Source organism: Kribbella sp. NPDC051587, from assembly GCF_044453945.1.
Lineage (GTDB): Bacteria > Actinomycetota > Actinomycetes > Propionibacteriales > Kribbellaceae > Kribbella.
Genome location: NZ_JBITDE010000002.1, coordinates 338157 through 394481, shown reverse-complemented (window position 1 = coordinate 394481; position 56325 = coordinate 338157). Strand labels below are relative to the sequence as shown.

The window sequence follows — 56325 nt, the reverse complement described above, 5'->3', positions numbered from 1 at the left end:
CACCATGAATGTTGCCCCCGACAAGGACGGCGGCCCGTTCGTCCTGTCGGTGAACGGCAAACCGATCTACATCCGGGGCGCGAACTGGATCCCGGACGACGCCTTCGTGACCCGGCTGAACCGTTCGACGTACGAGACCAGCATCCAGGACGCACTCGACGCAGGCATGAACCTGCTGCGCGTCTGGGGCGGCGGGATCTACGAGACCGACGACTTCTACGACATCTGTGACGAGCAAGGCGTCCTGGTCTGGCAGGACTTCCTGTTCGCGTGTGCCGCGTACTCCGAGGACGAGCCGCTGTGGAGCGAGGTCGAGGCGGAGGCACAGCAGGCCGTCACGCGCCTGAGCAAGCACGCCAGCCTCGCGGTCTGGAACGGCAACAACGAAAACATCTGGGGGTACGTCGAGTGGGGCTGGCGCGCGCCGCTGGCCGGGCGCAAGTGGGGTGAGGGTTACTACTTCGAACTGCTGCCGAAGATCGTCGCCGAGCTCGACCCGCGCACGCCGTACTCGGAAGGCAGTCCGTACTCGTACGACCACTTCATCCACCCGAACGACGAGCGCAACGGGACCATGCACATCTGGGATGTGTGGAACCAGGTGGACTACTCGACGTACCGCAAGTACAAGCCGCGGTTCGTGTCGGAGTTCGGGTTCCAGGGACCGCCGGCCTGGTCGACGCTGACCTCGGTGGTGCACGACGAACCGCTCGACCCGTACGGCGAGCAGATGCTGGTGCACCAGAAGGCGTACGAGGGCAACCTCAAACTGGAGCGTGGCCTTGGCGATCACCTGCCGCTGTGGAAGTCGATGGACGACTGGCACTGGACGACCCAGCTCAACCAGGCGCGCGCGATCAGCTACGGCATCGAGCACTTCCGCAGCCTGTTCCCGTTGAACACCGGCGCGATCATCTGGCAGCTCAACGACAACTGGCCGGTGGTGTCATGGGCAGCGGTCGACGGCCATGGCATCCGCAAGCCGTTGTGGTTCGCCTTGAAGCGCGTGTACGCCGAGCGCCTGCTGACCGTTCAGCCACGCGAGGACGGTCTGGTCGTTGCCGCGCACAACGATTCCGACGTGCCGTGGTCGACCCAGCTGACGTTGACCCGGCGGTCGACCGGGCCGGGTGGTGAGGTGTTCGCGCGCGAGAGCATCGCTCTCGAAGTAGAGCCCCGCTCCGCGACCCTCAGCACGGTCCCGGTTTCGCTGCTCAGCGAGGATTCGACCTTCGAGTACCTCGAGGTGCGCGCCGACGACGGATCGACGGCGTACTGGTATTTCGTCGAGGACACCGCGCTGCAGCTGGCACCCGACGCCTACACGGCAGCCGTGAAGCCGACCGACAGCGGGTACGACGTCACGGTCACGGCAACCGCGTTGGCCAAGGACCTGGCGCTGTTCCCGGACCGCCTGGACGCTGCGGCCCGGGTGGACTCCTGCCTGATCACGCTGTCCGCCGGGGAATCCCACACCTTCCACGTCACCGGAGCGGACGCTCCGGCTGGGGTCGGCGTACCGGTGCTGCGCTCGGCGAACGATCTGCTGACCGGAGAGTGAGCCATACTGGGCGATTGTGACTGGGGCACGGGGAACAGCGCTGCTTCTTGCAGCCGTAGTGATGCTGGCTGGTTGTGGCGATCAGGAGTCGTCGAGAGGTGTCGTGCCACCGCGCACAGCCCCGACGGCGACTCCTAGCTCAACCGGGCCTTCGCCGACCGCGACCCCCACCCCACGGCCGTCCACTCCCTTCACGCCACCGACCAGCAATCTGATGCGGGTGGTCGACCACGGGCCGCGGGACAAGAAGCTGATCGCTCTGACGTTCGACGCCGACCTCACAGCGGTCATGCGGAAGCGGCTGCAGAGCGGGAAGGTGAAGTCGTACTACAACGCCGCTCTGATCAAAGAGCTCCGGCAGCTGCAGGTACCGGCCACCATGTTCCTCACCGGTATGTGGATGGAGCAGTATCCAGAGGTGACGAAGGAGCTAGCCGCAGACCCGCTGTTCGAACTCGGCACGCACACCTACGACCACCGCGCCTTCACCAAGCACTGCTACACGCTAGGAACAGTCCCTCGCGCTGAGATGCTGGCTGACGTTCAGAAGGCAGTCACACAGCTCGACGCGCTGGACTCTCACGCCACCCGCTGGTTCCGCTTCCCTGGTGGGTGCTACGACGGTACGGCGTTGCACGAGCTCGCACCGGCCGGTGTGACCGCGGTCGGGCTCGACGTACCGGGTGCTGATGGTTTCGCGAAGTCACCGAAGCCCATCATCAGGCAGGTGCTCTCCCACGTGCAGAACGGCTCCATCGTCGTACTGCACATGCATGGCGGCGACAACGCGCCGTACACGGCTCAAGCGCTCGTACCGATCGTGAAGAAGCTGCGGGCGCGCGGCTTCCAGCTGGTCACTGTGACTCAGCTCATGAACGGGAACCGCTGAGATGCCTACCCCGTCAGCTTTGGTGTGAACAACAGGCGGATGCGGAGTGCCGGCATCACGCTCGGCCTGACCGCTCTGGTCGCCGCCACTCTGACCGGGTGCTCCAGCGATGACACCGCCGACTATGCGGCCATCTGTGTCGATCCGCAGACGGAGACCCGGGTCGACGACAGCAACTGCAAGGACGAGCGTGAGTACCACGGCTCGGGCGCGGGGTTCTTCTGGTTCTACATGGCGACTCGCAGCGCGGCGTACGTACCGGCCATCGGTGGCAGGTACTACGCAGGCAACGGCACCTACACCGTGCCCCGGCAGCGCGACGAGCGCACCGGCGGGGGTACTGGCTCGCCGACGGTCCAGCGTGGTGGACTCTCCAAGAGTGGTGGCGACATCGGCACCATTTCGCGCGGTGGCTTCGGCTACTCGAGCCATGGGAGGTCCGGCGGCTGATGTGGCGGCACGCGAGCAAGCCACGCCCCGGCTGGCGGGACAAGGTCGTCGAGCAGGGACTGGTGTTCCCGATGACCGACATGCCCGACGGCACCGAACGCCCGTACTGGAACGAGAGCGCCTGGTACGAGGTGACGATGGACGAGGTCCTGCACCTCGAGAGCGTCACCGAAGAGCTCTACGCGATGTGCCGGCACGCAGCCGAGGTCATGGCGACCGGAGACCGGTTCTCGGACGCCCAGCTCGGCCTGGCGCCCGGCACGTTGCCCATGGTTCAGGAGTCGCTGAAGCGCGAAGACCTGTCGATGTACGCGCGCTTCGACCTGGCCTGGAACGGTACTGACCCCAAGATGCTCGAGATCAACGGGGACACCCCGACCGGCCTGGTCGAGTCCGCAGTGATCCAGTGGAACTGGCTGGAGGACGTCTTCCCGGACGCGGACCAGTGGAACTCGGTCCACGACCGCCTGGTGCAGTGGTGGGCCCGGCAGCTCGCAGCGGGCCGCTTCCCCGGCAACGAGGCGCACTTCTTCAACTCGGCCGCGGAGACCTCCGGTGAGGAGGAGATGACGGTCGCGTACCTGCGGGACACCGCCGCGCAGGCCGGACTGGCGACGTACGGGCATCAGATCGAGGACGTGGGCTGGGACTCCGCACAGCGCGCCTTTGTGGACTGGGGCAACCGGCAGATCCGTACGGCGTTCAAGCTGTACCCGTGGGAGGACATGCTGGACGAGGAGTTCGGCCGCTTCATCCTGGCGGGTACCGAGCGGCAGCCGGTGCAGTGGATCGAGCCGATCTGGAAGACCATGCTGTCCACCAAGGCGATCCTGCCGGTGCTCTGGGAGCTCTACCCCGACCACCCGAACCTGCTACCGGCGTACTTCGGTCACCCCGGTGATCTGACCGAGTGGGTCGCCAAACCGCTGCACGGCCGCGAGGGCAGCAACATCGTCATCCACACCGCCGACCAGGACCACACGCAGGCGGGTCCCTACGACATGGAGACGATGGTCTACCAGCAGTGGTACCCACTCCCGTCGTACGACGGGAACCAGGCGGTACTGGGCAGCTGGATCGTCGACGGCTCGGCCGCCGGCATGATGGTGCGCGAGTCCGACGGGCCGATCACCGACTACTACGCCCGCTTCGTCCCGCACGCCATCGGCACCAGTCCGCGCCCTGATGCCGAGACCATGCAGCGCTGGCTCGCTGAATAACTAGTCCAGGTTGATGGCGATGTACTTGGTCTCCAGGTACTCGTCGATCCCGACCGTGCCGCCTTCACGACCGAGGCCGGACTGCTTGACGCCGCCGAACGGCGCGGCCGGGTTGGAGACGATGCCTTGGTTGAGGCCGATCATGCCGGTCTCGAGGCGTTCGGAGACGCGCAGCGCCCGGTTCAGGTCGTTGGTGAACAGGTAGGAGACGAGCCCGTACTCCGTGTCGTTCGCCATCGCCACGGCTTCGTCCTCGGTGTCGAAGGCGGTCAGTGGCGCGACCGGTCCGAAGATCTCCTCCTTCTGCAACCGGGCGTCGCGCGGCACGTCGGCCAGCACGGTCGGCGGGTAGAAGTAACCCTTGCCCTCGGCAACTGTTCCGCCGGTGAGGACCTGAGCGCCGTGGGCGATCGCGTCGTCGACCAGGTCCTTGACCTTGTCCCGCTGGGTCGCGTCGATCAGCGGCCCGAGGTCGACACCGTCCTCGGTACCGCGGCCCACCGTGAGAGCGCCCATCCGGTCACTGAGGCGCTGCGAGAACTCCGCCATCACTGGCGTCTCCACGTAGATCCGGTTGGCCGCCGTACAGGCTTCGCCGCCGTTGCGCATCTTCGCGAGCATCGCGCCCTCGACCGCCTTGTCCAGGTCGGCGTCGGCGAACACGAGCAGGGGTGCATTGCCGCCGAGCTCCATGCTCGTCTTCAGCACCTGCTCGGCGGCCTGCTCGATCAGGTTGCGGCCGACCTGGGTGGAGCCGGTGAAGGACAGCTTGCGGGCGCGGCCGTCGCGGATCAGCGGTTCCATCACGCCACCGGAGTCGCTGGTGGTCAGCACGTTGAGGACGCCGGCAGGCAAGCCGGCTTCAGTCATCAGCTCGGCCAGCTTCAGCATCGAGAGCGGCGTCTGCGCGGCGGGCTTGATCACCATCGTGCAGCCGGCGGCGACCGCCGGGCCGATCTTGCGCGCCCCCATCGCGGCCGGGAAGTTCCACGGTGTGATCAGCAGGCACGGACCGACGGGCTGCCGCATCACCAGGAAGCGGCCCTTGCCGTTCGGGGCGACCTGGTAGCTGCCCTCGATTCGCACCGCCTCTTCCGCGAACCAGCGGAAGAACTCGGCCGCGTACGCGATCTCGCCCTTGGACTCGGCGACCGGCTTGCCCATCTCGAGCGTCATCAGCAGTGCGAGCTCGTCGACGCGCTCGGTCATCAGCTCATAGGTACGGCGAAGGATCTCGCCCCGCTCACGTGGTGGCGTGGCCGCCCAGTCCGCCTGCGCGGCTACCGCTGCGTCCAGCGCGGCCAGACCGTCGGCGGGACTCGCATCGGCGACCTCACACAACGTCGTACCGGTGGAAGGGTCCTCGACGGCCAGTGTCCGGCCGCCCTCACCGGCTCTCCACTTCCCCCCGATGAACAGCTCAGTCGGACAACCCTCGACAACAGCCTGCTCCTGGTCCATGTACCCACCATAGGTCGCTGTCAGGCAGTGGCAATGAGCGGCGGAGCGTGCCGGGGGACTGTCCGGATCGATCGCGTCAGACCGGCGGCAATCGTGCGCAGGATCGAAGAGCGGACCAGACCGTCAAAGGCGAGCGGAACGAGCATCAGCTCATCGGCTGTCGTAGCGGCGACCAGGTCACCGAGTGCCGAGACCACAGAGGTGCGTGAGCCGACAATGTGGCTCGGGTCGTCCAGGAGCCGTTCAGCGCGACCGCGCTCGCGTCCGGTCAATGGCGGCTCCAGCAACGCCATCAGGTCGGCTGTGGTCGCACGAGGCGACGCCACACTGAGCCGCGTCTTCACGCGCACGTACTCGGCGAAGCGGACGATGGCTTCCTGCTCGGTGTCCGCAGCAACCACTCCGATCGTCACGATCAGGTAGGGCTTCACCGTCGGCCCACTGGCCTCAAAGTGATCCCGGTACGCCGCTACTGCCGCACTGGTCATCGCAGTCGCACTGTGATGCTGCACCACAACAGGCAACCCCCGTACGGCGGCCACCGCGGCCGCACCGGGGTGATCGGCGCACACGAGTACCGGCGGAGGCAGTCCGGCCAGCGACAGCCGTACGTCGCCAACTGGTGCACGGCCGGGCATGCCGTCGCGGAGGAATCCGCACAGCTCGTCGAGTCGCTGCGGGAAGGTGTCCCGGGCACCACCGCCGAGGGCGGCCGCCGTACTGGGTGCGTGACTGAACTGCTGGCCCACACCGAGGTCGATGCGGCTCGGGTACGCCGCCGCGAGCGCAGCGAACTGTTCGGCGATCACCAGCGGCTGGTGGTTGGTCAGAAGTACGCCGGCCGAGCCCAGCCGGATCCGGTCGGTCCGTGCTGCGAGGACTGCGGCAAGAACGGCAGGTGCCGCGCTGCCGACGCCCCGGACGCCGTGCTGCTCCCCCAACCAGAACCGGCGGTAGCCGAGGTCGTCGGCAGCCTGTGCGACCTCCGCGGTCTCCCGGAGAGCGGCCGCAGCCGACTGACCGGGCAGCTGCGGAACGGTGTCCAGCACCGAGTGCGCAGACACCGGCAGACCAGGAGTCAGAGGAGATAACACCCGACCACCGTCGCAGCGCGTCCGCCTTTCCACATGGGGGTCCGGCCCCCATGTTTTCGCCCGTGGGTGCCCCGAAAGATGGGGGCGCCGATCCCTTGCCGTCTGCCTGAGCCGTCAGGCATTGTTCCCGGCGTTCCTTCCAGAATTCGCGGCAGAGGAGGCCAAGGACGAGTGCAGACAACGAACTGGGAGCCGTAGTAACGCTCCCGACCTGATCCGGCCCGCCTTCCACCAAAGGCCGGCCGGGCGCTGCTGCCGCGGGGTGATCAACCCCCAGTCGTCGCCCCGCGGCAGTTGCCCATCGTTGTCATCCCCAGTCAGCCCGCCCAACCGGAAATATGGGGGTCTCGTACCCATGTCGAGCACCAACTGCCGGTGGCAGCCTGAGCGAGTGCTCAACTCAGCGACCACCGGAACGCTCCGGACCGACCAGTGCGACGCCGCCTGGTGGGCCGCCGCACTGCGTCCGGACGAACGGTCCGCAGCAGCGCCGCCCTGGGCCCAGTACGTCGAGCGCAGCCGCACCGCCACCCCGGGCACACCGTCCGCCGAGGTGAACGACGACTGGCGGCAGGCGCTCATGCAGTGCCTGCAACCCCTGCTGACCGTCGCCCGTGACGACCTGACCGCCGCCGGCCACACCGGCGTCCTGACCGAGCAGTTCATCCACCGCCTCGGTCTGCACCTGGTCAAGCTGTCCACCCGCACCCTGGTGCTCGAACTGGCCCGAGCCCGCGACCGCGGTGAGCTCGCCGGCGACACACCCGCGCTGCGCTTCCTGAACTTCACCCACCAGCTCGTCGGAGGGAGCGAGCTGGCGGAACTCCTGGCCGCCTACCCGGTGCTGGCCCGGGTCCTGGGCGAGTCGTGCCGGCACAGCATCGAGGCCCACCTCGAGCTGCTGGCACGACTCGCCGAGGACCGAGAGTCGCTCGTCACCGACCTGCTGGACGGCCGCGATCCCGGCGCCCTGATCTCCATCGAGCCCGGCGGCGACTCGCACTGCCGCGGTCGCAGCACCGCCACCCTCACCTTCGCCGACGGCCGCCGCCTCATCTACAAACCGCGTTCCCTGGACCTGCACGGCCATTTCAACGAGATCATCGACTGGCTCAACACCAAAACCGGCCTAGACCTCCGCACCGTCCGCCTGGCCCGCCGCCCGGGCTACGGCTGGCTCGAGTTCGTCACCGCCGAACCCTGCACCGACGCCGCCGCCGTCCGCCGCTTCTACCACCGCCAAGGCGCCCTACTCGCCTTGCTCTACGTCCTCGACGGCACCGACATGCACTACGAAAATCTCATCGCCGCCGGCGAACACCCAGTCCTCGTAGACATCGAAACCCTCTTCCATCCGTCGCTGACTCCGCCTGGCCCGACCAGCGATGATCCGGCGAACCAAACCATTCGGAGCTCGGTTTCCCGCACCGCCCTGCTGCCACTGCTCATCGTCGGTGCGACGGGCTCGGTAGCCGACATCTCCGGACTCGGTGGAGATGCCGAAGCAACAGCGTCGGTCCGCGTCGAGTGGGCCGACGCAGGCCTGGACTCGATGCACCTGGTTCGACGCCCCGCGACCGTTCCCACCGGGAACAACAGGCCGATCCTCGACGGCCTGGCCATCGAGCCGCGCGACCACGAGACCGCCGTACTGATGGGATTCCGGGACGCCTACCAGGCGATCGCCCGGAATCGCCGCGAGCTCCTGGGCCCGGACGGATTGCTGGCCCGCTGCGCACGCGATCAGGTGCGCTTCGTACCACGCAACAGCAGCCTGTACGCCGGTCTGCTCGAGGAGGCGACGCATCCGAGCGCCTTGCGCGAGGCAGACGGACGCGGTCAGCTGCTCGACCTGTTGTGGGATGCCGGCTCTTGGCTCCACAGTCTCGTCCCGCACGAACTGGACGACTTGTGGGCAGGGGATGTCCCCCTGTTCACAGTCACCCCGGGCAGCCGCGACGTCTGGGCATCAGATGGCACGCGTATCCCTGGTGTCCTGGCGGCTGAAGGGCTGGCCAAGGTCGAGCAGAAGATCGCGTCGTTGAGCGATGTCGATCAGCACCGGCAGCGGTGGCTGATCTCCGCCACACTGGCGACTCGTCCGGAGCCGATCATCCACTGCACCACGACAACCCGGCCCTGGCTGGGCACTACGGACGCGCACCCGGACGGCGTACTGGCCGCCGCCACCGACATCGCCGACGAGATCGTTGCCCAGGTCATCGGTGAGACCGGCGGTGCGGCGAACTGGATCGGCCTGGAACTACTGGACGACAACCACTGGGCAGTGCGACCCATGGGCGCGGGCTTGACCAACGGCTACACCGGTACGGCGCTTTTCCTCGCGCAGGTCGGTGCCCTGACCGGAGAGCGTAAGTACTGCGAGCTGGCCCGCGATGTCATCCGCCCGATCCCGCAACTGCTACAGGCACTCGGATCCGACCTGGAGTCGGCGCAGCTGATCGGTCCGGGGCTGCACGGCCTCGGTGGGATCAGTTACGGACTGGACCGCTTGTCCGCGCTGCTCGGCGATGCCGAGCTGTCGACCTGGCTGCGCGCATCGCTCGACCTCGCGGCCCAGCTCACACCGGACCCGGCCGAGTTCCCCACCTATGCCGAAGGCGCAGCCGGCGGACTCGCCGCCATGCAGGCGATCCGCGACGTACCGGCCGCTGTCCGGCTCGCTCAGGGGTACGCCGATCAGCTGGTCCAGGTGGTCGGCAGCAGTCAGGCCGCACCCCACCAGGGCTTCACGCGCGGCTATCAAGGGATCGCCTGGGCGCTCGGCCGCTACGCCACGCCCGGCGACAAGTACGCGGCCGCAGCTGCCATCGCAGCTGATCTAGACCGAAATGGCCAGAAGCCCAGTCCTGGCTGGTGTTCCGGCGACGCCGGAACCACCCTGGCTCAGCTGGCGGCCGGAAAAACTGTGGACCTCGACGTGTATTTGAGGGCCGCCTCCGAACGTCCGATACTCGCAGACCTCAGTTTGTGTCATGGCGAGCTCGGCGCGGTCGAGCCACTGGCGTGGCTGACCGAAAGCGACCACCCAGCCGTTGAGGGGGTACGGCACAACCGTATCCGGCTGGTGCTCGCTGCTTTACAGCAGTACGGACCACAGTGCGGTACACCTCGTGCGGTTCCATCTCCAGGTCTGCTGACCGGTCTGGCGGGAATCGGCTACGGGTTGCTCCGACTGGCGTTCCCAGAACGCGTGCCCTCCGTGCTGTTGCTGGAATCAACCACCGGATGGAAGCGAGCCACGAGCCGCTGACATCCATTCCGCAACAGGGGAGAAGAACCATGACCGCCCAGAACCATTTCCAGAACGACGAGTGTCGCGACCACGCTGACCAGGCCGCGACCGAGACCGACCCGCTGGGTCCGATCAACCTGCCCGCCCGCATCCGGATCGGCGGCAGGGCGCTGGCCCTGTCCGGCTTCGTCGGACTGTCCACGCTGGCGATGGCCGTGGCATCGCCCATCTGCCAGACCACCACGATCGGCGACCACTGAGCGATCGCTCGCTGCAGGACAGCGGCAGGGCCCGCAACCTCGGGCGGTTCCGTCTCCAGGTCTGCTGACCGGTCTGGCCGGAACCGCCCCCTGTCCGCGCTGTTGCTGGAATCATCCGATCCGCACCAGGGGAGAACCATGACCGCCCAGAACCACGACGCCACCAACGACGAGTGTCGCGACCACGCTGACCAGGCCGCGACCGAGACCGACCCGCTGGGTCCGATCGCCCGGCCCACCCGCACCCGCATCGGGGCCAGGGCGCTGGCGCTGACCGGCTTGGTCGGACTGGCCGCAGCCGCCGTCGCCACCGGCGATCCGAGCACCATCATCAACACAACCACGATCAGCTACTACTGATCGCACCATCCAGCGAGCGTTTGAATCAGCGGGGTCGGCCGGACATTCCGTCCGGCCGACGTCGCCGATGCCGCTGCGGTATCAAGAATCGGTGATTACAGTGGCCACCATGCAGACCCGTTCGCCCAGGGTGGTCGGCAGGAACCCGGAGATCGACCAGCTCCTTCAGATGCTGGCCACGGCACGCGCCGGGAACGGGGGCGCCGTGTTCCTCGTCGGTGAGCCCGGAATCGGCAAGAGCCGCCTCGCGGCGCTCGCTACGGCTCGTGCCCTGGACGACGGAATGGCCGCGCTGCGCGGCCGGGTCGGCGCGCTGGGGACCAGCGTTGCCTTCCGCCCTTTCGCTGAGGCGCTCCTGGCCTTGATCCGGCGTGGCGAGATGCCCGACCCGAACAGCCTCGGCCCGTACCGGCAGGTGCTCGGGCGGCTGATTCCCGAATGGGACGACGGGACCGCCCATGAAGCCACAGCCTCACCGGTTGTTCTCGGTGAGGCTGTACTGCGCCTGCTCTCCTTGGTCGGCCGGGGCCGCGGCTGCCTACTGGTTCTCGAGGACCTGCACGACGCGGACCCGGAGACGATGGCCGTCGTGGAGTATCTGCTCGACAACCTCGAGGACCAGCCGATTGCCCTGGTCGCGACGATGCGACCGGATCACTGCCCGGCCACCGAGCTGGCGCGCATCGCCGCTCAACGGGGTTCGGCGAACCTCCTCGAACTCCAACCACTCCAGCCGGCCGAGGTCGTCGAGCTCGCGGCAGCCTGCCTCGAGGTGCCGGTCGACAGCCTGCCGCAAGAGCTGGTCGATCGCCTGTGGCAGGACAGCGCCGGCATCCCGTTCATCGTCGAGGAACTGCTGCAGGAGGCCAGCCGGTCCGGTCAGCTTCTGGCGAGGCCGGACGGCAGCCTTCAAGTGGTCGACGGACTGCGAACCAACGTGCCGGCCGCGGTGGTCCGCAGTATCACCAGCCGCACCGACCAACTGGGGAGCGAGTCGCGCGACATTCTCGTCCTGGCCGCCGTGATCGGGCACCGGTTTCCGCTCAGCGTCGTCCGGAAAGCCACCGGCACGGACGAACGGTTGCTGCTGGCAACCCTGCGGGCGGGCGTTGCGGCACAGCTGGTCGGGCCGGACGAACCGGTCCCGGACTGGTATGCGTTCTGCCATCCGCTGACCGCGGATGCGCTGCTGGCCGGCTTGACGCCGACCGAGCGCGCCGAGCTGGCGCGGCGGTGTGCGGACGCGATCGAGGAACTGCATCCAGGCCTGCCCGGCGAGTGGTCGCCGATGGTGGCCGAGCTGGCCGAGACCGGCGGCGACCGGAGCCGAGCGGGCCAGTTGTTCGCGCAGACCGGCCGACGATCCTTCGAGGAGGGATCCATCAGCTCTGCGGTGAAGCTCCTCGAGCGCGCGAATACGCTGCTGGCCACGGATACCGACCTCGCGCTGCGAGCTGAGGTGCTCGGGCTGCTGCTGGTGGCCTTGAGAACGGCTGGGCAGTTCGACGACCTGGCGCTGCACGCGGCCGCCGTCGATGACATGGCGGACCGCAATCTCGACCACTGCAAAGTAGCCAAGCTGCACGTGCATCTCGCCTTCGCCGAGCACGCGGCCGGTCGCCAAGCGGCCGCGGAGACGCATCTGGCCGTGGCCCGGTCACTGCTCGGCAACGGCGCCGACCCGGCCGACACTGCATCGGTCGACATTCTGGCGGCGAATCTCGAGCTGGACCGGACGAACCCCGGCCGCCTCCGCACTGCGACCAAACTGGCGACCAGGGCCGCTGCCGCCGCCGAGCAGGCCGATCTGCCAGAGGTGGCCTGTCAGGCCTATCAGATGCTCGGGATGCTGGCTCGCGAGCGGGATCTCGACGAGTCGATCGCCTACTTCCAGCGCGCTCGCCAAGTCGCCGAAGAGCACGGGATGGCCCTGCAGCGGGTTCTGGCGCACGTGCACGAGGGCGGCAGCATCTGTCTGGCCACCGGCAGTGTCGTCGAGGTGGAGCGGGCTCGCCAGCAGGCCTTGCGGATCGGCGCGATCGCGCTCGTCTACGAGGTCGACTGCGTTCTCGCTCTGCAGGCGGTCCTGCGCGGGGAGTACAGTCTCGCGGCCACGACCCTTGACGAGGGTTTCCAGGTGACTCGCCGCCTCCGACTCAACGGCATCGCGACGTTCTTCCTGGCCTACAAGGGGATCCTCGCAGGCCATCGGGGCCTCCGGAACGCGATGGAGCAGGCCTTCGACGAAGCAACCAGCCTGGCTCGCGAGAACACGCCGTACGAGTTGCCGGTCACCTACGGGCTCGGCCGGGCCTTCTGCGCGCTGCTCGAGGAGAACCGGGAGCTCGCGGAGTCCGACATGGCGCAGGCACTCGCCTACGACGCACAGAACCCGACCGCGTTCCACACCTCCGGTAAGAGCGGACTTGCCCTGCTCCTCGGCGTGCTGGCCGGCCGGAACGGTTGGCCGCACTTCGAAGTGATCAGCGCGACGGCTGCGGGCGGGATGCGCTGGAACAAGCAGTTCGTGCAGATGGCTCATGCCATTCTGCTGGGGCGTGACGGGCAGCGTGATGCTGCGACCGCCAAGATGACCGAGGCGATGGAGTCCTCGTCGCTGTACCCGATGGCTCGGCATCTCGGCTTGCGGCTCGTGGCTGAGCCTGCTCATGCGGATGGGTGGGGGGATCCGATCGGGTGGTTGCGGCAGGCTGAGGAGTATTTCCACGGGGCCAATATTCAGCCGGTGTCGAGTGCTTGCCGGAGCCTGCTGCGGCAACTCGGGGCGACGGTGTCACAGCGCCGTACCGGGAGTGACCAGGTGCCGGCGGATCTGCGGCGGCTGGGGATCACGACGCGTGAGTACGAGGTGTGCCGGTTGCTGGTGGATCGGATCGGGAACAAGTCGATCGCGTCGCGGTTGCACATCTCGCCGCGGACGGTGGAGAAGCATGTTGCGAGCCTGATGACCAAGACCCAACAGCCCGATCGAGAGGCGTTGAGCAGTTTCGCGCGCACCGTGCTGCAAGACTGACCCCCAGTAGGTAATTTATGAACGCTCGCTTTGTATATAGAGTGGGCGAGTGGCAGGCAAGGGGTCGGACATGAGCAAGGGAACGGTCGGCGGCGGCGGTACGACGATGCTGCGGCGGATCAACGTCGCCGCGGTGCTGGACGCGGTCCGCCGGTCCGCGCCCGCGCCGCTGCGCGTCGCTGAACTGGTCGAGCGGACCGGGCTGGCCAGGCCGACCGTCGCGCAGGCCGTCGACGAGCTGCTGGACGCGGGGTGGCTGCAGCAGCACGGGCCCGATTCCGCGGACCGCTCGCTGGGCCGGCCGGCGATCCGGGTGTCGCTGCGCGGCCGCGCGGCGCCGGTGCTGGGGCTGGATGTCGGTCCGCACCGGGTGACCGTCGGCGTCTCCGACCTGGCCGGTCGCAAGCTTTCGCTGGTACGGCGTTCTGGTCCGGGCTGGACGGCTCAGGAGCTGCTCGGGGTCATCAGCGAGGTGATCACCGAGGCGCTCGCGGAGGCCGAGGTGCCGGCCGATGACATCGCCGCCGCCGTCGCGGCGAGCCCGGGCATCGTGGACGAGCACACCGGCCGGGTCCAGCTGGTCCCGAGTGTGCCGGGCTGGTCGGCGGTCGACCTGACCAAGCACGTACGCAGTCTGCTCGACTGCCCGGTCATCCTCGACAACGACGCGAACCTGGCCGCCTTGGCCATCGCGGCTGCCCGTGGCGGCACCGGCACGCTGCTCGCGGTCCAGTGGGGTGAGCGGCTCGGTGCCGGCATCGTGATCGACGGGCGGCTGCACCGTGGGACCGGCGCGGCCGGTGAGATCGGCTTCATCGCGACCGCACCGGACGACGTGATCAACCCCGAAGACAGCCGCGGCCCGCTGGAGCGGGCGGTTGGCTCGGAGGCCATCGCAGCGCTGGGCCGCCAGGCGGCGCTGGACCACCCGGAGTCCCGACTCGCCGAGCTCGGAGGCGAGCAGCTCGACACGGCCGACGTCTTCGCGGCTGCGGCTGAGCGCGATCCGGTGGCTCAGGCTGTCGTACAGCAGGTTGCCCGCGACTTCGCCCGCGCGCTGGCGCCCGCCGTACTGGTTCTGGACCCGACGGCTGTGGTGATCGGTGGCGGTGTGGCTCGGGCCGGTGCCGTCCTGCTGGATGCCATCTCCGACCAACTGCGGCTGCTGACGCTGAACCACCCGAAGCTGGAGCTGTCCGCTCTGGCCGAGGACGCGGTCGTCACCGGCGCGATGCGGATGGCGCTCGACGAGGTCTGGCAGCGCAAGCTCCCGACGCCGACCCTGACCAGCACGACCTAAGGACGCAACGTCTGTACCGCCTTGACAATTGCGTCGGGGCGGTCGATGTGGACGAGGTGCGCCGAATCCGGCAGCACCTCGACGGTTCCGGACAGGGCAGCAGCCAGCTTGCGCTGATCCGCCAACCAGGTATCGGCACCCACGCTCGAGCTACCACCAGTTGCCACGAGCAACACAGTCGGTACGGCGCCGCCCGGGAGAAGCTTGCCGACGTCAACAGCCGCGATCCAGCTGGCCGTGAGCTCGGTCCAGAACCGTTGCCAGCAACGAGAATCGCCGTACAACTTCCTGATCGTTGCCTTTGGCAAAGGATCGTGATTGCGTACACTGCCGACCCGGACCATCGAGCGACGGACCAGCGGACCGACGAGCCGCGGCAGACCGGTCCGGCCCAGGAAGCCGAGCGTCTTCCGAACCACCCGCTCCGCGGCTGTCCCCGGATAGAGCCACCGCCGCCCGGTCTCCGACGGCAGGGTGGAGTCGACCAGGACGAGCCGGGCCACCTCCTGCGGCCGGGTCAAAGCCCAACGCAACGCCGCCAGCCCACCGATCGAGTGCCCGATCAGACCGATCGCCATCCCGGCCGGTACGCCGGCAGCAGCCCGCAGTACGGCGGGATCGGCGTTCACCGCGGTCCGTGCCGGATCGATCACCCGCAGGTCGATCCCCGGCAGCAGGTCACGCAGCGACTCGAACTCCGCCGCGGTCTCGGCCATTCCGGGCAGCACGAGCCAGATGGTCATCGCTGAAACCTCGCTTCAGAGCGGGAAGTAGTACAGCGAGCAAAACACACAAGAGCAAGATCGCCACTCGCTGCAGGACGCCCGGCGGGTGCAGGTCGTCGCCGCTGACCACTTCCACCCCCGTCGCGATGCCGAGCCAGGCGTTCGTGAGCGCGACGGCCGCGGCCAGTACGGCGACCGCCCGGCCCCAGACCCCGGCCCAGCCGATCCGGCGCAGGACGAGGATGGCGAACAGGCCGAGCGCGATGGTTCCGAGCCCGGCCAGCGTCGAGGTCACCTCGTGGATCACCAGCTCGACGCCGTCGTGCCCGTGCTTCTCGGCGATCCGGCAGGCGGCACTGGCCGACGGTGCGCAGTCCATCGGGAAGAACGAGTCGGCCAAGGTGCTGAGGCCGAAGAGCGCGGCGCTGGACATGAGACCCATCACATCGCGGTGCATCCGCGCCGCCGGCCGCGCGAGCACAGCGGCGAACAACACGAGCACGCCCGCGCCCAGGTCCCCCGCCCGCGCGTACAGGCTGGTCGACTGGTCGAGCGCACCCAGCTCGCTGAGGAACGAGGCATGGACGTCGAGCGGGTAACCCGCGACGGCTTCGAGGATCAGGCTGCAGTAGAGGACCCCGGCGGCGATCATGAGATTCCGGGTCAGGCGGTACGGAAATCCGGCGGGGACGGCGAACATGGGGCAAGCCTTCCACACCCGGCCACCCGCTGACTGCCTACTCAGGTCTACCCCTGGAGTAGACCTAAGTCGACCATCGGATGCCCCCGGGAGTGGGATGATCGCACCGTGCGGTCCGAACAGACGAAGGTGATTCCGGCGTGGCAGCACCGCGCTGCGGTGTGGGTCGGGCGCGTTGTCGTGCTCGCCTCGGTGTGGTCGTTCCTTGCGATTGTGTTGCATCTGTTCGCTCCGGCGTACGTGCGACGGGTCGACCAGGCCTTCGACTTCTTCGGCATTCCAGCCGGCCACACGTTCTTCCCGGCGGTCTACCTGGCGGTGGTCGGCAGCGCGCTGTTGCGCGGAAAACGGGCCGCGCTGCTGTGGGTGCTCTGGGTCTTCGAGGGCCTGTGGCTGCTCGGCCTGATCGCGTACGTCGCCTTCGGCAGCGTCCAGCTGAACAATCCGGAGACCGTGCTGGTCGACGACCTGGACCGGATCACGATCCAGAAGCTCGAGTTCGGCATCCTGCAGGTCGTCGTGGTCAGCGCGCTGATCGTGCTGCTGTGGAAGATCCGCGGCGCGTTCCCGGCCCAGCTGGCCCCCGGTAGCCGGCGGCTCGCCATCGGCGCCCTGATCACCGGCATGCTGATCTCGATCGCCGTCAGCATCTCGCTGACCCAGGTGTTCCCGAACTCCCTGAGCGGCCAGCGGCAGAAGATCGGCTGGGCGATCGTGGCCGCGTTCGGCCAGCAGCACAGCAAGCTCGACGGGCACAAGGGCCACGCCTGGGTCGGGCTGGTCGTCAGCGCGATCTCGGCCGCGTCGCTGGTGATCGCCTTCGCGATCTTCCTGCGGTCGGCCCGCCGTGTGCGCTATCTCACCCAGCCCGAGGAGCTCGGCGTACGACGTCTGCTGCTGGAGAGTGGTGAGCGCGACTCCCTCGGGTACTTCGCGACCCGCCGCGACAAGGCGGTCATCTTCTCCACGGCCGGCGACGCCGCGATCGCGTACCGGGTGGTCAACGGGGTCAGCCTCGCCAGCGGTGACCCGCTCGGCGAACCGACGGCCTGGCCCGGAGCGATCGAGGCCTGGACCGAGGAAGCCCGCCTGTACGGCTGGACCCCGGCGGTCCTGTCCGCCAGCGAAGAAGCAGCTCGCGCGTACGTCGACGCCGGGCTGCGCGCCCTCGCGATGGGTGACGAGGCGATCATCGACGTCGCCGACTTCAGTCTTGAGGGCCGCACGATGCGTCCGGTCCGGCAGGCGGTCACGCGGGCTCAGCGGGCCGGTTACCGCGCCGAGGTCGTCCGGCACGGCGACCTCTCCCCCGAGGCCCTCGCCGAGTACGTCGGGCTTGCCGAGAAGTGGCGTGGTGCACAGACCGAGCGTGGCTTCTCGATGGCGCTGGGCCGCTTGGGTGACCCGGCCGACGCGCGCTGCGTGATGGTGATCGCCCGCGATGCCGACGGCAACGTCCGCGGGCTGCTGTCCTTCGTGCCGTGGGGCGTGCGCGGGGTCTCGCTGGACCTGATGCGCCGCGACCCGGAGTCCGTGAACGGCCTGATGGAGTTCATGGTCACGTCGCTGGTGGAGGCGTGCGGTGACCTCGGTCTGCACCGGATCTCGCTGAACTTCGCGATGTTCCGGGAAATCTTCAGCGACGCCGAACGAGTGGGCGCAGGCCCGGTCCTCCGGCTCACGAACGCGCTGCTCACGGCCGCGTCACGCTTCTGGCAGCTGGAGAGTCTCTACCAGTCGAACGAGAAGTACCTGCCGCGCTGGTCGCCACGACTGATCTGCTACGCCCGTGGCGCCTCGCTGGCCCAGGTGCTGCTGGCTGCTGGAACGGCCGAGGGCTTCCTGCCCGCGCCGCGGCCCTGGACCCGTGTCGACAGCGTGACTGCGGGCGAGCGGCATGCGATCCAGGCCGGCGACGGTGACCACTTCGCGGCGGCGGTCCACGAGCAGGAGGAGACGCTGCTGCGGCCGACCCTGCCGGAGCGCAAACTCACCGAGCAGGAACAGATCCGCCGTACCAAGCTGGTCGGGCTTGTTGCCGCCGGCATCGATCCGTATCCGGTCTCGGTCAAGCGGACCGAGACGATCGAGCGGATCCGTGAGCTGCACCAGAACCTGCCCGCCGACCACCACACCGGCCAGATCGTCTCGGTGACCGGCCGGGTCGTGCGGATGCGGGACCACGGCAAACTGTCGTTCGCCCAGTTGCAGGACGGCCTGGTCCAGCTGCAGGTCATGCTGTCCGCCGACGCCTGCAGCGAGGCCGCGCTGGATCATTGGCAGCGGCTCGTCGACATCGGCGACCACGTCAGCGTCACCGGCGAGGTCGTGACCAGCAAGCGCGGTGAGCTGTCGATCGCCGCCACCGAGTGGATGATGGCGGCCAAGTGCCTGCACCCGTTGCCGGACAAGCAGAAGGGGTTCACCGACCCCGAGGCGCGCGTCCGCCAGCGGCACATCGACCTGGTGATGAACCCGGACTCGCTGCGGATGATGCGGCACCGCAGCGCCGCCGTACGGGCCCTGCGCAACGGGTTCGAGACGCGGGGGTTCATCGAGGTCGAGACGCCGATGCTGCAGGCTGTGCACGGTGGCGCGAACGCGCGGCCGTTCCAGACGCACATCAATGCCTACGACACCGATCTGTTCCTGCGGATCGCGCCGGAGCTGTTCCTGAAGCGGCTCAGCGTCGGCGGGCTCGGCAAGATCTTCGAGCTGAACCGCAACTTCCGCAACGAGGGCGCGGACGCGACCCACAACCCGGAGTTCACGTCGGTCGAGGCCTATCAGCCGTACGCCGACTACCACGTGATGCGCGAGCTGACCCGGGAGCTGCTGATCGAAGCGGCGACCGCGGTCTTCGGCAAGCCGATGGTGCAGCGGCCGGACGGCGAGATCGACATCTCCGGCGACTGGCCGGTGATCACTGTGCACGATGCGGTTGCCCGGGCGGCCGGCGTACCGGTCTCTCCCGACACTTCGGTGGAGACGCTGCGGGAGCTGTGCAACCAGCACGGTGTGCATACGACGTTCGATCTTTCCGCGGGTGAGCTGGTGCTTGAGCTGTACGACGAGTTGGTCGAACCGCACACCACGCTGCCGACGTTCTACACCGACTTCCCGTTGGAGACGTCGCCGCTGACCCGGACGCACCGCACCGAGCCCCGGCTCGCCGAGCGCTGGGACCTGGTCGCGTTCGGTGCTGAGATCGGTACGGCGTACTCGGAGCTTGTCGACCCGGTTGAACAGCGGAGGCGGCTCACCGAGCAGTCGTTGAAGGCGGCGGCCGGTGATCCCGAGGCGATGTCACTGGACGAGGACTTCCTCAGCGCTCTCGAATACGCGATGCCACCGACCGGTGGACTCGGTATCGGCGTCGACCGGGTGATGATGATGCTGACCGGCCAGAACATCCGCTCCACACTCGCTTTCCCGTTCGTCCGCCCGTCGCCGCGTGATTCTTAACGTTGCGCCGGGTCGTCCCGAGTTGGGTTGACCCGTAGCCTTGAGGAGGGCGCGGGGCTGGGGATACTGGGGCGGGGTGGATGAGGCAGGTTGCGGTAGTTGGGGCACTGCTGTGCGTGCTCGTGGGGTGTTCGGCGACTCCGGTCGACGGTGCGGCACCGCCGACGCCGAGCGGAGGTACGGCGGCTGCCGCGCCCGTGACACCACGCGGACCGCTGGGACAGGCGGCGTACCAAAGTGAGCTGACCAAGGCCGAGAAGTCGCTGGCGGTAAGCCTTCGGACACTCTCGCGGGCGCAGACGGCCGAGGGGTTGGCCCAGGCGATGGGCGAGCTGTCGAAGGCGCTGAACGGCGCCTCCGGGCGATTGGCCGCGTTGACGGTCGAGGGGCGACTGTCCGCCGTACATCAGCTGTTGCAGGACCGGATCGGAGTGGCAGCGTACAAGCTGTCCGACTCGGAGCAGGCCGAGCTCGATGCGCGCTGCGGTGGTAGTGCGTACACCTCGCAGAAGGTTCAGCGGCGGCTGCGCACCGACCTCACGCCGGCGTTGGTGGCGCTGACGAAGCTCAAGCTGAACTTCGGGAGCACGTTGCCGAACCCGGGCCCGGCTCCTAAGCCGGAGCGGCCCGCGAACGGCGAGACGCTCGTGCGTCATGGCGAAGCCGGGATCGGGCGGTTGTCGATCATGAACGGTACGTCGAAGGACGTCGCGATCTCGGTCGTCACCGACGGGAAGCCGCCGCGGGATCCGCACGTGATGACATACATCCGGGCCGGCAAGGCGGCGGCGATCACTCGGATCGGCGGGGCGTACCACCTGTACTACAAGAGCGGCGCGGAGTGGAGTTCGGAGCGGCGCCAGTTCGGGAGCGGGTGCTCGTTCCAGAAGTTCGACCAGGCGTTCGGGCCGGACAAGTCCTGGAAGATCAACCTGGAACCCACCGTGACCGGCAACGCCGCTACCAGCGAAGTCGAAGCTTATTAAGCTATGTGACATCGACCATGTCACGATGACAGGACGCGCCAGTAGGTTCACGATGAGGTCATGAGTGCAACCGCAAGCCTCACCGTGGCCGGCGTCCCGGGCGTCGAGGTCGCCTACTACCGCAAGGGTTCGGGCGACCCGCTGGTGCTTCTGCACGGCATCGGTCACCACTGGCAGGCCTTCACCCCGGTCCTCGACGAACTCGCCGAGCACCACGACGTGATCGCGCTCGACTTCCCCGGCTTCGGCGATTCCCCCGACATCCCACTAGGTGTCCCGGACGAACTTGACAGCCTCGCCTACACCGTCGACGCCCTCTGCAAAGCCCTCGACGTCGACCGCCCGCACATCGCCGGCAACTCCCTCGGCGGCCTGGTCTCCCTCCGCATGGGCCAACTCGACCTGGTTCGCTCGGTCACCGCACTCGCCCCGGCCGGCTTCTGGTCGCCGCGCGAGAACCGCTGGGCCATCGGCCTGCTCACCAACCTCCGCCGCGTCGCCCGCCGTACGCCGGATCCCACCGTCCAGCGCCTCTCCCGCACCCCCGCCGGCCGCCGCGTCCTCACCGGCACCATCTACCACCGCCCGGCCCTGCGCGACCCCGACGCCGTCGTCGCCGAATCCCGCGCCCTCCGCGACTGCACCGGCTTCGACCGCGTCGCCGCCCACGCCCGCGCCGGCGCCACCTTCGAAGGCGACGTCCCCAACGTCCCCGTCACCATCGCCTGGGGCACCCACGACCGCGTCCTCCTCCCGGTCCAAGCCGCCCGCGCCCACCTCCAACTCCCCCGCGCCCGCATGATCCCCCTCCTCAACGCCGGCCACGTCCCCATGAACGACGCTCCCACCCAAGTAGCCCGAACCATCCTCGAAACCACCCACCCCTGACCCGACACGAACGACTGCAGGTAGTCCCTCTAAGCCCCCCAGCGCCGCGCGATCTCATGGGTGGACCCATCAGATGGCTACTGGTGGAGGACGGCGCCGGTTGCATCGGGGCTGGCATCCGCAACGTCCGAAGGATCGGAGGGCCCGTCTCCGGTTCTTCGGACGTTAGGTGGTCGGGTCAGGCTGGCGAAGGACAGCAGATCGCCCAGTACGGCGAGCCCACCCGGAACGACCTACCAGTAGGCGAACCAGCTCATGCCTCGGCCACGACGCGGGCGACCTCGGCGGCGACCGCCTGAAGTCCTTCCAGGCGGTCGCGGTCGTAGAGCAGCGAGTGCTTGCCACCGCTTGCGAGCCGGACGATCAGCCGGGGCATCCGACCTTGGGTGAACTCGAAGGTCGGTTGCTGCCAGACGTGGTAGCGGTGGACGTCGGTGTACCCGAAGAACTCGACGACAGTGCCGTCGAAGGTCATCAGCACAGTGTCGGTGAGCGGCGCATGCACGTCAGCATTCGATCACGTTGACGGCCAGGCCGCCACGGGACGTTTCCTTGTACTTGATCTTCATGTCCGCGCCGGTCTCGCGCATCGTCTTGATCACCTTGTCGAGCGTCACCACGTGTACGCCGTCGCCGTGCATCGCCATCCGGGCCGCGTTGATCGCCTTCACCGCGGCCATCGCGTTCCGCTCGATACAGGGGATCTGCACCAGCCCGCCGACCGGGTCACAGGTGAGACCGAGGTTGTGTTCCATCGCGATCTCGGCCGCGTTCTCGACCTGCTCCGGCGTACCGCCGAGCAGCTCGCACAGACCGGCCGCAGCCATCGAGCACGCCGAACCGACCTCGCCCTGACAGCCGACCTCGGCCCCGGAGATCGACGCGTTCTCCTTGTACAGAACGCCGATCGCCGCCGCCACCAGCAGGAACCGGACGCACCCGTCGTCGGTCGCGCCGGGAATAAACCGCCGGTAGTAATGCAGTACGGCGGGAATGATGCCCGCGGCACCGTTCGTCGGAGCGGTGACGATCCGCCCACCGGAAGCGTTCTGCTCGTTGACCGCGAGGGCGAACAGGTTGACCCAGTCCATCACCTTCAGCGGGTCGACCGACCACGGATCGCGGGTGAGCTTGGTGTGCAGCAGGTGCGCGCGCCGCGGCACCTTCAGGCCGCCGGGCAGCACACCCTCGGTCTCGCACCCTTCCTGCACGCAGTCCTGCATCACCTGCCAGATCTTCAGCAGGCCGCTGTGGATCTCTTCCTCGGTCCGCCAGGCCTGCTCGTTGGCGAGCATCACCTCGCCGATCGACAGCCCCGACTCCCGGCAGCGGTCGAGCAACTCGGCACCACTCAGGAACGGGTACTTCAGCACGGTGCTGTCCGGCACGATCCGGTCCCCGGCCGCCGCGTTCTCGTCGACCACGAACCCGCCGCCGACCGAGTAGTACGTGCGCTCCCGCAGTACGGCGCCATCTGCACCGCGAGCCACGAAGCTCATCCCGTTCGGGTGGTACGGAAGGGCCTTCCGCCGGTGCATCACGAGATCGGTGTTGTCGTCGTACACGATCTCGTGGACGCCGGCCAGCAACAGCTGGCCGCGCTCGCGGATCGTCTCGACGCGCGCGTCGACGGAGTGCGTGGCGACGGTCTCGGGATCCTCACCCTCGAGCCCGAGCAGCACCGCCTTGTTGCTGCCGTGCCCGTGCCCGGTCGCACCGAGCGAGCCGAACAACTGGGACTCGACCCGGGCGGTCGCGGTCAGCAGACCGGCCTCCTGCAGGCCGAGCACGAACGTGCGGGCCGCGCGCATCGGTCCCACGGTGTGTGAGCTCGACGGGCCGATCCCGATACTGAACAGGTCGAAGACGCTGATCGCCATACTGGAGGTCCCTTCCGGTCGTCGTTGACCGAGAGTGGTGTCCTCCCCACTCTGTTGGACTGTTGTCCTCCAGAGGTGCCTCGCCCGTACGGTGAAGGTGCCTGAGAGATTCTTGGGGAGAGTTGCTCCTACGGCGCCCAGGTCACGTGCAGCCTGGGTCTCTCCCGCACGGGTTCATGCGGCTGTTGAATTAGCTTCCGTCGAGGACGGTACGGCGGCTTCGCGGGCGGCGTCAATCCGGCCGGTGCGCTAGGTCGGGAGCGGTGGTCTCACGCCGTAGCGAGCAAGTGCTCGGTGCGGTAGCTCGGCGTGCTTGAGGGGAGGGCACGATGCGGAGCATCTTGTCCTTCGCTCAAGTGCGGTGAGGTGCCGTGCCGAGTGCTGCGCAGTAGGCGTGAGACTGCCGCTCGCGACCTCTAGCCCAGATCTCGAAGAACCAGGTGAACAGCGGCGGAACACTGGCGGCCAGCGCGGCCAGCGTCACCGGCCACGACCAGCGCAACGGCTTCCGCACGACCAGCACGGTGACGACGTACACGACGAAGATGCCGCCGTGGATCGGGCCGAACAGCTTCACGCCCGCCTCGTTGTCGGACAGCACGTACTTGAACAGCATGCCGATCAACAGACCGGTCCACGAGATCGCCTCGGCGATCGCCACCGTCCGGAACCACCGTGAGTGTGTCATCGCGCCCGACCCTAACAAGTCCCCCAAGCCCCGACCGGGGTGGTCTGAGGGTCTGTCCCCGATGTGAGGGAGCAAGCGGTTGCCGAAGGATCGATCAGATGAGATTCAGATCGCTCACGTGGGGTGTGGTCCTCACCGTCACCGCTTCAAGCCTGGCCGTCCTGCCGGCGTCGGCCGCTGTCCACTGGTCCGACTGCAAGGTCGAAGGCAAGGAAGATCCGCTCGTCGTCAAAGGCTCGGAGTGCGCGACCCTGCGACTCCCCGTCGACTGGCGGTACCCGGACGGACCAACCTTCGGCCTCGCGATCGCCCGCCGTACGGCGAAGAAGGACCGCGTCGGCGCACTCGTCTTCGGACCGGGCGGCCCGGGTGACTCCGGCGTCGACCGGATCAAGACGGGGATCGACCGCTTCAGCCCGGACCTGCAGGATCGCTTCGACATCGTCAGCTTCGACCCGCGCGGGATCGCACGCAGCAACCCGGTCAAGTGCACCACCGGCCTGTACGCCGCGATGCCGTCGCCGCTCGTCCCCGACCAGGCCGGCTTCGACGCACTGATCGACTACAACCGCCGCCTCGCCGCCGACTGCCGCGCCCACACAGGACCGCTCTACGACCACGTCGACACCTGGCAGACCGTGCGTGACGTCGACGCCATCCGCCGTACCCTCGGCGAATCCCGCATCACCTTCCACGGCAGCTCTTACGGCACACCGCTCGGAGCGCAGTACGCCGAGACCTACCCGCAGCACCTGCGCGCGATGGTCCTGGAGAGCGTCCTCGACCACAGCCTCGCGACACCCCGCCAGTTCCTCGACCCGCAGGCCGCGTCGGTTCAGGACTCGTTCGACGAGTTCGTGAACTGGTGCGACCGAACGACGACCTGCGCCCTGCACGGCCAGGACGTCCGCGCCCGCTGGAAAGAGCTCAGAACCCAAGCAGCCAACCCGTTCAACGCATCCTTCGTGGTCTTCCGCCAGCTCTACGGCCCGCAGTGGAACGCCTTGGCGACCATCCTGAAGTCGGGCGTCATCCCCACCCAGCCGCCGCCCACCGGTGAGCTCGTCGCCAACACCCTCGTCCCGTTCTGCCAGGACTGGAACCTGAAGGTCAGCACCTACCGCGACTACAAAGCGCTCCTGGACCGCCTGGCCCGCAACAACCCGGACATGCCGTACCCGGGTCAGTTCATGGCGATCTCGCTCTGTCTAGGCGCCCCCAACGCCAACAATCCTCAGCACCGCCTGGACGTCTACAACCTCAAGACCCCAGTCTTGCTGGCAAATGCCATCCACGACCCGGCAACGGCGTACACGATGGCCCAGAGCGTGCAACGCCAACTCGGCCGCAACGGCGTACTGCTCACCTACGAAGGCTGGGGTCACGGCAGCTATAACAAAGGCAACTGCATGACCTCGACGGTCGACAACTACCTCATCGACCTGGCAGTACCAAGACGCGGTACGAGGTGCGCCGCGGTCCAGCCGACGGGGTGATCAGACTGCTACGCCGGTGATCTCGAGGACGCGGTGGAGGTGGTCGCCGCGGCGGGCTCGGTTCGAGAGGGCGATCAGCTCGGCACAGGCCCGTTCCAGGGCTTGGGCGTGCGTGCGGCAGTGGTCGACGTACCAGAACGGGTCGTCGGGCTGCGGATCGTCCGCGTCGTCGATGTCGGCGTACCAGTGCGCCTGGCCGTAGTGGACGACTCTCACTCGTAGATGCATGGCTACTCCCCCGTGGATCTCCCCTGATCCGGGATCCGAATCCGGCCGGCGCGTGACCGCGGCCCCCCACTGTCACGCGCCGGGCCGAGTTCGACCCTCCCCGACGACTACATCGTGTCGCCGCCGGGATTTGTTACTGCAGGTGACCGGTAATTTTCGGTGACCGGATGACTACTGTCTGTTGAGGTGCTTCCGGGTCCATTTTTCGAGGCCGTCGGTGTCGATCGGGAGGGCCTCGGTGAGGATCTCGAGCCGGTCGGAGTGCACGACGACGTTGTCCTCGATCCGGATCCCGATCCCGCGCAGTTCGGGCGGCACGGTCTCGTCGTTCGGGTGGAAGTAGAGCCCGGGCTCGACCGCGAGCGCCATCCCGGCCTCGATGTCGCCGGCGAAGTACGTCTCCGGGCGAGCCGCGTCGCAGTCGTGGACGTCGAGGCCGATGTAGTGGCCGGTCCCGCAGACGATGAAGCGGCGGTGCTGCTGGCCGTCCGGCCCGAGCAGCTCGTCGACCGATGCATCGAGCAGGCCCCAGTCGCGCAAACCCTCGGCGAGGACGACCATCGCCTCATGCTGGAAGGCCCGGTACGGCGCTCCTGCCTTCACCGCACCAAGTGCCGCGAGCTGCGCCTTGTGCACCAGGTCGTGAACCTGCCGCTGCGCCGCGGTGTACTCGCCGGTGGCCGGGAACGTCCGGGTCACGTCGGCCGTGTAGAGGGTGCGGGTCTCGACGCCGGCGTCGAGCAGGATGACGTCACCCTCGTTCACCGCACCGTCGTTGCGAACCCAGTGCAGCACCGGCGCATGCTTGCCCGCAGCAACGATCGACGCGTAGCCGACGCCGTTACCGGCCGTCCGCGCGCGGCGGTCGAAGGTGCCTTGCAGCCAACGCTCACCACCACCGCGGATCGCCTCGGGCAGTTCGCGTGCCACATCCTCGAACGCGAGCACGCTGGCCGCGACGGCCTCGCGCAGCTGGTCGAGCTCCCAGTCGTCCTTGATCCGGCGCAGCTCGGCAATCGTCTGCCGCAGCTCGTTGCCGTCGTACGGCGCGGTCCGCACGAGCGCGTCGAGCATCGGGTCGACGCCCGGGATCGACAGCATGAACGGAACCGCACCACGCACCGCGGACGGCAGCTCCTCGATCGGGCGGCACGCGATCTGCAATGCCTCCGACCAGTCCTTCAGACCCGGTACCGGGCCGATCCACAGCTCGCCGTCGCGGGCGTTCGCGAAGAAGTCGGCCTCCTCCGGCCCGGCCGCCTCCCGCAGATACAGGGTCGCGTCACCGTCGGCCGACAGCACCAGCACGGCGCCCTCAGCCTGGCAACCGGTCAGCCACACGAAGTCGCTGTCGGCGCGGAAGTCATAGTCGGTGTCGTTCGACCGCACCGGCGCATGACCGGCCCCGATCGCGATCCGCCGACCCGGCAGCGCTGCGGCGAGCTTGCGCCGATGCGCGGCAGCGGCCTCGGCCAGCCCGTCCGGCACGCTGACGGACCGGTCCACCGCGCCCCAGCCCCGCGCGATCGACTCGCGGAAACCCTTGGCGTCGATAGGGCGGTAGGACTTGGGCGTCTGGTCGGTCCGCTCGTCGGTCATGGATCCATCAACTCAGGTCGTGCCGGGCAGGCGCAACCCCTTATGGATCAGCGGGTGCGGAAGGCTTCGAGGATGGCGATTTCCGACTCGATCAGGTACTGATTCAGCGCGACCGCGGCGTCGTCGTACCGGCGGGCTTCGAGGAGCTCGAAAAGCGCGCGGTTCCGGGCGATATAGGGCTCGTGCAGCTCGCGCGGCGTCGCGATCACGTGGAAGAGGAGCCGCAGCTCCGCGAGCAGACGACCGGTCATCGCGTCCATCCGGGCGCTGTCGGCCAGCCCGATCAGATGCTGGTGGAAGCGCATGTTCGCCGTACCGACGGCCGGCCAGCGGTCCGCCAAGGCCGCAGCCTCGGCCGCCTCGACGTCGTCCTGCAGCGGCTCGAGCCGAGCTGCGGGCAGCTCGGGGTCACGCTCGGCGAGGCCGCGGACGACGTCCACCTCGAGCACCCGGCGCAGGCGATAGAGGTCGACCACGTCCGCCTCGTCGAGCTCCGGGACGAAGACTCCGCGGTGCAATTTGTAGATCAGCAGGCCCTCGTGGGTCAGCAGCCGGAACGCCTCGCGCAGCGTGTTCCGGCTGACCTCCAGGACCTCGGTCAGTTCGACCTCGGACAACTGGGCACCGGGCGGGAGGGCGCCCTCGGTGATACTGCGCCGCAGGATGTCGGCGGCACGCTCGGCGGAGCTGCTGCGGTCGAGCCGCGCGACATCCGCGGCGACCGTCCGCAACCACGCCTGCCGGTTGCCGTCTGCCTCACCGCTACTCATGGCCGCATCATCGCTCACCACAGGTGATCAGGGAAAGTAGAACCATCCTCTTGCAGGATTGTTGAACAATCTCTAATCTCGTTCTACCGGCCGAGGAGGACAAGGATGGACCTCAACGCAGACCTGGGCGAGGGCTTCGGCTCCTGGCCGATGGGTGACGACAGCGCGCTGCTCGACGTCGTCACGAGCGCCAACATCGCCTGCGGCTTCCACGCCGGCGACCCGTCGATCATGCGCCGGGTGACCGGCCAGGCGGTCGAGCGCGGCGTCGCCATCGGCGCCCACGTCGGGTATGCCGACAAGGCCGGGTTCGGCCGCCGCTTCGTCGACATCGAACCGGACGCACTGCGCGACGAGATCGTCTACCAACTCGGCGCCCTGGACGCGTTCGCCCGGATCGCCGGGGACCGCGTCCGCTACGTGAAGCCGCACGGCGCGCTCTACAACACGATCGGCCACCACGAGGCGCAGGCCGCGGCCGTGGTCGGCGCTGTCGCGGACTACGACCGCACCCTCCCGGTGCTCGGCCTCCCCGGCTCAGCCTGGCTGCGACTTGCCGCCGAGGCAGGCCTCACGGTGATCCACGAAGCCTTCGCCGATCGCGCCTATACACCGGAAGGCACGCTGGTTTCCCGCCGCGAGGCCGGCTCGGTGCTGCATGACGCCGACGAGATCGCTGCCCGCTGTACGGCGATGGCCACCGGCCGCCCGATCACTGACAGCGCGGGTGACGAGCTGACCGTGGAGGCGGCCTCGATCTGCGTGCACGGTGACACCCCGGGCGCGGTCGACATCGCTCGCCGGGTGCGCACCGCGCTGGAGGATGCCGGCGTCACGCTGAGCCCGTTCGGCCGCTGATGCGGATCCTGCCCGCGGGCGACTCCGCGTTGCTGGTCGAGCTCGACGACCTCGACGAGGTGCTCGGCTACTACACCGCGCTGCTCGCCGATCGGCCGGTCGATGCGGTCGACATCGTCCCGGCGGCTCGCACCGTGCTCGTGACGACTCTTGGCGGCCTCGACGCCCTGCACCGCCATCTGCTGGGCGTGCAGCCCTTGACCACGGCTCGGAGCGCGGGCGATCTGCTGGAGGTCCCGGTCCGGTACGACGGCGAGGACCTGCGCGATGTCGCCGAGTTGCTCGACTGCAGCCCCGCCGAGGTCATCGAACGCCATACCGGCGAGGAGTGGACCGTGGCGTTCTGCGGGTTCGCTCCCGGCTTCGGCTACCTGACCGGTACGTCGGACTGGAACATCCCGCGTCGTTCGTCGCCCCGCACCAAGGTCCCGGTCGGCGCGGTCGGCCTGGCCGGTGAGTTCAGCGGGGTCTACCCGCGAGAGTCGCCCGGGGGCTGGCAGCTGATCGGGCGGACCGAGCTGAAGATCTTCGACCAGCAACGTGATCCCGCCGCCTTGTTCCATCCCGGTCGCCGGGTCCGCTTCGTCTCCGTGGGTGGTTCATGATCACGGTGCTGGAAACGGGGCCGTTGGCAACGATTCAGGACGGGGGCCGGATCGGTCAGGGCGCGCTGGGTGTTCCTACCTCGGGCGCGTGTGACCCCACGTCGTACGCGCTGTCCAACCGGTTGGTTGGAAACCATCCCGGCGCGGCCGCCCTCGAGATCACCTTCGGCGGCCTGGTCCTGCACGCCGACGCCGACCTCACGATCGCGATCACCGGCGCCCCGTGTACCGGCGTACCGCTGAACGCACCGACTGTGGTGCGCGCCGGCGAGGTCCTGCGCTTCGGCCCACCCCGCAGCGGTTTGCGCACGTACCTCGCGGTTCGCGGCGGCATCGACGTACCGGCGGTTCTCGGTTCTCGCTCGACCGACCTGCTCTCCGGCCTCGGCCCGGCACCCCTCCAAGCCGGTACGACGTTGCCGGTCGGCCGCGCGTGTGGACCGATGCCGGGCGTCGACCTGGCCGCGGTCGCGGACCCCGCGGCCGGCACCGTCTCCGTCCGCATCACCCCGGGCCCACGGCGCGACTGGTTCACCGACGCCGGCTGGTCTTCGTTCCTCGGCCAGACCTACGAGGTCAGCAGCAACAGCAACCGCGTCGGCGTCCGCCTCGACGGCACCCCGCTGGAGCGCGCCCGCGACGGGGAGCTCTCCAGCGAGGGCATGGCCCTCGGCGCGATCCAGATCCCGCCGTCCGGCCTCCCCGTCGTCTTCCTCGCCGATCACCCCGTCACCGGCGGCTACCCCGTGATCGCCTACGTCAGCACAGCCTCCCTGGCCGGCTGCGCCCAACTCCGCCCCGGCCAAGGCATCCGCTTCTTCAGCTGATCAGGACGGCCAGGGGTAGCTGTCTGTACAGCGCGGCTGGTTGCTGGGGAAGAGCTGCTTGTAGCCCGGCCGCTCGGGATACACCACGTAGCAAGGCTTGGCCGGTTTGGAGCTGTCGTAGACCTGGCGCCCACCCGCGTACCCGCGCACGACATAGGCGAACCGGAGCGGATCGTCTGCGTCGTACGGGCCCCAGCCGGTCCGTCCCTCGGTGGGAGCCATCCAGAACCCGTCCACGAGGAAGGCGTCCACTGCGGGCCGGCCCGGCACCTGAACGGTCACTCGATCGACGGGGCCCGCGAAGAGGCCGGCGTTGCGCGCGATCGTCCGGATCGGGTCACCGCCGAGAATCTGCTGCTGGGTGGTCCGCAGACTCGATTCGCTGATCACTCCGCCGGCGGTCCGGCTGCAGAGCCAGTAGTAGTCGATCTTCTCCGCCGCAATCGCCCCGATCGGCTTTCCGACCGTCTCGGTCCCCTTGCCGATCAGCCACGTGTTGACGAGCTTCGGGTCCTTCACGCCCGGGAACTCGACGGCCCGGACCACCTTGAAATCCCGGAACGGGCGCTTGATGCCGTTCGCCGTGATCCGGTTGGCCTCGGACAGACACTCCGCCTGCAGCTTCTTGGTCTCCTGGGTGGACAGGTCCCGGACCGACGCCTGCCCGGCGACCGGCGTACCGGAGTCGTCCTTCTTCAGGGCCGGTACGGCGACGGCCAGGCCGGCGGCGACTGCGAGAACCGCGGCAGCCGCGGCGACCGGGACCAGCACGCGGCGCGGCGTACGGGGCTGTTCGGTGTCCAGGGCGTCAAGCAGCTCGGTGCGGAGCTTGTCGTGCACGCCGGGCGGGAGCGGCTGGTCTTGACGGCGGTTGAGCAGGTCTCTCATGACGGGTCCTCCACGGTGCTGACGGCGACGCTCAGGTCGCGAAGACGTTTGCGGGCGCGCGACATCCGGGACTTCACGGTGCCGAGCGGGATGTCGAGGGCGACGGCCGCCGACTGGGCGTCGAGCCCCGACCAGAAGCAGAGCTCGACGATCTCCCGCTCGTGCCGCGGCAGCTTGCGGAGCAACGCGCGCAGCCGCTTGGCCTCCCGCTCGTCGTCGATCCGGGCCGCGACGTGCTCGGCATGATCCGGTACGTCGGCGGCCGGGCCCTGCCGCAGCAGGTTGAGCCGCCGGAAATGCTGTTTGCGCCACTCGTTGCGCAGCACGTAGTCGGCCGTCCGCAGCAGCCACGGCAGCGCCGAGTCGTGGACCAGAACCACGTCCTCCCGGCGCCGCCAGGCGTGCAGGAACACCAGCGACGTCAGGTCCTCGGCATCACTCCACGAGGCTGTCCGCCGGAACAGAAAGTTGTAGACCGCCCGGGCGTGCCGGTCGAAGAGGACACCGAATGCTTCCGTCTCCCCTTCGACCGACCGTCGCCAGAGCTCGCCGTCACTCATCGTTGTCGGCAACCCCTCGGGTCTCCCAGTCAGCGCGATCGTCACGCCACCACCTCCAGATCGTCCCCCCGCTGGGGGTCTCACTGGGTTAATGTCGTGACGCCGCTGCCGGGATCCCGTCAGTTCGCGTAGGCCGCGATCTCGTCCACGAAGATCCAGTCGGCCGCGTTGCCCTGTGAGTACTTCTCGTACTCGACCTGCACGTACCGCGCCTTCGTCTGCACAGGGAACCGGAACCACTGCGCCGACGAGACGCTCGTGGCGGCGATCTCGGTCACCCGGTCCAGGGTCTCACCGGCCGAGATCCGCACCTTGTCCGGCGAGTACTTGGTCACCCCGTCGAAGTTGTCGTGCACCTCGATCCGCCCGAGCTGCTGCACCGAGCCCAGGTCCACGGTCACCTTGCGCCAACCCGTCGTACCGACTCCGAAGTTGTAGCCGTAGCTGAAGGTGTCATTGTGGTGCCCGGCGATGACGCCGTCCGTCGACTCCTTGTTGCCGGTGTCGGGGTAGTTCGCGTGCGGCGCGTTGTCCTTCGTGTACGACGCGCCTGCGGCGAGGTTGGCCGGGCCGGTGGCGCCGTACGCCTCGATCTCGTCGACCAGCATCACCGACGCGTCGGCCGTGAACGTCTTGTTCAGCGTCACCCGGACATAGCGTGCGGTGGTCGGCGGGAAGTCGAACTGGTACCAGATCTTCGACTGGTCGTTCGGCGTACCGGGCAGGTATCCCTTCTGCTTCCAGGTCACGTTGTCGGTACTCGTCGCGATCGTCACCTGGTCCGGCCGGTACGCCGGGTACTCCTCGTACGCGTGCATCCGGACCTCGTCGACGATCCGCGCCGTACCCAGGTCGAACTGGATCGTCACGGTCCCCTGCCCCGCTCCGAATCCGTAGGTCCGGCCGTCGTCATGCGCGTCGGCAAGGACACCGTCGGTGGACTCGAATCCACTGTCTGGCTTGTTGTTCGGCGTCGGACTGACCGAGTAGCTGCGACCGCCGAGCAGGTTCTGCTTCGCCAGCGGGCTACCGGCAACCTCCAGGCTGTTCAGCCCGGACACCCCGCTACTGAACTCGACCCGGACATACCGCGCCTTCCCGTTGATCCCGGCGAAGGCTCCACCACCACCGCTGTACGCCGTACTCCACCGAGCGCCGTCGTACGAGACCTTCACGTTGTAGCTAGCGGCTGCGGTACCCGACCAGTTGAGTTGGAGTCCGTCGAGCTGGACCTGCCGACCGAAGTCGACCTGCAACCACTGCGCACCCGTACCGCTCGGCTGCCAACTGGTCGCGCTGTCACCGTCAACCGCCTTCGCAGCTTCGTGACCGGCGGCCGCGCTCGACGCGGTCGCCGTCGTGTTCCTCGCGAGGTGCGGGCTGATCGGCTTGCCGGCCGCGGCGTCCAGCGCGATCCGCCGGATCCTGGCCTGGTAGCCGGTGTCCGGGCTGTACTTGTCGGCCGTCTGGGTCAACGCGGCCGCCAGATCCCTTGCCAGCTTGGGATTCCGCTTCCCGACAAGGTTCAGTACTTCGTAGTCCTCGATCCCGTCGCGGAGCGATTCGTACCGGATCGTCGACTGGATCGTGTTGTTGGCGACGTCCGGCCAGACGATCTCGTGGTCACCCTTCGACTCGGTCGCGTCGAGGTCGGCCAGCCAGCCGTTCATCGAATAGTGCAGGTAGCCGTTGGCACCGCGCGAGTACGCGTACCAGGGCGTCAGCCGCTGGTTGAACTGCGGCTGGTCGATGAAGCGGTTGAGGTAGTTGCCGACCGGGATGTTGCAGTTGTAGAAGTACAGATCCTTGCCCTGGGCCCGCAAGTTGTCGTACGTCGCCCGGTTCTGGTCGTAGTTGAGCAGGTTCGGGACCATCACCGACATCGTCGACGACAGGTTCGCCGCGGTCGGCTCGTGGAACGCGGCGTCACCGATCCGGACGTCCGGCCAGTGCGACCGCATCCGCTGCGCGATCCCGCGGTACGCCGCCTCCTCCTGGTCGCCGATCGGCTCGTCACCGACGTGCATCCAGTACTTCAGGCTCTCGGTCCAGCCCTTCGCGTCCAGGTGCTGCTTCAGTTGCGGGATGAACTGGTCGATGAAGTTGTTCGCCTTCGCCGAGTTCCAGTTCACGTAGTTCCGCGCGCCCTTGCCACCGGTGCCGTCGATGATCTCGACCTCGCGGATGCCGTCCTGCGGCCGGCCCCAGTTGTAGGTGTCCGCCGAGACCCAGAAGCCCTCCAGCCGCTTCACCACGCCACGATCCAGCATGAACTGGATGACCTCGTCGATCCGGCTCCAGTCGAAGGTGTAGACACCGGCCGCGTTGCTGTTGTCGGTGACGGTGGTATTGCCGTCCACCAGCATGTTCACCAGCGGCAGGGTGAGCGTGTTCGTCCGGTGCCGCTTCATCTGGGTGGCGACCTTGTCCATCAGGTCCCAGTACTGCGGGCTGTACCGCGGGTACTTGTACGTCTGCTCCATCGTCTGGCCGTCCGGCGCCCACGAGATCTCACCGAAGAACACGTTCCACAGCGTCGTTTCGAACGTCTGGTCCTTCGGATCCGGCAAGGTCACCGCCCGGACGTCGACCGAGACCGGTACGTCGATGGGACCGGCTTGGGTGGTCACGGTCGCCGTACCGGTGTAGGCCCCGGCGGCGGTTCCCTTCGGTACGGCGGCGGTCACCCAGATCGACAACGCCGTCCGGGGGCCGACACTCGCCGTCCTCGCGTTGGACAACGGATCCGGGAAGTCACCCGGGGCCTTGCGGACCGGCGGATACATCGGCTGGTTGCCGAACTTCGTGTTGGCGTTCAGGTACTTGTAGGCCACGAAGTTGTACGACAAGTTGCTCGCGGCAATCGATGCGCCGTTGCCGGTGAGGGCCGAGAACGACACGCCGTCGACGTTGACGTAGGACGACGAGCGCAGCACGATCTGCGCGCTCTCCTCCTCGTTGGCCGCCGCGTCGAGAGCGATCGCGCGGCCGGATTCCTTGCTGGGCAAGGAGTCCTGGAACACGCTGGTGCTCGACGGTTCGGTCCAGTAGTCGATCCCAGGCGCAGCCTGGACGGACTGCCGCTGCATGGGCGGCGGCGTACCGGCTTGTGCGTTCGGAGCGAACGCCACGGCAGCCACCAGCGCGGCGATGACGAGACGGCGGACTGACGGCATGACACGTCCTCTCGGAACGGCGGCGGGGCGGCCGCCTGATGCCGTCAACGATTACGTGCGTGGGCGAAGTGGTCCAGAAATCCGTTTAGACCATTCGACCTGATGTGTATACCTACTCGATCAAACCGTCTGGAAGCGCCGCTTGTACTCCGTCGGCGTGGTGCTCAGGTGACGGGCGAACGCTCGCCGCAGCGTCTCGTCGCTGCCCAGACCACTGTGCCGTGCGGCTGAGGTGATGCTGTGTCCGTCCAGGATCAACTGTTGCGCCCGGTCGAGGCGAACTCGCTCGATCCAGCGGCCCGGCGTGGTCTGCAGTTCGGTCTGGAACAGCCGCGTCAGGTGCCGCGGGCTGACCGCGACCTGCTTGGCAAGGCTCGGCAGGCTGTGGTCTGCTGCCGGATCGGCAACCACGGCTGCGGTCGCTATGCGGAGAGGGTCACTCTTGGCTGGTGGGGTCGCGATCGCGGTCGAGAACTGGGACTGCCCGCCCGGGCGTTGCATGAACACGACGAGCTCGCGCGCGACCTCCCGCGCGACGGCCGCACCGTGATCGGCCTCGACCAGGGCGAGGGTCAGGTCGATGCCGGCGCTGATGCCGGCAGAGGTGACATACCGGCCGTCGGTGATGTGCAGAGCGTCGGACTCGACGTGGACCTTCGGGTATTTGCGGGCGAGCGTGTCCGCATGCCGCCAATGCGTGGTCGCGCGCCGACCATCGAGCACGCCCAGCTCCGCAAGCACGAAGGCCCCCGTGCACACGGACGCGACCCGTTCTGCCCGCTCAGCCAGTACGGCGGCAGTCTCCCGTACGTCGTCCGGCACGCGCTCGGCGAGGTGATCGGCACCCGCGATCACGACCGTATCGACCCGGCCGGCTTGATCCGCTGTGACGGTGCCGGCGAGGGTCAGACCGGCTGAGGTCCGCACGCTGCCGCCTGTGGGTGAGACCAGGATCGGCTCATACCGGCTCGCCGTTCGGTTGGCTTGGTGGAACACCTCGAGCGGACCGCTCACATCGAGCAGCGTCACGTCGTCGTACACGACGAAGGCGACCCGGCATGTCCGAATCTGTGGTTCTCCCGGCCTTTTGGACATGGCCCCAGGATAGCCCGCGCCGCGAGGCTGGAGACCCAACCTCCGGAAAGGCAGCCCGATGACCGAAGAGATCGCCGGCATCAAGATCCCCGACAGCACCCTGGCCCGCGAAGCCACCGAGCTGGTCCGGGACGCCGCGACACCGCTCGTCTACCACCACTCGCGCCGCGTCTTCCTGTTCGGCGCCCTCCGCGGTCTCGCCGACGGACTCACCTTCGACCCCGAACTCCTCTACGTCGGCGCCCTCTTCCACGACCTCGGTCTGACCGAGCGCTACCGCCGTACCGACCAGCGCTTCGAGATCGACGGCGCCGACCAGGCCCGCCGCTTCCTCGACTCCCACGGCGTCCCGACCCTCGACTCCGACCGCGTCTGGACCGCCATCGCCCTGCACACCACCCCCGAGATCCCCCTCCACATGGCCGCCGAGATCGCCCTCGTCACCCGCGGCGTCGAATACGACGTCCTCGGCCTCGGCTACGACCTCCTCCCCGACACCCAACGCGCCGCGGTCGTCGCCGCCCATCCCCGCCCCAACTTCAAGCCCCAGATCCTCGCCGCCTTCACCGAAGGCCTCATCGACCGCCCCGCCACCACCTTCGGCAACGTCAAAGCCGACGTCCTCGCCCACTTCGACCCCACCTACCACCGCACCGACTTCGTCGACATCATCCAAACCTCCGCCTGGCCCGAGTGATCGGCGTTGCTTGTCCGGGCGGCCCGGGCAGGTAAGGATGTGCGGTATGACGGAGAGTTCTGGGATCGACAGCACCGTGCCGCCGAGCGGGACCGGGTGTGCGGAGTGTTTGAGCAACGACGGCTGGTGGTTCCACCTGCGGCGGTGCGCCGAGTGCGGTCACATCGGCTGCTGCGACTCGTCGCCGGCCCAACACGCCTCGGCCCACTTCGCCGAGACAGGCCACCCGATCGTCCGTAGCTTCGAGCCCGGCGAGGACTGGTTCTGGCACTACGGCGAGTCCCAGTACTACGACGGCCCGACCCTCGCCGACCCCCAGTCCCGCCCCGCCGACCAGCCAGTCCCCGGCCCCGCCGGCAACGTCCCCACCGACTGGCAGAACCACCTCAACTAATTGAGGCCCCTCCGAGCTACAGGACGAAGCCGGTGGGGAAGGGGTCGTCGGGGTCGAGGAGGTAGTTGGCGGTGCCGGTGATCCAGGCTCGGCCGGTGACTGTCGGTACGACGGCGGCGTGGTCGCCGACGACCGTTTCCTCGATGAGGCGGCCGGTGAAGCGGGTACCGATGAAGGACTCGTTGACGAAGTCCACGCCGAGCGGCAACTCGCCCCGGGCGTGCAGCTGCGCCATGCGCGCCGACGTACCGGTCCCGCAGGGCGACCGGTCGAACCAGCCGGGGTGAATCGCCATCGCGTTGCGTGAGTGCGCACCGTCGAGACCCGGCGCGGTGAACTGCACGTGCTGACAACCGTTGATCCCCGGGTCGAGCGGATGCACCGGCCGGTCTGTCGCGTTGATGGCGTCCATCACCGCCAGCCCGGCGTTCAGGATCTGATCCTTGTACGTGCGATCGAACGGGATCCCGAGCTGATCCAGCGGCAGGATCGCGTAGAAGTTCCCGCCATACGCCAAGTCGTAGGTGACCGCACCCAACCCCGGCACCTCGACCACGGCATCCAGAGCATGACTGTACGACGGTACGTTCCGCAGCGTCACGTGTTCCGCACGACCGTTGCTCACGGCAACGTCAACCACCACCAGACCGGCCGGTGTATCCAGCCGAACAACGGTCACCGGCTCCTGCACCTCGACCATGCCGGACTCGACCAGCACAGTCGCGACGCCGATCGTGCCGTGACCGCACATCGGCAGACAGCCCGAGACCTCGATGTAGAGCACGCCCCAGTCCGCGTCCGGCCGGGTCGGCGGTTGCAGGATCGCGCCGCTCATCGCCGCATGACCGCGCGGCTCGTTCATCAGGAAGAGGCGCAGCCCGTCGAGGTGCTTCATGAAGTACTCGCGCCGCTCGGCCATCGTCGTACCGGGCACGACGCCGACGCCACCGGTGACGACCCGCGTGGGCATGCCTTCGGTGTGGGAGTCGATCGCGCTGATCGTCCGGATCGACCTCATGCCAGCGCCGAACCAGTTAAATACAGGACGGCTTTCTTCATGTCCTGCTCCAGTTGTGCGACGTGTTCGGGCACGAGCGGCCCACGAGGCGGGCGGCAGGGGCCGCCGTACCGGCCGACGTAGTCCATGCCGTACTTGATCGCCTGCACGAACTCCACCCGCGAGTCCCACCGGAACGCCGCGACCAGCGGCTCGTACAGCGCCCGGGCCTCCTCCAGCTTGCCCTGTACGGCGAGGTCGTACAACCGCACCGACTCGGCCGGGAACACGTTCGGGAACCCGGCGAACCACCCGGTCGCCCCCATCAGCAACGCCTCGAGCGTAAGGTCGTCCGCCCCGGCGATCACCGCCAACTCCGGCGCCAGCTCGCGAATCTCCAGGATCCGGCGGACATCGCCCGAGAACTCCTTGACCGCGACCACATTCTCGATCTGCGCAATCTCCGCGAGCAGGTCCGGCGTGAGGTCGACCTTGGTGTCGATCGGGTTGTTGTAGACCATCACCGGCAACCCGGCCTTGGCCACCTCGGTGAAGTGATGAATCACCTCACCACGGTTCGCCCGGTACATCGTCGGCGGCAGGCACAGTACGCCGTCCGCCCCGTCCTCCGCCGCCTTCTCCGCCCACGCCCGAGCCTGGTGAGCCCCGACCCCGTGCACGCCGACAACCACCACGCCATCGTTGCCCACAGCATCAATCGCCGTCCGTGCCACCGCCCGCCGCTCGTCGTCGGTCAGCGACGAGTACTCGCCGAGCGACCCGTTCGGCCCGACCCCACGACACCCGTTGTCCACCAACCACCGGCAGTGCTCCGCATACCGATCGAGGTCCGGCCGCAACCCCGCCGGCGCCTCCGCATCCTCCTTGTAGGGCAACGCCGTCGCCACAATCACGCCGTCCAGCTTCTCCGTCACAACGCCTCCTCAGCCTCAGCCAGATCGCCCAACCGCACCGGTACGGCGATCGGCCGTTTCATCGATGTCGTGTCGCCGAGCAACTCGGCCACATTCCGCGAACAAACCCGTCCCTGACACAACCCAAGCCCCACCCTGCTGTTCAGCCGCAGCGCCCGCCCCGCAACGCCGCCCTCAGCAACAACCCCCTCAACCTCCCCGCGCTGAACCTCCTCGCACCGGCACACCAGGGTCGACGCACCACTCCACGCCTTCCACCCCTCCCGCACCGGATAAGCCCGCCCCAACGCCACCGCAAACCGCCGCAACCGCCCAACCCCCGAACCACCAAACACCCGCCGCACCAACCATCGCCATCCCGTCGCAGTCCGACCCGACCACCCGACTGTCGTCGCAGCCGAAGCAGTTCGCCGGGTCCCTCGCGCCACCCCCGGCACCCGCTCCCCCTCGTCCGGCGGTCCCTCCGGGCTCTCCCGTCGCGCCGCGCCAGCGTGTCGCGCTGCAGCCTCGCCGGCGATCCGGCCTTCGGCGGCGGACAGGTCCGCACCACCGATCCCCGTGATCTCACCTGCGGCGAACACTCCGGGGGTGGCGGTCTGCTGGTCGGCGTCCGCAACGACCGCCAGCCCGTCGTCGGTCAGCCCGCACCCGGCGGCGACCGCTAGCTCCAACTGGGGCGTGAACCCAAAACCCACACACACCGCGTCGCACTCGATCCGCCGTTCCGTGCCAGGCACGGGCTTCCAGTCGACGTCCAGACGCGCAACAGTCACAGCCTCAACATGGGAATCCCCGTGGGCCTCAACAACCGTCCATCCGTGATGCAACCGAATGCGGTGCTGAGCCAGCGTCCGCGCATACCCCGCGAGTTCACCAAGCTTGCCAACAGCAACCAATGGATCCGCCGACCACCCACGAGCAACAGTCGACAACCGATTGGCCTCGAACAACCCGACGACCTCAGCACCAACCCCCACCAGCGACGAAGCCACCGGCAGTAGGAACGGCCCCGTCCCGGCAACCACGACCCGCCGACCAACAGCAACCCGCTGACCCTTCGCCAGCGCCTGCGCCGCCCCAGCCGTGTACACCCCCGGTAAATCCCAACCAGGAAAGGGCAAAACCCGATCGTAGGCCCCCGTCGCCAGCACCACGGCCTGACCATCAACCGCAAACACCGACCGCCCACGAGCGTCCGCAGCACCACGCTGCACCCACAGCCGCGTCCCCTCGACCGCCCACACCGACGACTCCGGCAGATAGGTGATCAGCTCATGCGACAGCACCCGATCACCCACAAAAGCCTGACGCCGTACGCCGAACTCCGCCGCAGCCGACCGATGGAACTGACCACCCAACGCACGCCCAGCATCCAGCAGCACCACCGACGCCCCACCATCAGCCGCAGCCAACGCCGCCGCCATCCCACCAGGTCCCGCTCCCACCACCACAACCTCAGCCGCAACTGCCTCCCCAGAAGCCGATTCCCCAGCTCCACAAGGCAAAACAGCGCCATTCTGCGACTCGATCGAGTCCCCCGCAGCAACCGTCCGCTGACATGCCCGCACATCCGGAGTCCCGTTCACAACAACCAGGCAGTCGAAGCAAGCCCCGATCCCACAGAACACCCCGCGCGGCCGACCACCACCCCGCGTCGTCCGCCAAGTGTCCTGCCCGCGCCCCAACAACAGACCGGCAACCGTCTGCCCAGCCACCGCCTCCACCGGCGCCCCGTCCACAGTCACCGGTACGACGTCCGCCGTACCGACCGAATCCCGGTCGAAGAACGCGGTCATCCGTCGATCACCGCCGCCCGATCCACCCGGAACGGCTCCGCCGCAACATGTGGCGTCAACCCCAACAACAGCTCACACACCAACCGCCCAGTGGAAGCAGCCAACCCGATCCCAGCCCCCTCATGCCCGGTCGCATGCCACAACCCCGGCACCCGCGGATCCGGGCCGATCACCGGCAGATGATCCGGCGCATAAGGCCGAAACCCGCCGTACGCACGCATCACCGCAACCTCAGCCAAGAACGGAAACAGCCCAACAGCCTTCCGAGCCAGCTCACGCAGTACCCGAACCCGCAGCGACTCGTCGAACCCGACTCGCTCCCGGCTGGACCCGATCAGCACCGTCCCAGCCCGCGTCGACTCGACCACCGTCGAGGTCTGCAGCTCAGCGTCACCACTCCCGACAGCACCCACATAGTCCGCGTCATAAACCTTGTGGCGAACAGATTCCGGCAGGGGCGCCGTCACCAGCACCATCCCGCGCCGCGGCAGGACCCGAATCGGCGCGCCGGCCGATGAACTGAACGCCCCGGCCCAAGGCCCACAAGCATTCAGTACGACGTCGCACGCGATCACGCCGTCACTCGTCTCAACTCCGACCACCCGCCCGGCCGCCGACCGTCGCACACCAAGCGCCGTCACTCCGGACCGAACCTCACCCCCACGCTCCCGAACCGCAGCAAGCAAAGCCGTTGCCGCCAGCACCGGTTGCACCTGTGCGTCGTCCGGATAATGCACCGCGACCGTCACCCGAGGAGTCAACAAAGGCTCCAACTCCAGGGCCTCAGCCGCAGACACCAGACGGGCTGAGACCCCAGCAGCCACCTGCTTCGCAGCAAACGCCTTCAATGGCGCAGGGTCGCCGGTAGCAACCACCACACCGCCTTTGGATTCCCACTCGACATCGGTAACCCGCTGAGGCAGCCGCGCCAGTACGCGCTCCCACTCGAGCCGGGACGCCAGCGCCAGGTCGAGCTCCGGCCCCGGCTCCTTGTCCGAGACCAGCACATTCCCTTCGCCGGCCGCCGTCGTACCGGCCGCGGGCCCGTCCCGGTCGATCACCAGCACCCGAACCCCAGCCGCCGACAGCGCCTCAGCACAGGCGGCGCCGACCATGCCAGCGCCCACAACCACCACATCCGGCATGATCACCTCCGAAGGACCGTTCATTAAACTGAACGATCCCGAGCGTACGTCGCCGCCCCTCGGGAGGTCAACGGTCAGCTGAGATGCGGTCCCGGGCCGGCCGGCGCGGCGTCCGGCGGGTACTCCAGCAGCAGCACCGACCGCACCGGCCCGTCCACCGCCTCGTAGCCGTGCGGCCCGCCGGCCCGGAAGGCCAGGTAGTCCCCCGGCCCGAGCTCCTCGGTCCGGCCCCGCGAGGTCACCCGCAGCCGCCCGCTCAGCACGATGTGATGCTCGATCCCGGGGTGCCCGTCGGAGTGCTGCACAGCATCCGGCCGCACGTCCTGCGTGTAGATCTCGAACAGCCCACCGGCCGGTTCCAGCCGCCGTACCATCCGCAGATCGATCGCGTCCCCGGACAGTACGTCGATCTCCGCCGACCGCACGAGGACCAGATCAGCCGTCGGCGCATCGCTCAGCAGCGCCGACACCGGCACCCCGAGAGCGTTCGACAAACTGAACACGGTCTCGATGGTCGGGTTCCCACTGCCGGACTCCAGCTGGGACAGCGTCCCCTTCGCGATCCCCGACCGCCGGGCCAGTTCGGACAGCGAGATCCCCTGCTCGTCCCGTCGCGCGCGCAGGTTCAGCCCCAGCACCCGCCCCGCACCCATCGCCGCCATGCCCGGAGCTTAAGGGATCACCCGCTGCCGCCTGAGCTCGGCGAAGATCTCGAAGAACATCTCGTCGGTGGCGACGTACTCGTGGAAGCCCGCCCGCCGCGCTTTCGAGCCGTCGGCGAAGAAGTCGTAGTCCCACCCGAACACGAAGTCCGCGAACGGCCACGACGACACTTCCTCGTACGACGTTTCCGCCAGCCCATGTGTCACCTGCAACTGCTTCCACGCCGGCGCCTTGTCCGCCATCACGTCCTGCAGCGACATCTGCAACGGCGGCGCAACCTCCATCTCGAACCAGCGCGCGATCTTGGGCCAGAGCTCACTCCATCGGAACAGATCCCCGTTCGCGATGTTGAACGCCTGGTTCGCCGCCGCCGGCGCGCTGGCCGCCCACACCGCCGCCTTCGCCAACAGCCCGGAGTCGGTCACCTCGAGCAGCGCGTCGTACGCCCCGGGCTTTCCCGGGAACCGCAGCGGCACCCCGAGCTCCTTCGACAACGACGCGTACACAGCGATCGCGACCGCGAGGTTCATCGGGTTGCCCAAGGCAACACCGCCGACGACGGAGGGACGCAACGCCGACCAGTCCCATGCCTTCCCGACCTGCCGAGCCTCAAGAAACTGCTGCTGATCGACGTTGAACTCCGGCGGCAGATGCGGAGGATCATCCTCCCGCGCAGGCGTCTTGAACGGCCCCAGATGAGCGCCGTACACCTTGTAGCCCTGCATCAAACTCACGTGCCGCAAACCACGCGCCACGGACTCGATCGCGTCCACGACGTTGACCAGCATCGCCAGGTTCGGCGGTACCAGCTCGGCCCAGGTCGGCCGATCCTGATACGCCACGTAGAAGACGTGCGTCACGTCGGCAAGCCCGGCCAGCCTCACCCGAGTGTCCTCCGCATCCAGCAGATCCACCGCCAGCTGCCGAACCTTCCCCGGTACGTCGACGCCTCCGCGCCGCGACAACCCGACCACTCGCCAGTCCTCCAGCGAGGCCAGGTGCTCGACCAGATTCGACCCGATGACACCCCGCGCACCGACCACCAACGCCACATTCCGCATATCCACAGCCTGTGGGTACCGTGTGGATAAGTCCAAGTCATAGTGATCACCGATCCCATAAGATGTGCTTATGACCACGCTGCGCCAGCTCGAGTACCTGGTCGCCGTGGTGGATACCGGCTCGTTCACGAAGGCGGCCGAGCAGCTCCACGTCACCCAGCCGGCCCTGTCCCACCAGATCCGCGCTCTCGAGCGTTCGGCCGGCGGCCGGCTCCTCGAGCGGCTGCCGCGCAGCATCCGGCTCACCGCGACCGGCCGCGCGATGCTTCCGCACGCCCGCGCCGCGCTGGCCGACGCCTACCGCGCGCAGTGCGCCGCACGCCAAGCGGCCGGCCTCGAAGTCGGCGAGCTGCAGATCGGCACGCTCTACTCGATCACCCTGGGGATCCTCCCCGCCGCGCTCCGCCGCTGGCGCCAGTCCTATCCCGAGGTTGGCATCCGCCTCTTCGAGCACCGCCACACCGACGAGCTCGTCGAGGCCATGTACGCCGGTCAGGCCGACCTGGCGATCGGTCCCGAGCCGACCGACTGGCAGGGCACTGTCCACCCGCTCGGCACCGAAGATTTCGTCGTCGTCCTCGCGAGCGACGATCCAGCCGCGGTCGGCGACACCGTCAACCTGACCGACCTCGCCCACCGCTCCTGGGTTCACTACACCGCCGGCCACGGACTGTCCGACGTACTCGATATCGCTTGCGCACAAGCAGGTTTCGAGCCATTGGTTGCCGTCCGCACCGAACAGACGGCAGCAGCTCCAGCCCTCGCTGCCGCCGGACTCGGCCCGGCGCTCGTCCCCGCCAACATCCTGCCGACGTCGTACGACGGCCATGTCCTCCGCCCGAACCCACCGATCACCCGCGCGCTGACGGCGTACACGCGCGGCACCCCTGACCCACTGGCCGCGGCGTTCATCGACCTGCTCGCTCAGTCGATCACTGCAGACCGGTCGTCTGTCCGATCTCGATGAGATAGCCGTCCGGATCGACCAGATAGCACCGGATCTCGGCACCACGATCCAGCGGTTCGGTCAGGAAGCGAGCTCCCTTCGACCGCGCGTGCTCGTAGAACGCGGCGATGTCGGCGACCCGCACGTTCAGAAACGCCGACACCGGGTCGGCCGGCTCGGGCGCGGTCAAGGTGACGTCGGGCTTGTCCGGCGTCGGGCCGCCGCCGGGATTCATGATGATCCAGGTGTTCGCGACCCGCACGGTCGCCGGATCCTTCGCGCGGACGATCGTGCCGCCGCACACCTCGGCATAGAACTCGGCCGACACCGCGACATCGCGCACGGTCAGGAACTGGGTGACCACCAACCCGCGCTCGGGCGCGGGGAACTCGTTGTCCGTCATGCAGCCAGGGACAGGACAGCGTCCTCGGCTGTGACAGTCAGACCGTCAGCGGCAGCTTGTCCAGCGCGCTGACCAGCGGCGCCAGCTCCGGCAGCTCAGCCGCCTTCTGCAAAGCAGCAGTCAGTACGGCGTCGTGGGTCGGCTGGGCCTGGTCGAGCAGCTCGCGACCCGTCGCGGTGACCTCGGTGTAGATCCCGCGGCGGTCGGTCGGGCAGAGGTAGCGCTCGAGGAGCTTGCGGTCCTCGAGACGGCTCACCAGGCGTGTGGTCGCGGACTGGCTGAGCACGACCGCGTTCGACAGCTGGTTCATCCGCAGGTGGTGCTCGTCCTGACGGGCCAGCACGTCCAGTACGCCGTACTCGCTGACAGAGAGGCCGTGCTGCTTCTGCAGCGCGCGCTCCAGCTCGTCCTCGATCCGGGCGTGCAGAGCGGCCAGGGTTCGCCAGCCCTGCGCCCGCGCCTCGGCAGCGTCGTCCGGTAGTCCCATTGACCCCTCCACTTGAACTTTATGTTTGCATGCGCAATCATAGCGCTTGTGCAATAGCCCGCGTGTGCAACTATCGCGCACGCTGGTAACAGTCGTAAGACTACATTCGAGGGAGACCAGAAACTATGCCTGCGGCGCTGCTCGCTCTGGCAATCGGTGCTTTCGGGATCGGCACCACCGAGTTCGTGATCATGGGCCTGCTGCCCGAGGTCGCCACCGACTTCGGCGTCAGCATCCCGTCCGCCGGACTACTCATCTCCGGCTATGCGCTCGGTGTCGTCGTCGGCGCCCCGCTGCTGACCGCGATCGGCTCCAAGGTGTCGCGCAAGACCGTGCTGATCGCGCTGATGGGGGTGTTCATCGCGGGCAACCTGCTCTCCGCGCTCGCGCCGTCGTACGGCGTCCTGATGACCGGCCGGATCGTGGCCGCGCTGGCCCACGGCGCCTTCTTCGGCGTCGGCTCGGTGGTCGCGGCCTCGCTGGTGCCGAAGGCCAAGCAGGCGAGTGCGATCGCGCTGATGTTCACCGGGCTGACCGTGGCCAACGTGCTCGGCGTTCCCGGCGGTACGGCGCTCGGTCAGCAGTTCGGCTGGCGGTCGACGTTCTGGGCGGTGACCGCGCTCGGCGTGATCGGCCTGCTCGGGATCGTCTTCCTCGTCCCCAAGCAGGACACCGCCGAGGGTCCCGGCCTGCGGGTCGAGCTCGCCGTGTTCAAGAACGTGCAGGTGTGGCTGGCGCTGGCGATGACCGCGCTCGGGTTCGCCGGAGTGTTCGCGTCGTTCACCTACATCGCGCCGATGATGACCGAGGTCGCGGGCTTCTCGTCCGGCGCGGTCACCTGGCTGCTCGTGCTGTTCGGTGGCGGCCTCGTCGTCGGCAACCTGCTCGGCGGCAAGGCGGCAGATCGCTCACTCATGCCGAGTCTGTACGTGATCCTCGCACTACTGGCCGCCGTACTGGTCGTGTTCGTCTTCACGGCGCACGCGAAGGTGCCGGCTGCCATCACCATCGCGATCTTCGGCGCAGCCGGGTTCGCGACCGTGGCGCCGCTGCAGAAGCGCGTCATGGACAAGGCAGTCGGCGCGCCGGCGCTGGCGTCCGCGGCCAACATCGCCGCCTTCAACCTCGGTAACGCCATCGGCGCGTACCTCGGCGGCCTGACCATCTCGCACGGACTCGGCTACACCGCTCCCAACTGGGTCGGTGCCGCGCTGGCGATCGCCGGTCTGCTTGCTGCCCTCACCTCGGGGGCACTGGACCACCGCCGCCGTACTGAAACCTCACCTGTCCTCACCGCTGTCTGAAGGATTGATCCACCCAATGATTCCCACCGTGAAGCTCAACAACGGCGTCGAGATGCCCCAGCTCGGGTACGGCGTGTTCCAGGTCCCGGATGACGAGACCACCCAGGCTGTGACGGCCGCCCTGGAGGCCGGCTACCGCAGCATCGACACGGCGACGGCGTACCAGAACGAGGCCGGCGTCGGAAAGGCACTGGTTGCCTCTGGCATCGACCGCTCGGACTTGTTCGTCACCACGAAGCTGTGGAACGCCGATCAGGGTTTCGACAACACACTCAAGGCGTTCGACCGCAGCCTCGAACTGCTCGGCCTCGAGTACCTCGACCTGTACCTGATCCACTGGCCGACCCCCGAGCGGGACCTGTACGTCGACACGTGGCGGGCGCTGGAGAAGATCCTGGCCGACGGCCGGGTCCGCGCGATCGGCGTCTCCAACTTCCAGCCGGACCACCTGGACCGACTGGCCGAGGTCGCCGGCATCACGCCGGCGGTCAACCAGGTCGAACTGCACCCGTTCCTGCAGCAGAACGAGGTCCGCGCGTACGGCGCCGACTTCGGGATCCGTACCGAGGCGTGGAGCCCGCTGGCCAAGGGTGGTTCGCTCCTGACCGACCCGGTCATCACGGCGCTTGCCGCCAAGCATGACCGCACTCCCGCTCAGGTCGTCCTGCGCTGGCACCTGCAGCTCGGCAACATCGTGATCCCGAAGTCCGTCACCCCGGCGCGGATCAAGGAGAACCTCAACGTCTTCGACTTCGAACTGACGGCCGAGGACCTCGCCACGATCACCCCGCTCGACCGCGACGAGCGCACCGGGCCGCACCCGGACACCTTCAACGTGGCCTAGTGGGTCGCGTAGTACCTCGCTACTGAATGGAAGGACTTCTTCGGTTCCCAGCGGTACGGCGATGCTGGGTCGTCGGAGTCCTTCCGCCGTACCTTGCACAGGCTGAACGCCGCGATGTCCTCATCATGCGGGCGATCGTTCGGCCGGTGCGGGGCATCCGATGAGATGAACGTGTACATCGAGGCGCCGAGGAAGCCCTCGTCGGTGAACACCTCGAGCATGTTCGCCAGATGGTCGGCCTGCGCCTGCTCATCCCTGGTGTACTGCGGTGGGATCACCGGTACGTCGCCGCTGAAGTCGACGATGTCCCAGCCCATCCCGCCCAGCTCCGGCGCTCCCGTGAACGTGCAGCAGCCGAACTCCAGGATCATGATCGGCTTACCCCACTTCTTGAACGGCGCAAGCTCCTTGGTGTGACCGGCCGGATCCTCGTGGTAGCTGTAGTAGTCCAACCCGACGATGTCGAACAGACTCCAGTCCACGTTCTCCAGATCGTGCGCGGCACCGTACGTGATCCGGCCCTGGAAGTTGCGCCGGGCAACCTTCACCATCTGCGCGGTGAACGTGCGGAACTTCCGCTGGAGCTCCTTCATGTCGAACTCACCCTTGGTCAGGTACTCCACCCGCTCGAAGAAGTCCGCCCCCGGCACGATCCCCGGCGTGAACAACATGAACTCACACCCCACCGCCAGGATCACCTCCTTGTCGTACCGCCGCCGCAACCCCTCCACCGCCACGGCCACCTGCCGCAACTTCTCCAGCGCATCCGCCTGCGGCTCATCGAACGCCCGCGGCTGAACCGAAACCGCTAACCCCTGGCGGAGCGCCACCTCCGCCGTCTCCACCAACCGCTCCACGTTGCTCCCGTAGATGCTCACCCAGTTCGCATGCAGCCGATGCCGAACCGCCCGAATCTCCCCCCGCATCAGTTCGTGGTTCCACCGCGCCCGACTGTCATCCCCAAGAAACCCCGTCCCCACGTCATAGGCGACCCCCTTGAACGCCAGCCGCGGATGCCGCCGCCTCCCGCCAGCCTCACCGGCACCCCTGGAACCGGCCTGCGTCTCACTCCCCTCGGCGGCAGCGGCGAGAGGTGGCAGGGCCCCGGCCGCCGCAGTCCCACCGACCCCGGCCAGCAATCCGAGGGCCGCCGCCCGTCGCAGGAACTGCGCCCGATCCATCCGCGATTCGCTCATGCACCCGAGTGTTCGCCGAGCACCGCACCCTTACGTCGTACCTCCGTCCCTGGCCGCTCGACTTTGGTTGCTAACACATTGTCTTCAGATCTGACACACTGTTTCAGTGCGAGCAGCAGACGAACGGACAGCCCTCGGCTCGGTCTGGCTCCGGACCGAGAACGAGGCGACCCGAGCACCCCTCACCCGCGAGCAGATCGTCGCGGCCGCGATCGAGCTCCTCGACCAGGACGGCCTCGACGGGTTCTCGATGCGCAAGATGGCGACCGCCCTCGGTACCGCGGCGACCTCCGCCCTCTACTGGCGGATCGCGAACAAGAACGACCTGCTCGAGCTGGCAGTCGACGAGATCCTCGGTACGGCGCTCAACCAGGCCAGCACCGGGGACTGGCGGGACCACCTGACGGTCGCCTGCACAGCGGCGTACCGGGCCTTGTGGGAACACCCCTGGGCGCCGCAGCTGCTCGCGACCCACGCGGGCCTCGGCCCGAACTACCAGGCCTTCACCGACCAACTCGTGTCGATCCTGGTCGCGGCGCGGTTCAAGGGCGAGCACCTCGACTCCGCGGTCTCCGCCGTCTTCCACTACCTGATCGGCTCGGCAGTCACCGACTCCGCCTGGTCCGCGATGGTTCGCCGCAGCGGACTGACCGAGCGGCAGTGGGCGAACGAGGCCGGCGACCAACTCGGCGTCGGCGCCGAAAGTCTGGCCGCGTACCTCAACCGCGCCAACCGGGCCGGCCCCGAAGCCAGGTTTTCCGCGGGGCTCCGGGTGATTCTGGTCGGCCTGCGTCCACGCCAGCTGTCCTGACCGGCCTGACACAGGGATGACCCGTCACCACTGTGCCCAGTCAATCGCTTGTGCTACCCCCTGTGACTACACGACTCTTCACGGTTATGAGGCCGCGCCGCCCTGCGGCCTCCTGAGACCACCCTGGAGTGTGAGGCATGACAGGAAAGCTCAAGCTCGCCCGTGCCGCGTTCGCCGCCGTCATCCTGGTCGCGGCCTCGGCCGGAGCGGTCGGCACTGCCCAGGCGAAGCCGCCGGCACCCATCGTCGGTGGTACCGCGGCCAGCACCGCACAGACGCCGTGGGCGATCGCGCTGAACAACAGCGGCTCGCCGGTACCGAGCGGCCAGTGGTGCGGCGCGACGCTGGTGAAGGCGAACAAGATCGTCACCGCGGCGCACTGCATGGACGAGCCGCGGAGCACCTACACAGCCATTCAGGGCCGCGACAAGCTGACCAACGGCGGCGGCAAGACGTCGAAGATCTCCAGCATCTGGGTGGACCCGGACTACGGCGCCGTGCCTGGCCACGATGTCGCCGTCCTGACGCTGACGACCCCGTTCACCGGTATCGCGACGCTCCCCCTCGAGACCAGCACCGCTGCCGACAAGGCCGGCGCGCAGCCGACGGTCTACGGCTGGGGCGACACCTTCGACGACAGGATCCAGAACCAGTTCCGCAAGGTCGTCGTACCGGTGCTCGGTGACACCTACTGCGGCGACGTCTACGCGAGCGAGGGATACGTAGCCAACGGTGAGATCTGCGCTGGTTACAAGCAGGGCGGCAAGGACTCCTGCCAAGGCGACTCCGGTGGACCGCTGGTCCTGAACGGGCGCCTCTTCGGCATCGTGTCCTGGGGTATCGGCTGCGCCGAAGCCGGCCACCCGGGCGTCTACGCGGAGGTCGCGACCTACAGCGCCACGCTGGCCACAGAGATCAACAGCTAGCAGAGTTTTGGGTGGCCGGCCCACGGGGGCCGGCCACTCTCTTTCTTACAGATCAGCGAACGCCGACGTCGGGTTCTCGAACGCGTCGGCCACGAACCGCAGGAAGCCGGCGGCCGTCCCGCCGTCACACACCCGGTGGTCGAACACCAGCGACAGCTGCGTCAGCTTCCGCACCGCGAGTTCACCATCCACCACCCACGGCCGATCGATGATCCGCCCGACGCCCAGGATCGCGACCTGCGGGTGATTGATGATCGCCGCGCTGCCGTCGACCCCGAAACTCCCGTAGTTGTTCAGCGTGAACGTCCCACGGTTGAGTTCCTCCGGCGTCAGCCGCCCGGCGCGTGCCGTCTCCATCAACTTCTTGATCTCGCCGTCCAGACCACGCGCGCTCAACCAGTGCGCATTGGCAACCGCCGGCACCACCAGCCCACGCTCGGTCTGCGCCGCCAGCCCAAGGTTCACCCCGTCGTACTGAACCAGCTCATCCCGCTCGGTATCCACGAACCCGTTGAGCTCCGGATACTTCACCAACCCGGCCACCACGAACCGAGCCATCAAAGCCAGCAACCCCGGCCCCGCATCAGTTGCCGACCGCAACGATTCCCGCAACTCCAGCAACGCGGTCGCATCCACGTCAACCCATGTGGTCGCCTCCGGAATCTCCCGCCGACTCCGACTCAAAGTCGCCGCAACAACCTTCCGGAACCCACTCATCCCCTCCCGCCGCAACTCAGGCAAAGAGGTCCGCCCATCCAGAACCCCAGCTACCTCAACCACAGGCAGCGGGCTCTCGGCAACAACTTCGCCGAGAGTGGTTGATTCATCTGCAAGGTGTTCGACCCGGCTGGCAATCGCCAGTTCGACGTCACGACGAACGATCAGTCCGTCAGCGCCGGTCCCCACGACGCTCTTGAGGTCCACCTCAGCGTCGCGCGCCAACCGTCGTACCAGCGGTGAAATCACCCGCACCACACCAGCCGCGGCAGGAGCCACAGCAACAGCACCGCGCGGCTTCCGCCGACGACCGGACCCAAGCACCTCACCAGTCCCGTAGCCGATCAGCACGTTGCCCGACCCCGCGCGCTCCTCCTCGCGGTAGGCCGCACCAACCTCAGCCCCGATGGTGATCAACGGCTTCCCGACCGGAATCACCGTCCCCACCTCACCATGCAGTTCCTCAACAACCCCGGCGTACGGCGACGGCAACTCAACCACCGACTTGGCCGTCTCCACCTCAGCCACCGGCGTATCAACCGCAACCACATCACCAGCCGCGACCAACCACCGTACGATCTCGCCCTCGGTCAATCCCTCACCGAGATCCGGGAGCAGGAACGTGTTCACGAGTCCTCCCACTGCAGATCGTCAACAGCATCAAGGATCCGGTCCACTCCCGGCAGCTGGAACTTCTCCAGCTTCGGCGGCGGGTAAGGAATGTCGAACCCGGTCACCCGCCGTACCGGCGCGGCCAATGAGTGGAAGCACCGTTCGGTGACCCGGGCAACGATCTCCGATGACACACTCGCAAACCCACTGGCCTCCGCCACGACAACAGCCCGCCCAGTACGACGTACAGCCGCGCACACCGTCTCGTCGTCGAACGGCACCACGGATCGCAGATCCACGACCGTCAACTGACGCCCTTCAGCCGCAGCAACCTCCGCGGCCTCCAACGCGACCGGGACCGAAGGCCCGTACGCGATCAGCGTCGCGTCCGCACCTTCCCGCCGTACAACAGCCTTCCCGATCCCCGGCACATCCTCGGTGAGATCGACCTCTTCCTTGGCCCAGTAGAGCTTCTTCGGCTCCATGAACACCACCGGGTCCGGCCATTCAATTGCCCGACGCAACAACGTGTAGGCATCAGCAACGGTGCTCGGGGCAACAACCGTCAACCCAGGCGTGTGCGCGTAATACCCCTCCGACGAGTCACAGTGATGCTCGACCCCACCGATCCCGCCGGCGTACGGCATCCGGATCACCATCGGCAGCGCGACCTTCCCGCGCGTCCGGTTCCGCATCTTCGCCACGTGGGAGACGATCTGCTCGAACGCCGGATACCCGAACGCGTCGAACTGCATCTCGACCACCGGCCGCATCCCGTTCATCGCGAGCCCGACCGCCATCCCGACGATCCCGGACTCGGCCAACGGGGTGTCGAAGCAACGATCCTCGCCGAACTCCGCGGTCAGCCCGTCGGTGATCCGGAAGACCCCGCCGAGCGCGCCGACGTCCTCACCGAACATCAGCACGGAGTCGTCGGCCTTCATCGCGTCCCGCAGTGCCTTGTTCAGCGCCTGCGCCATCGAAATCTTCTCGTGCGTCATGGTCAGGCCTCCTCTCGCGCCAGCTCGTCCCGCAGGAACGCAGCCTGCTCAGCCAACTGCGGCGTCTGTACGGCGTACAGATGCGTGAACAGCTCCTCCGGATCCACGCCCGGCTCGGGCATCAACCCGTCGCGCAGGTACTGCGCCACCGTCGTGGCCGAGCGCTCAGCCCGCTCCCGTACGGCGTCATCCAGCAACCCGGCCTGTGTCAGGTACGCCTCGAGCCGCTTGATCGGGTCCTTGGCCAGCCACGGCGTCACCTCGTCGTCCTGCCGGTACCGCGTCGCGTCGTCCGCGTTCGTGTGCGCCTGCACCCGGTACGTGTGCGCCTCGACCAACTGCGGCCCTTCACCCGCACGCGCCTTGTCGACAGCCTGTCCCAGTACGGCAAGCAGTCCGGCAAGGTCGTTGCCATCGGCCCGTTCTCCGGGAACGCCGTACCCGATGCCCTTGTGCGCAATGGATGGCGCGACAGTCTGCTTGGCCAGCGGAACCGAGATCGCGTACTCGTTGTTCTGCACGAAGAACACCACTGGCGCGTGGAAGACCGCGGCGAAGTTCAGCGCCTCGTGGAAGTCGCCCTCGCTGGTAGCGCCGTCCCCACACAGCGCCATCACCACCGTGTCCTCGCCCTTCAGCCGCGCCGCATGCGCGACACCGACCGCGTGCGTGAGCTGCGTCGCCAGCGGCGTGGACTGCGGCGCGACGTTGCGCGAGTACGGGTCGTAGCCCGAGTGCCAGTCACCACGCAGCAGCGTCAGCGTCTCGATCGGGTCGACCCCGCGGCTCACGATCGACACCGTGTCGCGGTAGGTCGGGAACAGCCAGTCCCCCTCGGCGAGCACCATCGAGGCCGCCACCTGGCAGGCCTCCTGCCCATGCGACGACGGGTACACGGCGAGCCGGCCCTGCCGGACGAGCGCACTGGCCTGGTCGTTGATCCGACGGCCCTTGATCAACTCAACGTAGCCGTCGAGCAGAAGCTGCTCGGTCGGCAGCTGGTACGACGTGTGGTCGTGCAGAACCCCATCCTGGTCGATCAACCGGACGGGTTCTTCGGAGGGGAGCAATTGCTCCTCGACGGTAGTCATTTGCCCTCCAGGCGCAGGAGACGGACGGTGGCCACATCGTCGTCCTTCTGGCCATTCGGATCCAGACCTGGGAAAATCCCTGGACAAATGGTTCCTTGACGGCCGATTTGGAGAACGAATGTCCCAGGACGAGATCCCCCATCAGGCCGGACCTGGACGGATGGTCATCGCTCCGGCGCTCGACGAGATCGACCGTCAGATCGTCGAGGCTCTCGGCCGCGACGGACGGCTCTCGATCCGCGCCCTGGCCGAGCTGGTCCACATCTCCCGGGCGAACGCCTACGCCCGCGTCGAGCGCCTCACCAGCACCGGCACGATCACCGGCTTCACGGTCACCGTCGACCCACTCAAACTAGGCCTCGCCACCTCGGCCTATGTCACGCTCAGTCTCCGCCAAAGCTCCTGGCGCTCCCTGCGCGAACAGCTCCAAGCCATCCCCGAGATCAAGCACATGGCCCTGGTCGGCGGCGATTTCGACGCCATCCTGCTGGTCCGCGCCGCCGACAACGAGGGCCTTCGCCGCGTGGTCCTCGAGAAGCTCCAAGCCATCCCCGAGGTACTGGGCACCCGTACCGCCCTCATCTTCGAGGACCTAGGAACCCTCTAACACCCACACGACTTCCGGATCACCAACTCGGTCGCATAAGCCGTAGACCGGCCGGCCGTTCCCTCCACCAACTGCCGAACCACCTCACCCGCCATCCGCTCCAACGGCTGCCGCACCACCGTGAGCGCCGGCGCACACCACTCCGCCTCAGCCGTCCCGTCAAACGCCACCACGGCCATGTCTTCCGGCACTCGCACGCCCGCTTCTCTCAACGCTCGAAGGACGCCCACGGCCTGCAGATCTGAGCTGACGAACACAGCAGTAGGCCTGACCTCCAAACCCGCCAGCCACCGCCCCGCCGCATACCCACCCTCCCGACTGAACCCCACCCGCATCAGCGGCCCATCCGGCAGTCCCGCGACTCGCAGCCCCTCCCGCCACCCCCGCTCGCGCTCAGGCACTGGCTTCGCGCCTCCCTCGCCAATCACCAGGGCGATGCGGGTGTGCCCATGGCCGACGAGGTGCTCAACTGCAGCGCGCGCACCTTCGCGGTAGCGGGGGCCTACCGAGCTCACTCCGGGCAGCACGCGATTGACGATGACGACTGGCAGGTCGGCGCCGGCCAGGTCGGGAGCCTCGGCGGGTGTGACCAGCACGAGTCCGCTCACCTGGCGCGCCAGCAGTTGCGCCACCTTCGTGCGCTCGGTCTCCGGGTCCCCATCAGCGCTCGTCTGCAGTACGACGTACCCGCACTCAGCAGCTGCTTTGTCGATTGCCTTGGCCAGCTCGGCGAACAGCGGGTTGCCACCGTCCGGCGTGATCAGCCCAAAGGTCTTCGTGCTCCCCGTCCGCAGCGCCCGCGCGGTCGCGTTCGGCCGATACCCGAGCACCCGGATCGCCTCGAGCACTCGCTCCCGCGCTTGTGGCGACACCGCCCGCGGCCCGTCATTCACCACGTAACTCACCACCGCGGTACTCACACCGGCGTACCGGGCGACGTCATTACGCGTGACAGGAGACGGCGACATGACCCGATGATACGGTCTACACGAGTAGAATCTACACGAGTAGAAGGGTCCCGCCATGCCCCGCCGCTACGCCATCGCCGGTACCGGATCCCGAGCCCGCGAGTACGTCCGCGCGATCCTCCAGGACCACCCCGCCGACGCCGAGCTCGTCGCCCTCCTCGACCCGAACCCAGGTCGCCTCGACTTCCACCAGCAGTACGTCGAAGAGCTCGGCGGCCACCGTCTCCCGCAGTACGGCGCCGACGACCTGGAACGGATGGTCAAGGAGCAGTCCGTCGACCGGGTGATCGTCACCAGCCCCGACTACACCCATTCCACCGTCGTCTCCCGACTCCTCCGCGCCGGCGCCGACGTGATCGTCGAGAAGCCGCTGACGATCAACGCCGAAGGCACCCGCGAGATCGC

General features: G+C 67.9%; 52 protein-coding genes and 1 riboswitch (2 of these 53 running past the window's edge). Of the genes, 25 read left to right on the top strand and 27 right to left on the bottom strand.

Going from position 1 to position 56325, the window contains the following annotated elements; genetic code table 11:
• From ACIA49_RS08135 to ACIA49_RS08120, 4 genes are all read left to right on the top strand, one after another.
• On the top strand, window positions 1-1561 hold the 3' portion of the coding sequence (locus tag ACIA49_RS08135; protein ID WP_396376401.1) for a glycoside hydrolase family 2 protein. 848 nt of this gene lie to the left of the window's left edge; 1561 of the gene's 2409 nt are visible here — the last part of the coding sequence; its start codon lies off the left edge, out of view; it ends in the stop codon at window positions 1559-1561.
• A gap of 214 nt (window positions 1562-1775) precedes the next feature.
• On the top strand, window positions 1776-2450 hold the full coding sequence (locus tag ACIA49_RS08130; protein WP_396376400.1) for a polysaccharide deacetylase family protein: 675 nt from the start codon (window positions 1776-1778) through the stop codon (window positions 2448-2450).
• A gap of 39 nt (window positions 2451-2489) precedes the next feature.
• Window positions 2490-2900, top strand: coding sequence for a hypothetical protein (locus ACIA49_RS08125; protein WP_396376398.1), 411 nt, complete (start codon window positions 2490-2492; stop codon window positions 2898-2900).
• Window positions 2900-4120 (top strand): glutathionylspermidine synthase family protein, encoded by a 1221-nt coding sequence (locus tag ACIA49_RS08120; protein ID WP_396376397.1) that lies wholly within the window; start codon window positions 2900-2902, stop codon window positions 4118-4120. The genes ACIA49_RS08125 and ACIA49_RS08120 overlap by 1 nt, the downstream gene beginning before the upstream one ends.
• On the opposite strand, the gene ACIA49_RS08115 is transcribed toward ACIA49_RS08120, so the two are convergent.
• Together ACIA49_RS08115 and ACIA49_RS08110 are read right to left on the bottom strand one after the other, a co-directional pair.
• Window positions 4121-5581 (bottom strand): NAD-dependent succinate-semialdehyde dehydrogenase, encoded by a 1461-nt coding sequence (locus ACIA49_RS08115; RefSeq protein WP_396376396.1) that lies wholly within the window; start codon window positions 5579-5581, stop codon window positions 4121-4123.
• A 20-nt stretch (window positions 5582-5601) separates the two neighbouring features.
• Window positions 5602-6675, bottom strand: a complete 1074-nt coding sequence (locus tag ACIA49_RS08110; RefSeq protein ID WP_396376395.1) for an MsnO8 family LLM class oxidoreductase — start codon at window positions 6673-6675, stop codon at window positions 5602-5604.
• Window positions 6676-7066: 391 nt separating this feature from the next.
• Between ACIA49_RS08110 and ACIA49_RS08105 the strand changes: the two genes are divergently transcribed.
• The 5 genes from ACIA49_RS08105 to ACIA49_RS08085 all read left to right on the top strand — a co-directional run bounded on the left by ACIA49_RS08105 (window position 7067) and on the right by ACIA49_RS08085 (window position 14885).
• Window positions 7067-9949 (top strand): type 2 lanthipeptide synthetase LanM family protein, encoded by a 2883-nt coding sequence (locus ACIA49_RS08105; protein WP_396376394.1) that lies wholly within the window; start codon window positions 7067-7069, stop codon window positions 9947-9949.
• A gap of 29 nt (window positions 9950-9978) precedes the next feature.
• Window positions 9979-10191, top strand: coding sequence for a hypothetical protein (locus ACIA49_RS08100; RefSeq protein WP_396376393.1), 213 nt, complete (start codon window positions 9979-9981; stop codon window positions 10189-10191).
• A gap of 138 nt (window positions 10192-10329) precedes the next feature.
• Window positions 10330-10551 (top strand): hypothetical protein, encoded by a 222-nt coding sequence (locus tag ACIA49_RS08095; protein WP_396376392.1) that lies wholly within the window; start codon window positions 10330-10332, stop codon window positions 10549-10551.
• 109 nt (window positions 10552-10660) lie between these two features.
• Entirely contained in the window at window positions 10661-13585 is a 2925-nt protein-coding gene (locus tag ACIA49_RS08090) for a helix-turn-helix transcriptional regulator (RefSeq protein ID WP_396376391.1), read from the top strand.
• A gap of 70 nt (window positions 13586-13655) precedes the next feature.
• A complete protein-coding gene (locus ACIA49_RS08085; RefSeq protein ID WP_396376390.1) occupies window positions 13656-14885 on the top strand; it encodes an ROK family protein in 1230 nt (409 codons plus the stop codon).
• On the opposite strand, the gene ACIA49_RS08080 is transcribed toward ACIA49_RS08085, so the two are convergent.
• Window positions 14882-15628 carry an alpha/beta fold hydrolase gene (locus tag ACIA49_RS08080; protein ID WP_396376389.1) on the bottom strand — a complete coding sequence of 249 codons (747 nt, stop codon included), beginning with the start codon at window positions 15626-15628 and terminating at the stop codon, window positions 14882-14884. The two genes, ACIA49_RS08085 and ACIA49_RS08080, sit on opposite strands and share 4 nt — an antisense overlap.
• Window positions 15564-16310 (bottom strand): DUF998 domain-containing protein, encoded by a 747-nt coding sequence (locus ACIA49_RS08075; RefSeq protein ID WP_396376388.1) that lies wholly within the window; start codon window positions 16308-16310, stop codon window positions 15564-15566. The genes ACIA49_RS08080 and ACIA49_RS08075 overlap by 65 nt, the downstream gene beginning before the upstream one ends.
• 108 nt (window positions 16311-16418) lie before the next feature.
• Between ACIA49_RS08075 and lysX the strand changes: the two genes are divergently transcribed.
• The 3 genes from lysX to ACIA49_RS08060 all read left to right on the top strand — a co-directional run bounded on the left by lysX (window position 16419) and on the right by ACIA49_RS08060 (window position 21649).
• A complete protein-coding gene (gene lysX, locus ACIA49_RS08070) occupies window positions 16419-19775 on the top strand; it encodes a bifunctional lysylphosphatidylglycerol synthetase/lysine--tRNA ligase LysX (protein WP_396376387.1) in 3357 nt (1118 codons plus the stop codon).
• 80 nt (window positions 19776-19855) lie between these two features.
• Window positions 19856-20761 (top strand): hypothetical protein, encoded by a 906-nt coding sequence (locus ACIA49_RS08065; protein WP_396376386.1) that lies wholly within the window; start codon window positions 19856-19858, stop codon window positions 20759-20761.
• Window positions 20762-20821: 60 nt separating this feature from the next.
• Window positions 20822-21649: an alpha/beta fold hydrolase gene (locus tag ACIA49_RS08060; protein ID WP_396376385.1), complete on the top strand. Its 828-nt coding sequence runs from the start codon at window positions 20822-20824 to the stop codon at window positions 21647-21649.
• 253 nt (window positions 21650-21902) lie between these two features.
• On the opposite strand, the gene ACIA49_RS08055 is transcribed toward ACIA49_RS08060, so the two are convergent.
• The 3 genes from ACIA49_RS08055 to ACIA49_RS08045 form a co-directional block, all read right to left on the bottom strand.
• Window positions 21903-22154: a hypothetical protein gene (locus tag ACIA49_RS08055; RefSeq protein ID WP_396376384.1), complete on the bottom strand. Its 252-nt coding sequence runs from the start codon at window positions 22152-22154 to the stop codon at window positions 21903-21905.
• A gap of 1 nt (window position 22155) precedes the next feature.
• Window positions 22156-23529, bottom strand: a complete 1374-nt coding sequence (locus ACIA49_RS08050; RefSeq protein WP_396376383.1) for an L-serine ammonia-lyase — start codon at window positions 23527-23529, stop codon at window positions 22156-22158.
• Between the two features lie 79 nt (window positions 23530-23608).
• Window positions 23609-23706: riboswitch (glycine riboswitch) on the bottom strand.
• 175 nt (window positions 23707-23881) lie between these two features.
• Window positions 23882-24217, bottom strand: coding sequence for a DUF3817 domain-containing protein (locus ACIA49_RS08045; RefSeq protein ID WP_396376382.1), 336 nt, complete (start codon window positions 24215-24217; stop codon window positions 23882-23884).
• 98 nt (window positions 24218-24315) lie between these two features.
• On the opposite strand from ACIA49_RS08045, the gene ACIA49_RS08040 reads away from it, so the two are divergent.
• Window positions 24316-25713: an alpha/beta fold hydrolase gene (locus ACIA49_RS08040; RefSeq protein ID WP_396376381.1), complete on the top strand. Its 1398-nt coding sequence runs from the start codon at window positions 24316-24318 to the stop codon at window positions 25711-25713.
• Here ACIA49_RS08040 and ACIA49_RS08035 read toward each other — a convergent pair whose 3' ends face one another.
• The 3 genes from ACIA49_RS08035 to ACIA49_RS08025 all read right to left on the bottom strand — a co-directional run bounded on the left by ACIA49_RS08035 (window position 25714) and on the right by ACIA49_RS08025 (window position 28310).
• Window positions 25714-25941: a hypothetical protein gene (locus ACIA49_RS08035; RefSeq protein ID WP_396376380.1), complete on the bottom strand. Its 228-nt coding sequence runs from the start codon at window positions 25939-25941 to the stop codon at window positions 25714-25716.
• Window positions 25942-26112: 171 nt separating this feature from the next.
• Window positions 26113-27540, bottom strand: coding sequence for an aminopeptidase P family protein (locus ACIA49_RS08030; protein ID WP_396376379.1), 1428 nt, complete (start codon window positions 27538-27540; stop codon window positions 26113-26115).
• A 47-nt stretch (window positions 27541-27587) separates the two neighbouring features.
• Window positions 27588-28310, bottom strand: a complete 723-nt coding sequence (locus ACIA49_RS08025; RefSeq protein ID WP_396376378.1) for a GntR family transcriptional regulator — start codon at window positions 28308-28310, stop codon at window positions 27588-27590.
• A 105-nt stretch (window positions 28311-28415) separates the two neighbouring features.
• Here ACIA49_RS08025 and ACIA49_RS08020 point away from each other — a divergent pair, with 105 nt between their 5' ends.
• From ACIA49_RS08020 to ACIA49_RS08010, 3 genes are read left to right on the top strand one after another with little or no spacing between them, the layout of a single operon-like run.
• Complete coding sequence (locus tag ACIA49_RS08020) at window positions 28416-29168, top strand: LamB/YcsF family protein (protein WP_396376377.1); 753 nt, start codon at window positions 28416-28418, stop codon at window positions 29166-29168.
• Window positions 29168-29773 (top strand): allophanate hydrolase subunit 1, encoded by a 606-nt coding sequence (locus ACIA49_RS08015; protein ID WP_396376376.1) that lies wholly within the window; start codon window positions 29168-29170, stop codon window positions 29771-29773. The genes ACIA49_RS08020 and ACIA49_RS08015 overlap by 1 nt, the downstream gene beginning before the upstream one ends.
• Window positions 29770-30600: a biotin-dependent carboxyltransferase family protein gene (locus ACIA49_RS08010; protein WP_396376375.1), complete on the top strand. Its 831-nt coding sequence runs from the start codon at window positions 29770-29772 to the stop codon at window positions 30598-30600. Before ACIA49_RS08015 ends, ACIA49_RS08010 begins: the two co-directional genes overlap by 4 nt.
• Here the strand turns inward: ACIA49_RS08010 and ACIA49_RS08005 are convergent, their stop codons facing one another.
• From ACIA49_RS08005 to ACIA49_RS07990, 4 genes are all read right to left on the bottom strand, one after another.
• Window positions 30601-31488: a hypothetical protein gene (locus ACIA49_RS08005; RefSeq protein ID WP_396376374.1), complete on the bottom strand. Its 888-nt coding sequence runs from the start codon at window positions 31486-31488 to the stop codon at window positions 30601-30603.
• Window positions 31485-32093 (bottom strand): RNA polymerase sigma factor, encoded by a 609-nt coding sequence (locus tag ACIA49_RS08000; protein WP_396376373.1) that lies wholly within the window; start codon window positions 32091-32093, stop codon window positions 31485-31487. Before ACIA49_RS08000 ends, ACIA49_RS08005 begins: the two co-directional genes overlap by 4 nt.
• 74 nt (window positions 32094-32167) lie before the next feature.
• Complete coding sequence (locus tag ACIA49_RS07995) at window positions 32168-35224, bottom strand: glycoside hydrolase domain-containing protein (RefSeq protein WP_396376372.1); 3057 nt, start codon at window positions 35222-35224, stop codon at window positions 32168-32170.
• Between the two features lie 120 nt (window positions 35225-35344).
• Window positions 35345-36319, bottom strand: coding sequence for a GlxA family transcriptional regulator (locus tag ACIA49_RS07990; RefSeq protein ID WP_396376371.1), 975 nt, complete (start codon window positions 36317-36319; stop codon window positions 35345-35347).
• Window positions 36320-36377: 58 nt separating this feature from the next.
• On the opposite strand from ACIA49_RS07990, the gene ACIA49_RS07985 reads away from it, so the two are divergent.
• Window positions 36378-37016, top strand: a complete 639-nt coding sequence (locus ACIA49_RS07985; protein ID WP_396376370.1) for an HD domain-containing protein — start codon at window positions 36378-36380, stop codon at window positions 37014-37016.
• 46 nt (window positions 37017-37062) lie between these two features.
• A complete protein-coding gene (locus tag ACIA49_RS07980) occupies window positions 37063-37410 on the top strand; it encodes a UBP-type zinc finger domain-containing protein (protein ID WP_396376369.1) in 348 nt (115 codons plus the stop codon).
• Between the two features lie 16 nt (window positions 37411-37426).
• On the opposite strand, the gene ACIA49_RS07975 is transcribed toward ACIA49_RS07980, so the two are convergent.
• The 6 genes from ACIA49_RS07975 to ACIA49_RS07950 are packed head-to-tail and all read right to left on the bottom strand — an operon-like array spanning window position 37427 to window position 44007.
• Window positions 37427-38428, bottom strand: a complete 1002-nt coding sequence (locus ACIA49_RS07975; protein ID WP_396376368.1) for a proline racemase family protein — start codon at window positions 38426-38428, stop codon at window positions 37427-37429.
• Window positions 38425-39342 (bottom strand): dihydrodipicolinate synthase family protein, encoded by a 918-nt coding sequence (locus ACIA49_RS07970; RefSeq protein ID WP_396376367.1) that lies wholly within the window; start codon window positions 39340-39342, stop codon window positions 38425-38427. The genes ACIA49_RS07975 and ACIA49_RS07970 overlap by 4 nt, the downstream gene beginning before the upstream one ends.
• Window positions 39339-41138, bottom strand: coding sequence for an FAD-dependent oxidoreductase (locus ACIA49_RS07965; protein WP_396376366.1), 1800 nt, complete (start codon window positions 41136-41138; stop codon window positions 39339-39341). The genes ACIA49_RS07970 and ACIA49_RS07965 overlap by 4 nt, the downstream gene beginning before the upstream one ends.
• The gene (locus ACIA49_RS07960; RefSeq protein ID WP_396376365.1) at window positions 41135-42307 is read right to left on the bottom strand and encodes an NAD(P)/FAD-dependent oxidoreductase; all 1173 of its coding nucleotides are present in this window, start codon (window positions 42305-42307) and stop codon (window positions 41135-41137) included. Before ACIA49_RS07960 ends, ACIA49_RS07965 begins: the two co-directional genes overlap by 4 nt.
• A gap of 50 nt (window positions 42308-42357) precedes the next feature.
• Window positions 42358-42945 carry a helix-turn-helix domain-containing protein gene (locus ACIA49_RS07955; RefSeq protein ID WP_396376364.1) on the bottom strand — a complete coding sequence of 196 codons (588 nt, stop codon included), beginning with the start codon at window positions 42943-42945 and terminating at the stop codon, window positions 42358-42360.
• Window positions 42946-42954: 9 nt separating this feature from the next.
• Window positions 42955-44007 carry an SDR family oxidoreductase gene (locus tag ACIA49_RS07950; protein ID WP_396376363.1) on the bottom strand — a complete coding sequence of 351 codons (1053 nt, stop codon included), beginning with the start codon at window positions 44005-44007 and terminating at the stop codon, window positions 42955-42957.
• A 70-nt stretch (window positions 44008-44077) separates the two neighbouring features.
• Here ACIA49_RS07950 and ACIA49_RS07945 point away from each other — a divergent pair, with 70 nt between their 5' ends.
• Window positions 44078-44974 carry a LysR family transcriptional regulator gene (locus ACIA49_RS07945; RefSeq protein WP_396376362.1) on the top strand — a complete coding sequence of 299 codons (897 nt, stop codon included), beginning with the start codon at window positions 44078-44080 and terminating at the stop codon, window positions 44972-44974.
• On the opposite strand, the gene ACIA49_RS07940 is transcribed toward ACIA49_RS07945, so the two are convergent.
• Complete coding sequence (locus tag ACIA49_RS07940) at window positions 44940-45356, bottom strand: VOC family protein (RefSeq protein ID WP_396376361.1); 417 nt, start codon at window positions 45354-45356, stop codon at window positions 44940-44942. The two genes, ACIA49_RS07945 and ACIA49_RS07940, sit on opposite strands and share 35 nt — an antisense overlap.
• A gap of 37 nt (window positions 45357-45393) precedes the next feature.
• Window positions 45394-45843, bottom strand: a complete 450-nt coding sequence (locus ACIA49_RS07935; protein ID WP_396376360.1) for a MarR family winged helix-turn-helix transcriptional regulator — start codon at window positions 45841-45843, stop codon at window positions 45394-45396.
• 125 nt (window positions 45844-45968) lie between these two features.
• Between ACIA49_RS07935 and ACIA49_RS07930 the strand changes: the two genes are divergently transcribed.
• Complete coding sequence (locus ACIA49_RS07930) at window positions 45969-47147, top strand: MFS transporter (RefSeq protein ID WP_396376359.1); 1179 nt, start codon at window positions 45969-45971, stop codon at window positions 47145-47147.
• Window positions 47148-47163: 16 nt separating this feature from the next.
• A complete protein-coding gene (locus ACIA49_RS07925; protein ID WP_396376358.1) occupies window positions 47164-47991 on the top strand; it encodes an aldo/keto reductase in 828 nt (275 codons plus the stop codon).
• Here the strand turns inward: ACIA49_RS07925 and ACIA49_RS07920 are convergent.
• Window positions 47988-49187, bottom strand: a complete 1200-nt coding sequence (locus ACIA49_RS07920; protein ID WP_396376357.1) for a hypothetical protein — start codon at window positions 49185-49187, stop codon at window positions 47988-47990. The two genes, ACIA49_RS07925 and ACIA49_RS07920, sit on opposite strands and share 4 nt — an antisense overlap.
• 106 nt (window positions 49188-49293) lie before the next feature.
• On the opposite strand from ACIA49_RS07920, the gene ACIA49_RS07915 reads away from it, so the two are divergent.
• The gene (locus tag ACIA49_RS07915; RefSeq protein WP_396376356.1) at window positions 49294-49998 is read left to right on the top strand and encodes a TetR/AcrR family transcriptional regulator C-terminal domain-containing protein; all 705 of its coding nucleotides are present in this window, start codon (window positions 49294-49296) and stop codon (window positions 49996-49998) included.
• A gap of 137 nt (window positions 49999-50135) precedes the next feature.
• Window positions 50136-50924, top strand: coding sequence for a S1 family peptidase (locus ACIA49_RS07910; protein WP_396376355.1), 789 nt, complete (start codon window positions 50136-50138; stop codon window positions 50922-50924).
• Window positions 50925-50969: 45 nt separating this feature from the next.
• On the opposite strand, the gene ACIA49_RS07905 is transcribed toward ACIA49_RS07910, so the two are convergent.
• The 3 genes from ACIA49_RS07905 to ACIA49_RS07895 are packed head-to-tail and all read right to left on the bottom strand — an operon-like array spanning window position 50970 to window position 54345.
• Complete coding sequence (locus ACIA49_RS07905; RefSeq protein WP_396376354.1) at window positions 50970-52271, bottom strand: dihydrolipoamide acetyltransferase family protein; 1302 nt, start codon at window positions 52269-52271, stop codon at window positions 50970-50972.
• On the bottom strand, window positions 52268-53254 hold the full coding sequence (locus ACIA49_RS07900; RefSeq protein WP_396376353.1) for an alpha-ketoacid dehydrogenase subunit beta: 987 nt from the start codon (window positions 53252-53254) through the stop codon (window positions 52268-52270). Before ACIA49_RS07900 ends, ACIA49_RS07905 begins: the two co-directional genes overlap by 4 nt.
• A 2-nt stretch (window positions 53255-53256) precedes the next feature.
• On the bottom strand, window positions 53257-54345 hold the full coding sequence (locus tag ACIA49_RS07895) for a thiamine pyrophosphate-dependent enzyme (RefSeq protein ID WP_396376352.1): 1089 nt from the start codon (window positions 54343-54345) through the stop codon (window positions 53257-53259).
• A 118-nt stretch (window positions 54346-54463) separates the two neighbouring features.
• Between ACIA49_RS07895 and ACIA49_RS07890 the strand changes: the two genes are divergently transcribed.
• Entirely contained in the window at window positions 54464-54952 is a 489-nt protein-coding gene (locus ACIA49_RS07890) for an Lrp/AsnC family transcriptional regulator (RefSeq protein ID WP_391540966.1), read from the top strand.
• On the opposite strand, the gene ACIA49_RS07885 is transcribed toward ACIA49_RS07890, so the two are convergent.
• Complete coding sequence (locus ACIA49_RS07885) at window positions 54949-55920, bottom strand: LacI family DNA-binding transcriptional regulator (protein WP_396376351.1); 972 nt, start codon at window positions 55918-55920, stop codon at window positions 54949-54951. The genes ACIA49_RS07890 and ACIA49_RS07885 overlap by 4 nt on opposite strands.
• A 55-nt stretch (window positions 55921-55975) precedes the next feature.
• On the opposite strand from ACIA49_RS07885, the gene ACIA49_RS07880 reads away from it, so the two are divergent.
• Window positions 55976-56325, top strand: partial view of a Gfo/Idh/MocA family oxidoreductase gene (locus tag ACIA49_RS07880; RefSeq protein ID WP_396376350.1) — the 5' portion only. Its footprint extends 955 nt past the window's final position; only the first 350 of its 1305 coding nucleotides appear in the window; the start codon lies at window positions 55976-55978; its stop codon lies off the right edge, out of view.

Coding starts and splice junctions, on each gene's coding strand:
- ACIA49_RS08130 (WP_396376400.1), top strand. CDS start 1,776: ATGCGGGTGGTCGACCACGGGCCGCGGGACAAGAAGCTGATCGCTCTG.
- ACIA49_RS08125 (WP_396376398.1), top strand. CDS start 2,490: ATGCGGAGTGCCGGCATCACGCTCGGCCTGACCGCTCTGGTCGCCGCC.
- ACIA49_RS08120 (WP_396376397.1), top strand. CDS start 2,900: ATGTGGCGGCACGCGAGCAAGCCACGCCCCGGCTGGCGGGACAAGGTC.
- ACIA49_RS08115 (WP_396376396.1), bottom strand. CDS start 5,581: ATGGACCAGGAGCAGGCTGTTGTCGAGGGTTGTCCGACTGAGCTGTTC.
- ACIA49_RS08100 (WP_396376393.1), top strand. CDS start 9,979: ATGACCGCCCAGAACCATTTCCAGAACGACGAGTGTCGCGACCACGCT.
- ACIA49_RS08095 (WP_396376392.1), top strand. CDS start 10,330: ATGACCGCCCAGAACCACGACGCCACCAACGACGAGTGTCGCGACCAC.
- ACIA49_RS08090 (WP_396376391.1), top strand. CDS start 10,661: ATGCAGACCCGTTCGCCCAGGGTGGTCGGCAGGAACCCGGAGATCGAC.
- ACIA49_RS08085 (WP_396376390.1), top strand. CDS start 13,656: ATGAGCAAGGGAACGGTCGGCGGCGGCGGTACGACGATGCTGCGGCGG.
- ACIA49_RS08080 (WP_396376389.1), bottom strand. CDS start 15,628: ATGACCATCTGGCTCGTGCTGCCCGGAATGGCCGAGACCGCGGCGGAG.
- ACIA49_RS08075 (WP_396376388.1), bottom strand. CDS start 16,310: ATGTTCGCCGTCCCCGCCGGATTTCCGTACCGCCTGACCCGGAATCTC.
- ACIA49_RS08065 (WP_396376386.1), top strand. CDS start 19,856: ATGAGGCAGGTTGCGGTAGTTGGGGCACTGCTGTGCGTGCTCGTGGGG.
- ACIA49_RS08060 (WP_396376385.1), top strand. CDS start 20,822: ATGAGTGCAACCGCAAGCCTCACCGTGGCCGGCGTCCCGGGCGTCGAG.
- ACIA49_RS08050 (WP_396376383.1), bottom strand. CDS start 23,529: ATGGCGATCAGCGTCTTCGACCTGTTCAGTATCGGGATCGGCCCGTCG.
- ACIA49_RS08045 (WP_396376382.1), bottom strand. CDS start 24,217: ATGACACACTCACGGTGGTTCCGGACGGTGGCGATCGCCGAGGCGATC.
- ACIA49_RS08040 (WP_396376381.1), top strand. CDS start 24,316: ATGAGATTCAGATCGCTCACGTGGGGTGTGGTCCTCACCGTCACCGCT.
- ACIA49_RS08035 (WP_396376380.1), bottom strand. CDS start 25,941: ATGCATCTACGAGTGAGAGTCGTCCACTACGGCCAGGCGCACTGGTAC.
- ACIA49_RS08030 (WP_396376379.1), bottom strand. CDS start 27,540: ATGACCGACGAGCGGACCGACCAGACGCCCAAGTCCTACCGCCCTATC.
- ACIA49_RS08025 (WP_396376378.1), bottom strand. CDS start 28,310: ATGAGTAGCGGTGAGGCAGACGGCAACCGGCAGGCGTGGTTGCGGACG.
- ACIA49_RS08020 (WP_396376377.1), top strand. CDS start 28,416: ATGGACCTCAACGCAGACCTGGGCGAGGGCTTCGGCTCCTGGCCGATG.
- ACIA49_RS08015 (WP_396376376.1), top strand. CDS start 29,168: ATGCGGATCCTGCCCGCGGGCGACTCCGCGTTGCTGGTCGAGCTCGAC.
- ACIA49_RS08010 (WP_396376375.1), top strand. CDS start 29,770: ATGATCACGGTGCTGGAAACGGGGCCGTTGGCAACGATTCAGGACGGG.
- ACIA49_RS08005 (WP_396376374.1), bottom strand. CDS start 31,488: ATGAGAGACCTGCTCAACCGCCGTCAAGACCAGCCGCTCCCGCCCGGC.
- ACIA49_RS07995 (WP_396376372.1), bottom strand. CDS start 35,224: ATGCCGTCAGTCCGCCGTCTCGTCATCGCCGCGCTGGTGGCTGCCGTG.
- ACIA49_RS07990 (WP_396376371.1), bottom strand. CDS start 36,319: ATGTCCAAAAGGCCGGGAGAACCACAGATTCGGACATGCCGGGTCGCC.
- ACIA49_RS07985 (WP_396376370.1), top strand. CDS start 36,378: ATGACCGAAGAGATCGCCGGCATCAAGATCCCCGACAGCACCCTGGCC.
- ACIA49_RS07980 (WP_396376369.1), top strand. CDS start 37,063: ATGACGGAGAGTTCTGGGATCGACAGCACCGTGCCGCCGAGCGGGACC.
- ACIA49_RS07975 (WP_396376368.1), bottom strand. CDS start 38,428: ATGAGGTCGATCCGGACGATCAGCGCGATCGACTCCCACACCGAAGGC.
- ACIA49_RS07965 (WP_396376366.1), bottom strand. CDS start 41,138: ATGACCGCGTTCTTCGACCGGGATTCGGTCGGTACGGCGGACGTCGTA.
- ACIA49_RS07960 (WP_396376365.1), bottom strand. CDS start 42,307: ATGAACGGTCCTTCGGAGGTGATCATGCCGGATGTGGTGGTTGTGGGC.
- ACIA49_RS07955 (WP_396376364.1), bottom strand. CDS start 42,945: ATGGCGGCGATGGGTGCGGGGCGGGTGCTGGGGCTGAACCTGCGCGCG.
- ACIA49_RS07950 (WP_396376363.1), bottom strand. CDS start 44,007: ATGCGGAATGTGGCGTTGGTGGTCGGTGCGCGGGGTGTCATCGGGTCG.
- ACIA49_RS07945 (WP_396376362.1), top strand. CDS start 44,078: ATGACCACGCTGCGCCAGCTCGAGTACCTGGTCGCCGTGGTGGATACC.
- ACIA49_RS07940 (WP_396376361.1), bottom strand. CDS start 45,356: ATGACGGACAACGAGTTCCCCGCGCCCGAGCGCGGGTTGGTGGTCACC.
- ACIA49_RS07935 (WP_396376360.1), bottom strand. CDS start 45,843: ATGGGACTACCGGACGACGCTGCCGAGGCGCGGGCGCAGGGCTGGCGA.
- ACIA49_RS07930 (WP_396376359.1), top strand. CDS start 45,969: ATGCCTGCGGCGCTGCTCGCTCTGGCAATCGGTGCTTTCGGGATCGGC.
- ACIA49_RS07925 (WP_396376358.1), top strand. CDS start 47,164: ATGATTCCCACCGTGAAGCTCAACAACGGCGTCGAGATGCCCCAGCTC.
- ACIA49_RS07920 (WP_396376357.1), bottom strand. CDS start 49,187: ATGAGCGAATCGCGGATGGATCGGGCGCAGTTCCTGCGACGGGCGGCG.
- ACIA49_RS07910 (WP_396376355.1), top strand. CDS start 50,136: ATGACAGGAAAGCTCAAGCTCGCCCGTGCCGCGTTCGCCGCCGTCATC.
- ACIA49_RS07900 (WP_396376353.1), bottom strand. CDS start 53,254: ATGACGCACGAGAAGATTTCGATGGCGCAGGCGCTGAACAAGGCACTG.
- ACIA49_RS07895 (WP_396376352.1), bottom strand. CDS start 54,345: ATGACTACCGTCGAGGAGCAATTGCTCCCCTCCGAAGAACCCGTCCGG.
- ACIA49_RS07890 (WP_391540966.1), top strand. CDS start 54,464: ATGTCCCAGGACGAGATCCCCCATCAGGCCGGACCTGGACGGATGGTC.
- ACIA49_RS07885 (WP_396376351.1), bottom strand. CDS start 55,920: ATGTCGCCGTCTCCTGTCACGCGTAATGACGTCGCCCGGTACGCCGGT.